At 70.9% G+C, this 56425-nt stretch carries 50 protein-coding genes, 5 tRNA genes and 1 other RNA gene (1 of these 56 cut by a window edge); 33 read left to right on the top strand and 23 right to left on the bottom strand.

The genetic code is table 11. The features are described 5' to 3' along the window. Both purQ and purS read right to left on the bottom strand, forming a co-directional pair. Nucleotides 1-391, bottom strand: the 5' portion of a protein-coding gene (purQ, locus tag AB0M70_RS38445; RefSeq protein ID WP_365827834.1) for a phosphoribosylformylglycinamidine synthase subunit PurQ. The gene continues 290 nt to the left of window position 1, outside the view; only the first 391 of its 681 coding nucleotides appear in the window; the start codon lies at nt 389-391; its stop codon lies beyond the left edge, outside the window. Further along, a complete protein-coding gene (gene purS / locus AB0M70_RS38440) occupies nt 388-639 on the bottom strand; it encodes a phosphoribosylformylglycinamidine synthase subunit PurS (RefSeq protein ID WP_135332092.1) in 252 nt (83 codons plus the stop codon). Before purS ends, purQ begins: the two co-directional genes overlap by 4 nt. A 346-nt stretch (nt 640-985) precedes the next feature. Between purS and AB0M70_RS38435 the strand changes: the two genes are divergently transcribed. The 8 genes from AB0M70_RS38435 to AB0M70_RS38400 all read left to right on the top strand — a co-directional run bounded on the left by AB0M70_RS38435 (nt 986) and on the right by AB0M70_RS38400 (nt 5559). Further along, a complete protein-coding gene (locus AB0M70_RS38435) occupies nt 986-1303 on the top strand; it encodes an Lsr2 family protein (protein ID WP_363210158.1) in 318 nt (105 codons plus the stop codon). 146 nt (nt 1304-1449) lie between these two features. After that, a tRNA-Gly gene (locus tag AB0M70_RS38430) sits at nt 1450-1521 on the top strand. 79 nt (nt 1522-1600) lie between these two features. Beyond that, nucleotides 1601-1676 (top strand) — tRNA-Gly (locus AB0M70_RS38425). Nucleotides 1677-1817: 141 nt separating this feature from the next. Next, nucleotides 1818-2771, top strand: coding sequence for an ABC transporter ATP-binding protein (locus AB0M70_RS38420; protein WP_365827832.1), 954 nt, complete (start codon nt 1818-1820; stop codon nt 2769-2771). Then, on the top strand, nt 2768-3562 hold the full coding sequence (locus AB0M70_RS38415) for an ABC transporter permease (protein ID WP_365827830.1): 795 nt from the start codon (nt 2768-2770) through the stop codon (nt 3560-3562). The genes AB0M70_RS38420 and AB0M70_RS38415 overlap by 4 nt, the downstream gene beginning before the upstream one ends. Before the next feature lie 15 nt (nt 3563-3577). Continuing rightward, nucleotides 3578-4855 carry a sensor histidine kinase gene (locus AB0M70_RS38410; RefSeq protein ID WP_365827828.1) on the top strand — a complete coding sequence of 426 codons (1278 nt, stop codon included), beginning with the start codon at nt 3578-3580 and terminating at the stop codon, nt 4853-4855. Continuing rightward, nucleotides 4852-5460: a response regulator transcription factor gene (locus tag AB0M70_RS38405; protein WP_363210162.1), complete on the top strand. Its 609-nt coding sequence runs from the start codon at nt 4852-4854 to the stop codon at nt 5458-5460. The genes AB0M70_RS38410 and AB0M70_RS38405 overlap by 4 nt, the downstream gene beginning before the upstream one ends. A 23-nt stretch (nt 5461-5483) precedes the next feature. Then, nucleotides 5484-5559 (top strand) — tRNA-Gly (locus AB0M70_RS38400). 71 nt (nt 5560-5630) lie between these two features. Here AB0M70_RS38400 and AB0M70_RS38395 read toward each other — a convergent pair. From AB0M70_RS38395 to ffs, 6 genes are all read right to left on the bottom strand, one after another. Beyond that, on the bottom strand, nt 5631-6527 hold the full coding sequence (locus AB0M70_RS38395) for a phosphoribosylaminoimidazolesuccinocarboxamide synthase (protein ID WP_365827826.1): 897 nt from the start codon (nt 6525-6527) through the stop codon (nt 5631-5633). An 84-nt stretch (nt 6528-6611) separates the two neighbouring features. Further along, complete coding sequence (locus AB0M70_RS38390; protein WP_365827824.1) at nt 6612-8114, bottom strand: N,N-dimethylformamidase beta subunit family domain-containing protein; 1503 nt, start codon at nt 8112-8114, stop codon at nt 6612-6614. A 683-nt stretch (nt 8115-8797) separates the two neighbouring features. Continuing rightward, on the bottom strand, nt 8798-10600 hold the full coding sequence (locus AB0M70_RS38385; RefSeq protein ID WP_365827822.1) for a hypothetical protein: 1803 nt from the start codon (nt 10598-10600) through the stop codon (nt 8798-8800). Between the two features lie 326 nt (nt 10601-10926). Beyond that, complete coding sequence (gene purD, locus AB0M70_RS38380) at nt 10927-12225, bottom strand: phosphoribosylamine--glycine ligase (protein WP_365827820.1); 1299 nt, start codon at nt 12223-12225, stop codon at nt 10927-10929. A 121-nt stretch (nt 12226-12346) separates the two neighbouring features. Beyond that, the gene (locus tag AB0M70_RS38375; protein ID WP_365827818.1) at nt 12347-14692 is read right to left on the bottom strand and encodes a DNA polymerase III subunit gamma and tau; all 2346 of its coding nucleotides are present in this window, start codon (nt 14690-14692) and stop codon (nt 12347-12349) included. A gap of 44 nt (nt 14693-14736) precedes the next feature. Beyond that, an RNA gene (gene ffs / locus AB0M70_RS38370) (signal recognition particle sRNA small type) lies at nt 14737-14835 on the bottom strand. 142 nt (nt 14836-14977) lie between these two features. Here ffs and AB0M70_RS38365 point away from each other — a divergent pair. The 4 genes from AB0M70_RS38365 (at nt 14978) to AB0M70_RS38350 (ending at nt 17141) form a co-directional block, all read left to right on the top strand. Then, a tRNA-Ser gene (locus tag AB0M70_RS38365) sits at nt 14978-15065 on the top strand. A 470-nt stretch (nt 15066-15535) separates the two neighbouring features. After that, nucleotides 15536-15715 (top strand): hypothetical protein, encoded by a 180-nt coding sequence (locus AB0M70_RS38360; protein WP_365827816.1) that lies wholly within the window; start codon nt 15536-15538, stop codon nt 15713-15715. A 722-nt stretch (nt 15716-16437) separates the two neighbouring features. Continuing rightward, a complete protein-coding gene (locus AB0M70_RS38355; RefSeq protein WP_365827814.1) occupies nt 16438-16719 on the top strand; it encodes a CopG family transcriptional regulator in 282 nt (93 codons plus the stop codon). Next, a complete protein-coding gene (locus AB0M70_RS38350; RefSeq protein ID WP_365827812.1) occupies nt 16716-17141 on the top strand; it encodes a PIN domain-containing protein in 426 nt (141 codons plus the stop codon). Before AB0M70_RS38355 ends, AB0M70_RS38350 begins: the two co-directional genes overlap by 4 nt. Before the next feature lie 1462 nt (nt 17142-18603). Here the strand turns inward: AB0M70_RS38350 and AB0M70_RS38345 are convergent. From AB0M70_RS38345 to AB0M70_RS38335, 3 genes are all read right to left on the bottom strand, one after another. Beyond that, nucleotides 18604-19698, bottom strand: coding sequence for a sulfite oxidase (locus AB0M70_RS38345; RefSeq protein WP_365827810.1), 1095 nt, complete (start codon nt 19696-19698; stop codon nt 18604-18606). 26 nt (nt 19699-19724) lie between these two features. Further along, nucleotides 19725-20009: a hypothetical protein gene (locus AB0M70_RS38340; protein ID WP_365827808.1), complete on the bottom strand. Its 285-nt coding sequence runs from the start codon at nt 20007-20009 to the stop codon at nt 19725-19727. Nucleotides 20010-20072: 63 nt separating this feature from the next. Then, complete coding sequence (locus tag AB0M70_RS38335; RefSeq protein WP_365827806.1) at nt 20073-21452, bottom strand: FAD-binding oxidoreductase; 1380 nt, start codon at nt 21450-21452, stop codon at nt 20073-20075. 390 nt (nt 21453-21842) lie between these two features. On the opposite strand from AB0M70_RS38335, the gene AB0M70_RS38330 reads away from it, so the two are divergent. Both AB0M70_RS38330 and AB0M70_RS38325 read left to right on the top strand, forming a co-directional pair. Beyond that, entirely contained in the window at nt 21843-22796 is a 954-nt protein-coding gene (locus AB0M70_RS38330; protein WP_365827804.1) for an ATP-binding cassette domain-containing protein, read from the top strand. 142 nt (nt 22797-22938) lie between these two features. Then, the gene (locus AB0M70_RS38325; protein WP_365827801.1) at nt 22939-23763 is read left to right on the top strand and encodes an ABC transporter permease; all 825 of its coding nucleotides are present in this window, start codon (nt 22939-22941) and stop codon (nt 23761-23763) included. Nucleotides 23764-23835: 72 nt separating this feature from the next. On the opposite strand, the gene AB0M70_RS38320 is transcribed toward AB0M70_RS38325, so the two are convergent. Next, nucleotides 23836-27147, bottom strand: a complete 3312-nt coding sequence (locus tag AB0M70_RS38320) for a BTAD domain-containing putative transcriptional regulator (protein ID WP_365827799.1) — start codon at nt 27145-27147, stop codon at nt 23836-23838. Nucleotides 27148-27155: 8 nt separating this feature from the next. Beyond that, nucleotides 27156-27641, bottom strand: a complete 486-nt coding sequence (locus AB0M70_RS38315) for a cupin domain-containing protein (RefSeq protein WP_365827797.1) — start codon at nt 27639-27641, stop codon at nt 27156-27158. Nucleotides 27642-27782: 141 nt separating this feature from the next. Here AB0M70_RS38315 and AB0M70_RS38310 point away from each other — a divergent pair, with 141 nt between their 5' ends. Continuing rightward, on the top strand, nt 27783-28682 hold the full coding sequence (locus tag AB0M70_RS38310; RefSeq protein ID WP_365827795.1) for a LysR family transcriptional regulator: 900 nt from the start codon (nt 27783-27785) through the stop codon (nt 28680-28682). A 38-nt stretch (nt 28683-28720) separates the two neighbouring features. Next, nucleotides 28721-29917, top strand: a complete 1197-nt coding sequence (locus AB0M70_RS38305; RefSeq protein ID WP_365827793.1) for a cation:proton antiporter — start codon at nt 28721-28723, stop codon at nt 29915-29917. Nucleotides 29918-29934: 17 nt separating this feature from the next. Here the strand turns inward: AB0M70_RS38305 and AB0M70_RS38300 are convergent, their stop codons facing one another. Further along, nucleotides 29935-31536 (bottom strand): ABC-F family ATP-binding cassette domain-containing protein, encoded by a 1602-nt coding sequence (locus tag AB0M70_RS38300; RefSeq protein WP_365827791.1) that lies wholly within the window; start codon nt 31534-31536, stop codon nt 29935-29937. Nucleotides 31537-31727: 191 nt separating this feature from the next. On the opposite strand from AB0M70_RS38300, the gene AB0M70_RS38295 reads away from it, so the two are divergent. Together AB0M70_RS38295 and AB0M70_RS38290 are read left to right on the top strand one after the other, a co-directional pair. After that, the gene (locus tag AB0M70_RS38295; protein ID WP_365827789.1) at nt 31728-32300 is read left to right on the top strand and encodes an HhH-GPD-type base excision DNA repair protein; all 573 of its coding nucleotides are present in this window, start codon (nt 31728-31730) and stop codon (nt 32298-32300) included. A gap of 562 nt (nt 32301-32862) precedes the next feature. Beyond that, on the top strand, nt 32863-33036 hold the full coding sequence (locus AB0M70_RS38290; protein WP_365827787.1) for a hypothetical protein: 174 nt from the start codon (nt 32863-32865) through the stop codon (nt 33034-33036). A gap of 41 nt (nt 33037-33077) precedes the next feature. Here AB0M70_RS38290 and AB0M70_RS38285 read toward each other — a convergent pair whose 3' ends face one another. Then, nucleotides 33078-34628 (bottom strand): helicase HerA-like domain-containing protein, encoded by a 1551-nt coding sequence (locus AB0M70_RS38285; RefSeq protein ID WP_365827785.1) that lies wholly within the window; start codon nt 34626-34628, stop codon nt 33078-33080. Between the two features lie 258 nt (nt 34629-34886). On the opposite strand from AB0M70_RS38285, the gene AB0M70_RS38280 reads away from it, so the two are divergent. Next, nucleotides 34887-35183, top strand: coding sequence for a type II toxin-antitoxin system VapB family antitoxin (locus AB0M70_RS38280; RefSeq protein WP_003955420.1), 297 nt, complete (start codon nt 34887-34889; stop codon nt 35181-35183). 182 nt (nt 35184-35365) lie between these two features. Further along, nucleotides 35366-36013, top strand: a complete 648-nt coding sequence (locus AB0M70_RS38275) for a LytR C-terminal domain-containing protein (RefSeq protein WP_365827783.1) — start codon at nt 35366-35368, stop codon at nt 36011-36013. A 3-nt stretch (nt 36014-36016) separates the two neighbouring features. Here the strand turns inward: AB0M70_RS38275 and upp are convergent, their stop codons facing one another. After that, complete coding sequence (upp, locus tag AB0M70_RS38270; protein ID WP_363210194.1) at nt 36017-36652, bottom strand: uracil phosphoribosyltransferase; 636 nt, start codon at nt 36650-36652, stop codon at nt 36017-36019. A gap of 141 nt (nt 36653-36793) precedes the next feature. Between upp and AB0M70_RS38265 the strand changes: the two genes are divergently transcribed. The 9 genes from AB0M70_RS38265 (at nt 36794) to AB0M70_RS38225 (ending at nt 42471) form a co-directional block, all read left to right on the top strand. Then, entirely contained in the window at nt 36794-36979 is a 186-nt protein-coding gene (locus AB0M70_RS38265) for a hypothetical protein (protein WP_363210195.1), read from the top strand. Between the two features lie 205 nt (nt 36980-37184). Then, nucleotides 37185-37757: a hypothetical protein gene (locus AB0M70_RS38260; protein ID WP_363210196.1), complete on the top strand. Its 573-nt coding sequence runs from the start codon at nt 37185-37187 to the stop codon at nt 37755-37757. Between the two features lie 62 nt (nt 37758-37819). Then, on the top strand, nt 37820-38251 hold the full coding sequence (gene tadA, locus AB0M70_RS38255) for a tRNA adenosine(34) deaminase TadA (protein ID WP_365827907.1): 432 nt from the start codon (nt 37820-37822) through the stop codon (nt 38249-38251). A 58-nt stretch (nt 38252-38309) separates the two neighbouring features. Continuing rightward, a tRNA-Ser gene (locus tag AB0M70_RS38250) sits at nt 38310-38394 on the top strand. A gap of 387 nt (nt 38395-38781) precedes the next feature. Beyond that, nucleotides 38782-38961, top strand: a complete 180-nt coding sequence (locus AB0M70_RS38245; RefSeq protein WP_160505981.1) for a hypothetical protein — start codon at nt 38782-38784, stop codon at nt 38959-38961. A gap of 52 nt (nt 38962-39013) precedes the next feature. Then, on the top strand, nt 39014-39307 hold the full coding sequence (locus AB0M70_RS38240) for a Dabb family protein (protein WP_363210197.1): 294 nt from the start codon (nt 39014-39016) through the stop codon (nt 39305-39307). A gap of 236 nt (nt 39308-39543) precedes the next feature. Further along, nucleotides 39544-40449 carry a SigB/SigF/SigG family RNA polymerase sigma factor gene (locus tag AB0M70_RS38235; protein ID WP_365827779.1) on the top strand — a complete coding sequence of 302 codons (906 nt, stop codon included), beginning with the start codon at nt 39544-39546 and terminating at the stop codon, nt 40447-40449. Between the two features lie 244 nt (nt 40450-40693). Further along, entirely contained in the window at nt 40694-41569 is an 876-nt protein-coding gene (locus AB0M70_RS38230) for an RNA polymerase sigma factor SigF (RefSeq protein ID WP_365827777.1), read from the top strand. Nucleotides 41570-41676: 107 nt separating this feature from the next. After that, nucleotides 41677-42471, top strand: a complete 795-nt coding sequence (locus AB0M70_RS38225; RefSeq protein WP_365827775.1) for a hypothetical protein — start codon at nt 41677-41679, stop codon at nt 42469-42471. 91 nt (nt 42472-42562) lie between these two features. On the opposite strand, the gene AB0M70_RS38220 is transcribed toward AB0M70_RS38225, so the two are convergent. Further along, a complete protein-coding gene (locus tag AB0M70_RS38220) occupies nt 42563-42766 on the bottom strand; it encodes a hypothetical protein (RefSeq protein WP_365827773.1) in 204 nt (67 codons plus the stop codon). Between the two features lie 172 nt (nt 42767-42938). On the opposite strand from AB0M70_RS38220, the gene AB0M70_RS38215 reads away from it, so the two are divergent. From AB0M70_RS38215 to AB0M70_RS38200, 4 genes are all read left to right on the top strand, one after another. Continuing rightward, complete coding sequence (locus AB0M70_RS38215; protein WP_365827771.1) at nt 42939-43418, top strand: MarR family transcriptional regulator; 480 nt, start codon at nt 42939-42941, stop codon at nt 43416-43418. Between the two features lie 14 nt (nt 43419-43432). Continuing rightward, a complete protein-coding gene (locus AB0M70_RS38210; RefSeq protein WP_365827769.1) occupies nt 43433-45961 on the top strand; it encodes an MFS transporter in 2529 nt (842 codons plus the stop codon). Between the two features lie 187 nt (nt 45962-46148). Beyond that, nucleotides 46149-46967 carry a YceI family protein gene (locus AB0M70_RS38205; protein WP_365827767.1) on the top strand — a complete coding sequence of 273 codons (819 nt, stop codon included), beginning with the start codon at nt 46149-46151 and terminating at the stop codon, nt 46965-46967. Between the two features lie 34 nt (nt 46968-47001). Beyond that, nucleotides 47002-47463 carry a PPOX class F420-dependent oxidoreductase gene (locus AB0M70_RS38200; RefSeq protein WP_365827765.1) on the top strand — a complete coding sequence of 154 codons (462 nt, stop codon included), beginning with the start codon at nt 47002-47004 and terminating at the stop codon, nt 47461-47463. A gap of 23 nt (nt 47464-47486) precedes the next feature. Here the strand turns inward: AB0M70_RS38200 and AB0M70_RS38195 are convergent, their stop codons facing one another. The 6 genes from AB0M70_RS38195 to AB0M70_RS38170 form a co-directional block, all read right to left on the bottom strand. Continuing rightward, nucleotides 47487-48257: a TetR/AcrR family transcriptional regulator gene (locus AB0M70_RS38195; RefSeq protein WP_365827763.1), complete on the bottom strand. Its 771-nt coding sequence runs from the start codon at nt 48255-48257 to the stop codon at nt 47487-47489. 96 nt (nt 48258-48353) lie between these two features. Then, nucleotides 48354-49871 (bottom strand): MFS transporter, encoded by a 1518-nt coding sequence (locus tag AB0M70_RS38190; RefSeq protein WP_365827760.1) that lies wholly within the window; start codon nt 49869-49871, stop codon nt 48354-48356. 172 nt (nt 49872-50043) lie between these two features. After that, complete coding sequence (locus AB0M70_RS38185) at nt 50044-52164, bottom strand: glycosyltransferase family 39 protein (protein ID WP_365827758.1); 2121 nt, start codon at nt 52162-52164, stop codon at nt 50044-50046. After that, nucleotides 52161-53495, bottom strand: a complete 1335-nt coding sequence (locus tag AB0M70_RS38180) for a bifunctional glycosyltransferase family 2/GtrA family protein (protein ID WP_365827756.1) — start codon at nt 53493-53495, stop codon at nt 52161-52163. Before AB0M70_RS38180 ends, AB0M70_RS38185 begins: the two co-directional genes overlap by 4 nt. Before the next feature lie 26 nt (nt 53496-53521). Beyond that, nucleotides 53522-55156: a HAMP domain-containing sensor histidine kinase gene (locus AB0M70_RS38175; protein WP_365827754.1), complete on the bottom strand. Its 1635-nt coding sequence runs from the start codon at nt 55154-55156 to the stop codon at nt 53522-53524. Nucleotides 55157-55176: 20 nt separating this feature from the next. Next, entirely contained in the window at nt 55177-55938 is a 762-nt protein-coding gene (locus AB0M70_RS38170) for a response regulator transcription factor (RefSeq protein ID WP_365827753.1), read from the bottom strand. Nucleotides 55939-56425: the final 487 nt, after the last annotated feature.

The following is a 56425-nucleotide window of genomic DNA, read 5'->3' as shown; positions in this document are numbered from 1 at the left end:
AGTCGGCGGTCCACGCGGTCCGGTCCGTCTCCACGCGCAGCTTCTGCTCGCGGCAGATGAAGTGCAGGTGGTTGTTCCGCAGCATCGCGCCCGGCAGCAGGTGCGACTCGGTGAGCACCTGGAAGCCGTTGCAGATACCGAGAACCGGCATCCCCGCCTTCGCCTGCTCGATGACCGACTCCATGACGGGCGAAAACCGTGAAATGGCCCCGGCCCGGAGATAGTCGCCGTACGAGAATCCGCCGGGCAGCACCACGGCGTCGACCTGCTTCAGGTCCTTGTCCCGGTGCCAGAGCGGCACTGCTTCGGCGCCGGCGACGCGGACGGCGCGCTGGGTGTCGCGGTCGTCGAGCGTTCCGGGGAAAGTGACGACTCCGATTCGAGCAGTCACTTCTCTTCCTCCACCTTTACGAAGAAGTCTTCGATCACGGTGTTGGCGAGGAAGGTTTCCGCCATCTCGTGGATACGGGCGAGGGCTGCGTCATCGACGGGCCCGTCCACCTCGAGTTCGAAGCGCTTTCCCTGACGTACGTCGGCGATCCCCTTGAATCCGAGGCGCGGCAGTGCACGCTGCACCGCCTGGCCCTGGGGGTCGAGGATCTCCGGCTTGAGCATGACGTCGACTACGACGCGTGCCACTGGCACTCCCGGTGTGTGGTGCTGGCTGAGCGGTCCCTTCAGACTACCCGCACAAAAATTCTACTCGCGTAGATTCGTAGAAACCTACGTGAGGACGGTCACGTTCCTGCTCATACTCACGTATCGAACGGGGCACCTTCGCGAAAAATCCTGGAAAAGATCACGCATCGCCATTGCACCCGGACACGCGGGCGGATTTAGTCGGGCTTCACAATGCAATGCCGCGCACTGTACAAAGGAAAAGGCATTGGCCGATCCTTTGCACATAACAGTGCCCCATAACAGCCGGACAGCCGGCATCGCCGCACGTCAACGTCGGTGGAGCCGCACGAAGGGACCGATATTCGTGGCGCAGCGTGTCGTAGTCACTCTCTTTGACGACATCGACGGCGGGGAAGCGGCGGAGACGATCGCCTTCGGTCTTGACGGCAAGTCGTACGAGATCGACCTCAATCAAACCAATGCCAAGAAACTGCGCAAGGTACTTGCCCCGTACCTGGACGCGGCCCGCAAGCAGTCGAAGTCCGGCAAGGCCTACCGGCACACCACGGTGGCGGCGAACCCCGCGGCCGTCCGCGCCTGGGCCCGCTCGCACCAGATGGACGTCCCGCCGCGCGGCCGCATCCCGAAGAAGGTCTACGAGGCCTTCGAGGCGGCCAACTGACGCTCCGGCCCACCCCGGCCGACCTCGGCCGACGGCCTGCCAGGAGGGCCCCTCGGCAACCGACTTGACCTGCACCCCCGACGGTCGGCTAAAGTCTGGAGCACGCCGAGGGGCAAGGCCGAAAGGCCCGAACCTCACGGAGTCTTGCGGGTGTAGTTCAGTAGTAGAACATCCCCCTTCCAGGGGGAAGGCGCAGTGTGCAATTCCTGTCACCCGCTCTGCATCGCTCACCGAGCACTCTTTCGAGTGCGGTAGGCTGGTGCTCGCGCCGATCAGTGAGAGCTGGTCGGAGGCAATGCGAACGTAGCTCAGTTGGTAGAGCGCAACCTTGCCAAGGTTGAGGTCGCGAGTTCGAACCTCGTCGTTCGCTCCAGAGAAGAAGGCCCCGGTCATCGCGACCGGGGCCTTCTTCGTGTGCGTCCCCGGCGCTCCCGGCCCCGCTTCTGACATTTGTCATGCGAGCCGGTGACAGCGCGCACTGCTCCGGAGCCCGCGGCCGGGGGACGCTCTATCCATGACTGACCAAGTGATCGACGTGACCGATCTGCGGCGCGTGTACGGGGGCGGTTTCGAGGCGGTCCGGGGAGTGTCGTTCTCCGTGGGCCGCGGCGAGCTCTTCGCGCTGCTCGGGACCAACGGCGCGGGCAAGACCTCCACCGTCGAACTCCTCGAGGGGCTCGCCCCGCCCGCCGGGGGGCGGGTGCGGGTGCTCGGGCACGATCCGTACGCCGAGCGGGGCGCCGTGCGCCACCGGATCGGGGTGATGCTCCAGGAAGGCGGCTTCCCCTCCGAGCTGACGGTCGCGGAGACCGTGCGGATGTGGGCGGCGTGCACCAGCGGCGCGCGCCCCACCGCGGAAGCCCTCGACATGGTGGGCCTCGGCAAGCGGGCCGGCGTACGCGTGAAGATGCTCTCCGGCGGCGAGAAGCGGCGGCTCGACCTGGCGACCGCTCTCATCGGGCGGCCCGAGGTGCTCTTCCTCGACGAACCCACCACCGGGCTCGACGCCGAAGGCCGCCGCGAGACCTGGGAGTTGGTGCGCGCCCTGCGTGACGGCGGCACGACCGTGCTGCTCACCACGCACTACCTCGAAGAGGCCGAGAACCTCGCCGAACGCCTCGCGATCCTGCACGAGGGGCGGATCGCCGCCGCCGGCCGGGTCGCCGACGTGGTGGCCGCGCAGCCCTCGCACGTCTCCTTCGAACTGCCCGCTGGGTACTTCGTCGGGGATCTGCCGCCGCTCGGCGAGCTCGGGGTGAGCGAGCACGAGATCGTCGGCGGGCGGGTCAGGCTGCGTACGCACGAGTTGCAGCGGGCGGCCACGGGGCTGCTGCTGTGGGCGCGGGACGCGAACGTCGAGCTCGGCAGGCTCGACGTGCGGGCCGCGTCGCTGGAGGAGGCGTTCCTGCGCATCGCGCGGGATGCCGAGAGCGCGGCCGGTGTCGCGGAGAAGGAGAAGGTGGCATGAGCGCGCTGACGACGACCCCGCAGGCGGTGACGACGCCCGCCCAGCGGATGGCCGCCCTCGCCCGAGCCGAACTGACGCTGCTCGGACGCAGCAAGGGGACCTTGGTCGCGGCGCTGTTCGTGCCGCTCGTGATGCCGTTCAGCCTGAGCCAGGTCGCGGACGGCATGGACCTCAAGGGCACCGGGCTCTCGGTCGGGTCCGTGGTGGTGCCCGGCGCCATCGGCTTCTCCCTGCTCTTCGCCGTCTACTCCACGCTGACCGCCGTCTACGCCGCGCGGCGCGAGGAACTGGTGCTCAAGCGGCTGCGCACCGGTGAGCTGCGGGACCCGGAGATACTCGCCGGGGCCGCGCTGCCCTCGGTCGCCATCGGCTTGATCCAGATCGTGGTCCTCGCGATCGGCTGCGTCATCCTGCTCGACGCGGGGGCGCCGAGCGCGCCGCACCTCGCCGTCATCGGCGTACTGCTCGGCCTGGTGATGTTCAGCGCCCTCGGCGCGGTGACCGCCAGCCTCAGCAGGTCCGTGGAGTCCGCGCAGGTCATGGCCATGCCTCTGGCCTTCGGCTCGATGTTCGGGTCCGGCCTCTTCATCCCCTTCGAGGTCATGCCCGACAAGCTGGCCGCGGTCTGCGAGCTGCTCCCGCTCTCCCCGGTGATCGAGCTGGTGCGCGGCGGCTGGACGGGGAATCTCGGGGCGGCGGACGCCCTCGGCGCCACCGCCACCGCTGTGGCCTGGACCGTGGTCTCGGTGTTTGCTGTACGACGGTGGTTCCGCTGGGAACCCCGACGCTGAGGAAGGGATCAAGACGTGGTCGGCCGAATCAGGGGGCTGAAGCGCGGCTGGCATGAGCGGAGCAAGATCGAGAAGGTCGAGTTCCAGAGCATGGCCATGTGGCATGCCATGCCGTGGCTCTTCTTCTTCAGCTGGGGCTCGGTGCCGCTGGGCGCGGCCCTGCGGCACGAGACCCTCCCGCTGGTCCTCGGCTGCACACTGACCGGGGTGGCCGTCCTGCAGTGCGTCCACGTCAACCGCACGCTGCGCCGTTCCCTCGATCACTTCTTGCAGCGCGCGGAGCCACCGCGCCGCGACCTCGCCGTGGCGCTGGTGCTCCTGATCGTGGCGCTGGGTTTCGTGCTCGCCCTGCAGGCTGTGGACGGGGTCAAGGTCGACGTGCTCATCCTCGCCACGATGTTCGTGGTGATGCCCTACGGCCAGTCGCTGGCCTTCTCCGTACCGATACGCACCTTCTTCATCCGATTCGCCGTGATCGACACCGGCATAGTGGCCGGGTTCGCCGCGGTCGGCGTCCGTGACGGGCGGCTCGTGGGCACGGCTCTGGTGATCGCCTTCGGCACGCTGGTCTCCCTGCTCTCCTCGCGCTGCGGCGCCTGGACGCTCGCCGTGATGTGGGAGGCCGACCGGGCCCGCGAGGTCGAGGCACGGCTCGCGGTGGCCGAGGAGCGGCTGCGGTTCGGGCGCGATCTGCACGACGTGATGGGGCGCAACCTCGCGGTCATCGCCCTCAAGAGCGAGCTTGCCGTCCAACTGGCCAAGCGGGGGCGCCCCGAGGCCGTCGACCAGATGGTCGAGGTGCAGCGGATAGCACAGGAATCCCAGCGAGAGGTACGGGAAGTGGTACGGGGCTACCGGGAGGCCGACCTCGCCGTCGAACTCGCCGGTGCGCAAGGGGTACTTGAGGCGGCCGGGATCGACTGCCGGGTGAGCGGGTCGTCCGCCGGGCTGCCGGTGTCCGTGCAGTCGGCGCTGGGATGGGTCGTGCGCGAGGCGACCACGAATGTGCTGCGGCACGGGGACGCGCAGCGGTGCGACATCACCCTGACGATCACCGAGGAACGTACGTCGCTGGTCGTCGAGAACGACGGGGTGCCCGAGGCCGCGTCCGAAGGCCGGAAGGGCTCCGGCCTCGCCGGGCTCCGGGAGCGGCTGGCCGCGGTGGGCGGGACGCTGGACTTCGCCGCCGGCGACGGGCGCTTCCGCCTCGCCGCACAGGTGCCGCTGGACCGCCCCCGGCAGGACGCTCCCCGGCGGGTCGGCCGACAGGAGATCGAAAGGGTCGCGCCATGAGCCTGCGCGTGCTGCTCGCCGATGACGAGCACCTCATCCGCGGTGCCCTCGCCGCGCTCCTCGCCCTCGAGGACGATCTCGTCGTGGTCGCCGAGGCCGCGTCGGGGCCCGAGGCGCTCGCCATGGCCCTCGCCCACCGGCCCGATGTGGCCGTGCTCGACCTGGAGATGCCGGGGGCCGACGGTGTGAGGGTGGCCACATCGCTGCGGGACGAACTGCCGCACTGCCGCACCATGATCGTGACGAGCCATGGCAGACCGGGGCATCTCAAACGGGCGCTCGCGGTGGGCGTACGGGGCTTCGTGCCGAAGACGGTCAGCGCGCAGCGCCTCGCGGAGATCATCCGCACCGTTCATGCCGGTAATCGCTATGTGGACCCGGAGTTGGCGGCCGACGCGATCTCCGCCGGGGACTCCCCGCTGACCGTCCGCGAGGCCGAGGTGCTCGAACTCGCCGCCGACGGGGCGCCCGTCGCGGAGATCGCCGAGCGGGCCGCGCTGTCGCAGGGAACGGTCCGCAACTACCTGTCCTCCGCCGCCACCAAGATCGGCGCCGAGAACCGTCATGCCGCGGTGCGTCTCGCACGCGAGCGAGGTTGGGTATAGTTGGCATCGCGCTTCGGCGCAGCGCGGACGTAGCTCAGTTGGTAGAGCGCAACCTTGCCAAGGTTGAGGTCGCCAGTTCGAACCTGGTCGTCCGCTCCACAGAGAAGAAACCCCCGGTGCCTCTCGGCACCGGGGGTTTCTTCGTGTCCTGCGTGTTCCGCGGGGTGCGGCTACCAGGACATGCCCGTCAGGCGCTCGTACGCCTCGATGTACTTGGCGCGCGTGGCGTCCACCACGTCCTGCGGGAGCGGGGGCGGCGGCTGCTCGCTCTTGCGGTCCCAGCCGGAGGCCGGCGAGGTCAGCCAGTCGCGGACGAACTGCTTGTCGAACGACGGCTGCGCGCGGCCCGGCTGCCAGCTGTCCGCGGGCCAGAAGCGGGACGAGTCCGGGGTGAGGACCTCGTCCGCGATGACCAGCGTCTCGCCCTCGAAGCCGAACTCGAACTTCGTGTCGGCGAGGATCACACCGCGGTCGCGGGCGATGTCACGGGCCCTGCCGTACACCGCGAGGGTCGCCTGGCGGAGCTGGGCCGCCGTCTCGGCGCCCACCTGGCGGGCCACTTCCTCGTAGCTCACGTTCTCGTCGTGCTCGCCGACCGCCGCCTTCGTGGCGGGCGTGAAGATCGGTGCGGGCAGCTCCGAGCCGTCGCTCAGGCCGTCGGGCAGCGCGAGGCCGCAGACGGTGCGCGAGTCGTTGTACTCGACCAGGCCCGAGCCCGTGAGGTAGCCGCGGGCGACGCACTCGACCGGGACCATCGCCAGGGACTTGCAGACCGTGGTGCGGCCCTCCCACTCGGCGGGGGCGCCGGGCGGGACGTCGGTGGAGATGACGTGGTTCGGCACGAGGTCGGCGAGCTGGTCGAACCACCACAGGGAGAGCTGCGTGAGGACCCTGCCCTTGTCAGGGATCTCCGTGGGCAGCACCCAGTCGTAGGCGGACATGCGGTCGCTCGCGACCATCACGAGGTCGCCCGCCTCGTTCCGGTACAGGTCGCGCACCTTTCCGGTGTGCACATGCACCAGGCCCGGCACCTGAAGCGGCTCGGGCTTTTCTACGAATCCGGACACGGTTCCTCCCCGTGGTTCTGACTGAATGCTGCTGATTCTCCCGCATGGGGAGAGGGCTCGCGGCCAGGGGGATGCCGGCGAGCGTCAGTCCCGTTTGCAGATGCGGTCCAGGAGGTTGGCGGTGGCGCGCTGGACACGCGTGTCCACATGGCCGGGACGGTCGAGCGCCGGGGACCAGGCGAAGGTGCCCGAGGCGAAGACCAGGGCGCCGGAAGGGGCGCGGTAGAGGGACGACTCCTGGTGGCGCATAGCGCCCTCGGAGTCCTCGTACGGCGAGTGGGCGAGAAGGATGCGGCCCTGGTGCTCCGGCAGCGCGGTGCGCGGGAAATAGCGGTCGGCCTCGCCCGCGACCAGGCCCTCGATCTCGTCGCCCTCGTGCGCGCCCGTCGCCTCCCACAGCCAGTGGTCGGCGTTGCGCACGACGAGGGGGGCGGGTTCGGGGACCCGGCCCGCGTACTGGATGCCGAGGAGCTGCTGTTCGGCCCCCTTGCCGCCGTCCCGCTCCCGCCAGAGGGCCGGCCTGCCGGGGCCGTGGCGCTTGCGGCAGGTCAGCAGGCGGTCCTCCACGCCGGACGGGGAAGGGCCCAACTCCACCTGCCAGTACATGGTGTTGGCGGAGAGGAAGACGAGGGACGTGCCGTGCTCGCGGGCCTGTTCCGTGGCGCGGCGCATGTTCGCCGACCAGTACTCGTCGTGGCCCGGGAAGACCAGGCCCCGGTACCGGGTCGGGTCGATGCGGCCCGCGTGCAGGTCGCGGGTGTCGGCGTACGCGAGGTCGTAGCCGTACCGCTCGGCCCAGCGGATGAAGTCGTAGGCGTGGCCCACGTGCAGGGGCAGGCCCGCGCCCGCGTACGGACGGTCGAAGGAGACCGTGTGCGCCGCCTCGCTCTCGCCGAGCAGGCGCCCCTTCTCGTCCCACGCGTGATAGAGGCTCGCGCCCGTGCGGCCGTCCTCGGGATAGAGGTTGTACGCCTGCCAGGTGATGTCCGGCAGGAGCAGGAGCAGATCGGCGCGGTGGTCGTCACGGACCGTGAACGGGACGTGCGAGCGGTAGCCGCCGACCGTGGTGAGGACCGCCACATACGCGCCGACGCTCCAGTAACTCGGGATCTGCAGACGCCAGGAGAGCCACCAGTGGTGACAGGAGACCGTGCGGTCGGCGGCGAGCGGGGGCGGCTGGACGATGCCGGAGAGGCGCGGACTCGTGGTGATCTTGCTGGCGCCGTCGCCGCCGTAGTGCCCGATGCGGTAGATGTCGACGCTGAACTGCTGGGGCGGGTCCACCGTGACGTGGAAGTCGATCGCCTCGCCGGGGGCGGCGGCGCCGGTGGAGGCGAAGCCCTTGATCTGGCCGTGCACGTCGTCGGCGGTGCGGGGGCCGTTCGTACGGGTGCGGGTGCGGGGTGCGGGGATGTTCTGCGCGCCGGGGGCCGGGGCGTGGTCGACGTACCAGGGGACGACCTGGCCCGTGTCGTCGAAGTAGTGCTCGGCGCCTCGGAGCCAGGGCAGGGGCCCTTGGCCGAAGGGGTCGGTCACGGCGTGCGCCAGTGCGCCCGATTCCCACCTGCGGATCTGCTCCGACCCCATGCGTGTGCCCCTCCCTCGCTGCTCCCCCGAGATTGCTCCGCGGTGCGGTGCGGTGCCGTGTGCGGCCCCTGCGTGGTGCCGCCGTTCGCCTGCTGCTTGCCTGCCGCTTGTCTGACGGTTCGTATGCCATACCAGCGGGCCGATCCCAGCACATCACATAACGCACGCACTCCGTCACCGTTCGTCGCGAATCGACGAGAACGGAAGGGAGCGTTCCGGGGAGTGGGGAGGGGGTGGGCGCGGGGTGGGGGGTGCGAGGGGGGTGCGAGGGGGGTGGGCGCGGGGTGGGGGTGTGGGCGGGTTGGTGGGGGTGGGGGTGCGTGACTTGGGGGGCGGGCTGGTCGGGGCTGGGGGGCCGGAGGTGGGTGTGTGTGACTCCTGGGGTAGGCCGGGGCGGGGCGGGGGCGACCGTTCGTGCGCGTGTGGCCTCCCGGGTAGGCCGCTCCGGGGCGGGGGGCGACCGTTTGTGGGCGCGTGTGGCCTCCCGGGGCCAGGCCGGTCCGGGGCGGAAGGACGACCGTTCGTGGGTCCGTGTGACATCCCGGGGCAGGCCGCGCCGGGGGGCGCGCATGGCACGTGGGGCGGGCCGGTAGGCACCGGGGAGGCCGGTCGGGGCTGGGGACGGGCCGGTCGGCACCGAGCACAGGTCGGGCCGCTCCCCGAGGCAGGCCCGGTGGGGTGGGTCAGACCAGGCGGACTGGCTTTTCCGGGCGGACGCCCAGGCGGGCCAGCCAGCCGCGCAAGGGGATGGGGTCGCCGTCCTCCACGAGGCTCAGGACGACCGGCGTGAGATCCGCCGCGCGCTCCCCGTCGACCAGGAGGGAGGGGCCGTCCAGCCAGTCGAGACCGGGGGCGGCGCCCGCCGTGTCCACGGCCGCGCAGCAGACCAGCGCCGTGACGTGATCAGCCAGCAACTCCCGTCCCGTACGCGGCGGCTGGAGCGGGAACAGCGGCAGCGTTCCGTCGTCCCAGAGCGCGTCGTCCGGGCCCTGTCCCGTGGGCGCGGGGCGAGCCGGGGCGGCGGCTTCCTCGCGGGCGATCTCCGCGGTGAGGCCCGCGGCCAGGAGACCGCCGGGGCCGTCGGTGGACTCCTCGCCGTCCTCGGACTCCTCGGCGAACAGGGGCCGCTCTTCGCCGGCCGCGGTTGTTTCAGGCGCGGCCTCCGTGGCCTCCGTGGCCTCCGCCGTCAGGTGGTCCAGTACGCGGCCCAGTGTCGGGCCCTTGGCGTCGGCTGTCGCCGGGTCGGCGCAGTGGCTGACGCCCAGGGAGTCCAGTACGCGGTGCAGGCGCGCGGCGTCCATGCGCCACTTGCGGTCGACGACCTCGTCCGGATACTCCTGCCACGCCACCGGCGCCCAGTCCGGGCCCTGCTCGGCGGGGCCGCCGTGGAAGAGGCGGGCGGCCAGCAGCGACGCCGCCTCGTCCACCGAGCCGGGCTCCTCCAGAAGGTCACAGGCGGGGCGCTCACCCAGGCGGGACGTGAAGCCCTCCGCAAGCCGGTCCCTGCGGGAGAGCTCGGTGAGGGCGGAGACGACGCCCGCGTCCAGGCGTGAGGGCCAGCGGCCCATCCGCCACGCGGGCAGCGCGACCTTGGTCAGGAGCCGGTCCCACCCGGCGTACGCCAGGCCCACCTGCTCCTGGGCGACGATCCGCACCCCGTAGTCCACGGCCTGGGCGCGCTCTGCGGCGGCCGCCGCGACCCCGCGCTCCATCTCGCCCGCATGCCCCCGGACGCTGCGCAGGAGCAGCCGCGTCACCCAGCCGGCACCGCCGAGCACCGTACGCACGAGCGGTCCGCGTCCTGGCGCGGAAGTGACCGCGACCGCGGCGTCGAGGCCGCGGATGAAGCGCCGGGCCGCGGCTATGTCGGGGTGCGCCGAGGGTCCCGTGCCGGCCACGACCGGGGCGAGCACCGCGCGCAGCTCGCCGACCCGCATCCACCACAGGAACGGGGAGCCGATGACGAGCACCGGAGCGACGGGGGCCGGACGGCGCGGGGCGGGGCGGCCGTCCCGTACGCCATTGCCCTCTTCCTTCGGGGGCTGTGGGGCGGCACCCTCCGCGGGCGGGCCGTGCGCGGGATGCGTGCGGTCCTCGAGCCAGCTGTCGCAGTCCGGGGTGAGCGCTATCGCCGAGGGGGCCGGCACGTCGAGGCGGTCGGCGAGGTCCCGCACCAGGCGGTACAGATCGGGGGCCGAGCCCTCGGTGATCGGGACGGTCGGGCTGACGGCGGGCCTGGACCGCGCGACCACCAGGGCGATGCCCGCGGCCGCGATCAGGACGAGCACGGCGACGGCCGTCACGACGCCGCGCGCGACGTCCCAACTCCCGCCGGTCATATGGCCCGTGACGCCGCCCGCGACGAGCACGACGGCGACGGCGGCGGGCAGCAGCGCGACGGCCAGCGCCCTGCTGCGGATGCGCAGCACGGCGAGCGCCTGGGACCGCGCGGACTGCACGCCCACCTCCACACCCGTACCTGACACGACCGATGTCACCCCCTGCTGCCTGCGCCGCCTGTCTCCCGGCCGGGGGCCGGGACGACGGGCGGACGGCAGCCGCCGATGGATTTGCTCACTCCCCCACTGTGGCACCCGCCACTGACATCGCAATGCCGGTGGTCTGTTTGGCTCTGGGCACCTGAACCGCTTGCGCCGCACCCTAGTTGGGGTGCCGGGCATCGTCAGCCGGATGGGCCAGCGGTCACTCGATGGAATGGCTTTGGGTAAAGGTGGATGACGGTCAGGCCCCGGATCCAGTGTCAGATCCGGGGCCTGTGAGCCGTGCGCGGGAGGCGCGCGAGTGACGTTCGTTACGCCTGCGCCGCCTCCGAGGCCGCCTTCGCCGACGCGTCGGATGCCGCGTCCGAGGCAGCCTTCGCCGCGATGTCCGTACGGTGCTGGGAGCCGTCGAGGCGGATGCGGGACAACGCCTTGTACGCGCGCTCGCGGGCCGCGTGCAGATCCGCTCCGGTGGCCGTCACGGAGAGCACTCGGCCGCCCGCGCTGACCACCGCGTCGCCGTCGCGCCTCGTCCCCGCGTGCAGGACGTACGCGTCCGGGGCATCCTGTGCCGCGACATCCCCGAGGCCCTCGATGGGGTCACCGGTGCGCGGGGTCTCCGGGTAGTTGTGCGAGGCGATGACCACGGTCACCGCGGCGTCGTCGCTCCAGCGCAGCGGGGGCAGGTCCACGAGGGTGCCGTTCGCGGCGGCGAGAAGGACTCCGGCGAGCGGGGTCTTCAGGCGGGCGAGGACGACCTGCGTCTCGGGGTCGCCGAAGCGGGCGTTGAACTCGATGACGCGTACGCCGCGGCTGGTGATCGCCAGACCCGCGTACAGGAGCCCCGCGAACGGGGTGCCACGGCGGCGCAGCTCGTCGACGGTCGGCTGGAGCACGCTCTGCATGACCTCGTCGACCAGCTTCGGGTCCGCCCACGGGAGGGGCGAGTAGGCGCCCATGCCGCCGGTGTTCGGCCCTTCGTCCCCGTCGAGCGCGCGCTTGAAGTCCTGCGCGGGCTGCAGCGGTACGACGGTGATGCCGTCCGTGACGGCGAAGAGGGAGACCTCGGGCCCGTCGAGGAACTCCTCGATGACGACGCGGTCGCAGGCCAGGGCGTGCGCGCGGGCCGCCTCGATGTCGTCGGTGACGACGACGCCCTTGCCGGCGGCGAGACCGTCGTCCTTGACGACGTACGGCGCCCCGAAGGCGTCGAGCGCCTCGTCGATCTCCTCCGGCGTCGTGCAGACGTAGGAGCGCGCGGTGGGCACCTGGGCGCCCGCCATCACGTCCTTGGCGAAGGCCTTGGAGCCCTCCAGCTGGGCGGCCTCCTCGGAGGGGCCGAAGCAGGGGATCCCGGCGTCGCGCACGGCGTCGGCGACTCCGGCGACCAGGGGCGCCTCCGGGCCCACGATCACCAGATCGGCACCGAGCCGGGTGGCGAGGGCGGCCACCGCGCTGCCGTCGAGGGCGTCGACCGGGTGCAGCTCGGCCACGTCCGCGATGCCGGCGTTGCCGGGGGCGCAGTACAGGGCGGAGACGTCGGGGTCGAGGGACAGAGAGCGGCACAGGGCGTGTTCGCGGGCACCACTGCCGATGACGAGGACCTTCACGGGCGCCAGCCTAGCTTGGCGCGGCCCGTGCCTTCGTACGGCCGCCCCAGTCCTGGGGGCCACCTCATTCGTACGTTCCTCCAGAGAGGCGGCGTGGTCCCGGGCCCCCGGGGGCGGTGGCTCAGGGTTCGTTGTTGTATTCCTCGACGATCGTCGCGCCCAGCTCGCGGACGATCAGGTCGTGGCCGGAGAGGGCCGACTCGACCAGGTCGGGGTCGTCGTCCGCCCAGGTGTCGTCTTCCGGCGAGACGTGGTCCACGACGCGTCGCTCCGGGGCCGGAGCGGGAGCCGGGGCAGGCGCGGGAGCAGCCGGTGCCGGGCCGGCGGCGGGCTGCGCGGGCGGCGGCGACTGCCGCTGCTGGTACTGCTGCTGCGGAGGGGCCGACGGTGCACCGCCCCCGTAGCTCCCCGCCGGGGGCGCGCTTCCGCCGAAGTTGCCCGCGGCGGGCGGCGGCGCCGAGCCCCCCGAGGGGTCGACGATCGCCTCGACCTTCCACTGCACCCCGAACTGCTCGGACAGCGCCTGCCGCAATACGTCCTCGCTGCCGCTGCTGGCGAAGTTGTCCCGCGCCCCCGCGTTCACGAAGCCGATCTGCAGTGTCGTCCCGTCGAAGCCCGCCACCTGGGCGTTCTGGCTCAGCAGGATCCAGGTGAAGCGGCGGCGCCCCTTCACCGCCTCAAGGATGTTCGGCCACAGGGTCCGCGGGTCGGGCCCGCCCACCGGAGCGGAGGCCGCGACCGGAGCCGCGGGGGCCGGAGCGGGGGTCGCGGCCGGAGCGGGGGCCGCCGCCGGAGCGCTGCTGCCCGCGGGCGCGGCCGTGGGCCAGCCGCCCGGCCGGGGCGCCGCCTCCGGAGCAGGAGCAGACGGACCAGAAGCAGACGGAGCGGAAGCCGCGGGAGCGGACTTCGCCGGGCCACTGCCGGGCGCCGAAGCCGTGGGCCATCCACCGGGGCGCCGCTCGCCGGACGGCGGGGCGGCGACCGACTCCGGAGCAGCCACCGGAGGACTCGCCTGAACCGGAGCCGCCGGCTCGGGGGCGGGAGGAGCAACGGGAGAGGCAGCGGGGGCATGCGCCGGCGGCGTAGAAGCAGGAGCAGGAGCAGCAGCAGAGGCAGAAACAGGAGCCGCCTGCCCCCCGCCCCGCACCGCGGCCCGTGCCGCCGCGACCCCGCCCCCCGGCGGAACCTGCGGCGCGGCAGGACCCGGCTGCATGGCCGCCCCCTGCTGCACGGCCGCATGGGCCTCGGGCCCCGGCGCGTACCCCATGGCCGGTCCGGGCCCCCCGCCCTGCGCCCCCGCCATGAAGTTGCCGCCACGCTCCAGCCGGTCGAGGCGGGCCATGAGCGAGCGCTCGTCGTCGTACGCCGCCGGAAGCAGCACGCGGGCGCAGATCAGCTCCAGCTGCAGGCGGGGCGATGTGGCTCCCCGCATCTCCGTGAGGCCTTCGTTCACGAGGTCGGCCGCACGGCTGAGCTCCGCGCCGCCGAAGACGCTCGCCTGCGCCTGCATCCGCTCCACGACGTCCGACGGGGCGTCGATGAGCCCCTTCTCCGCCGCGTCCGGAACCGCGGCGAGGATCACCAGGTCCCGCAGCCGCTCCAGGAGGTCGGCGACGAAGCGCCGCGGGTCGTTGCCGCCCTCGATGACCTGATCGACGATCTCGAAGGCGGCGGCGCCGTCCCCCGAGGCGAAGGCCTCCACCACGGAGTCGAGCAACGTCCCGTCCGTATAACCGAGAAGGGACGTAGCCATGGCATACGTCACACCGTCATCGGCCGCGGACGCGAGGAGCTGGTCCATGACGGACATCGAGTCACGCACGGACCCGGCACCGGCCCGCACGACCAGCGGGAACACGCCCTCCTCGACGGCCATCTGCTCCCGGCCGCACACCTCGGCCAAGTACTCACGGAGGGTCCCGGGCGGCACGAGCCTGAACGGATAGTGATGCGTACGCGAGCGGATCGTCCCGATGACCTTCTCGGGCTCCGTCGTCGCGAAGATGAACTTGAGGTGCTCCGGCGGCTCCTCGACCACCTTCAGCAGGGCGTTGAAGCCCGCCGAGGTGACCATGTGCGCCTCGTCGATGATGTAGATCTTGTACCGGCTGCTCGCCGGGCCGAAGAAGGCCTTCTCGCGCAGGTCACGGGCGTCGTCCACGCCTCCGTGCGAGGCGGCGTCGATCTCGATGACATCGATCGATCCCGGGCCGTTCCTCGCCAGGTCGCGGCAGGACTGGCACTCGCCGCAGGGCGTCGGGGTGGGACCTTGCTCACAGTTGAGACAGCGGGCCAGGATGCGCGCGCTCGTCGTCTTGCCGCAGCCGCGCGGGCCACTGAACAGGTAGGCATGGTTGACCCGGTTGTTGCGCAGCGCCTGCTGCAGCGGGTCGGTTACATGCTCCTGCCCGATGACCTCGGCGAACGACTCCGGGCGATAACGGCGGTACAACGCGAGAGACGACACACATACGAGGTTAATGGCGACCACTGACAACCAGGACCGCCCCAACGCAAAGCGCCCCCCACGCACCCGCCAGAGCCAACCTACCCTTGCTGCCTTCCGGCCCTGGGGGAGTTCAGTCAGATAGCGCCACGTGAGGGGCTGACGCCCACCTTAGCGGATCCCCGGGACCGGAAGCGACGCCGGAACGAACTCAGAAGCGATCTTGAGACCGGAGAGGAGACCGGGATGAGACCGGGGACGGATCTGGTTCGCGAGCACTCCTCAACGTCTTGTATTGTTTGCCGCGGAGGATTCGCCTAGTGGCCTAGGGCGCACGCTTGGAAAGCGTGTTGGGGGCAACCCCTCACGAGTTCGAATCTCGTATCCTCCGCCAGTGCCTCACCGGGCACGATGTTGAAGGGCCCCGCTGCTTGCAGCGGGGCCCTTCTCCGTTGTCCGTCTCAGTTTCCGTCTCAGTCGGCCTCCGAGCCAGCACCGGGCGCACCCGTGCTCGCGTTTCGGCACCCGGCGCCGAACGGTCGTCTCCGACTCAGCAGGCTCTACGCAGCCACCTGTTACCAACAACGGCCGGATCACGCTCGGCTAGCACGCAGATACGGCGCCTTCGCATGTGCCCAAGCACACCAGCGAGCGAGTTGCGCGCCTAACCATCGCCCGGTGTAAGGCCCTGCGGATCACCGCGTCGAGTCGGCAAAAGCGCAGCTCAGGCAAGGGTTGCGGGGCTAACCCTCACGTCCCTCACTATCAGCGCGCTGTCGGGAACCCCCGCAGTCCTTCGAAGGGGTGGAGCCCAGTCGCTCCGCCCGTGCGTGCAGTGGGCACGCCCAACTCAGAGGACGCTTGATGACCTTGTTGATGCTCGTGCTCGCCATGGTGGTCGTCGTTTTGACGCTGCTCGTGGCCTTGGCGCTCGGCACTGCGGTGCGCCTGGTCCCCACCTTGGCCGGGCCTATCAACGCCGCGATGACTGGCGTGATGATGATGCTGGCGCTGATGACCATGATCGTGGCCGCCACGCGTTGACCACCGAGACGGTACGCCCAGCGGTGACGTAGCCCTCCCTTGCTTGGGCACACGAGAGCCCCGACCCACGACGGGTCGGGGCTCTCCTCCGTCATCTGCCTCAGTCGCCCGCTGGCTGCTCCAAGAGCGCGTCTCCGACTTGTTGCGCGACCTTCCGCAGCAAGGTCCCGGTGACGTGCATGTACCGGGCCCGCATCCTGGCCGCTCACCCAAGCTCCCAGCCCATGATCGAGTCGACCGTCTCGTACGCCTGCGTCCCGAGCAGCCGCTTCCACGCGTGGAAGTCGGTGTTGGGGTTCAGGGGGCCACCGAGCGGAGACGTGAAGACGTACCCCTTGCCCTCCCAGTCGGACCCGGCGCGGGTCCGCTCTCTGTCCTGCTCCTCCTGGTGCTGGCGCAGAAGCTTGATGAGCGGATCGGGCAGCCCGATCGTGCGCCGCCCGGCACGAGACTTGGTGCTCTTGTGCTCACGCCGGATCTGCTCGCGGTGCGGGCAGTAACCAGGCTTCCGGCCACAAGACTTGGCGCCGCTGCCGTCTCAGTCTCCGTCTCGTTCAGCCCATTTCGCTCGCCCGGTTGGCCACTCACCCGGTGACCGGCTTGCGGCTCAGGCTGTGGCTCGGCGCCGTGAAGGGGTCTGCTGTTCGGTCAACCCTGTAATTCACCCCTGCCCGTGGCACACGCCTGGTAAGGGAGACAACACCAAGAGTATGGTCTCTTGTATGGCGAAGACCAAGAAGGTGACGGTGACGATCCCTGAGGATCTCCTGGACGAGATCCGCGGGGAGGCGGCGGAACGGGGCTTGTCGGCATACGTCGCCGAGGCGCTGCGCTTCAAGCGCGACCGCGACCGGCTACGGGAGCTGTCCGACTGGCTACAGGAGGAGCACGGCCCTCTCAGTGAGGACGAGCGCACGGCAGCCTTCGAGGAACTGGACGATCTCGACACCGAGCACGAGCACCGCCGCACCGCCGGCAAGCACGACGCCGGAGAGGCCGCGTGAAGAAACGGGCCGGTGAGCAAAGGCAGCGGCCACTGCGCGTCTTCGTACTCGACTGCCAGGCCCTGTCCCTAGCTGTACGAGGCGACCGGAAGATGATCGCCTGGATCGACCTCGCGGCCCGAGGCGAAGCCGAGGTGGTGACGTCTCCGATGACGTTGGTCGAGGCGTACGACGGCAGAACCACCGAGCAGCGCTGGGACTGGGTGCTCTCCAGGCTCAAGGTTGCCGACATCGGAAAGGACGAGGCGCGCCAGGCCCGCCGCCTCCTGGCTGACGCCAAGCTGCACGGCCACAAGTACGCGATCGACGCCGTACTAGCCGTCATCGCGCGACAGCAGAAGGGGCAGGTCACCGTCTTCACCTCTGACGTGGACGACCTCGAGCTGCTGGTTCCGAACTCGATCGTCGTCAAGAAGGTATGACCTGGCGCTCCGGCCTCAGGGACGCCAGCGAGGCGGCACAGCGGTCGGGCCCGAGGCCGAATTCGTGCGAGGAAGAAACCTCACTTGCGGCCACACCCTTCGCCGCCCCGAACACCGCGACCACCAGCGTTACTCGACACCCTTGAGCAATGTCCGACCTGCGGGAAGCGGCGTGGCGTGGTCGACGCCGTGCACGTAGGCCCTGCGGAAGATTTCGACGGCGAGGTCCAAGAAGAGCGCTTGGGCGCCAAGCTTCGGTCAGCTGAGGCGAGCTCAAGCGTCAGCGCAAGGCAGCAGATCGCCGACATTGCCGAGTCGGCAGCACACTCGAGCAGCGGGTCAGTGCCGCGGAGACGGCGTCGGGCGCGTCTGGACTCACGACCGCCTCGGACGCCAAGACCCTCAACCCGCACGGGTGGCAGATTCCGCCCGCCTGCCCCACATGCCTCTCAGCCCCTATTCCTGCACACCGAATTCTCGCGCACTAAACATAGTTCACTCAAATAAGCTAGATCCTCACGGGAAGTTCCCACCGAGCGAGTACTGCGAGATTTCGGCGGGGAACCTATCTGCGCACACGTCGGTGACATCCACGCATGCGCCATCAAGAACCATCCCACATACCGGGCATTGCGCGACAGGGTTCGGCTTGGCCGATCAAGGTCGGTAGCCAGTCTACGCACCTGGGAATCCGCGGGAAGTTTGGCAAGGGAAGGGGATCAGCCAGAGCGGGAGAAGTGGCTGATCATGCTGCTGGATCTACTGACTCCACATTTCGGAGGATGGTCGAAGGAGCTGGCGCGTAAATGGAATTACGAAGTCTCTGACATCAGATCGGCGATGGTGGAGGGAGCCCTGGAAGCATGGTTCTCCCAAGTAGACAGCACACCTTCCAGGAAACTCCTGGACACTATGATGGCTCGCGCGTTCACCCGGGCCCGTAGTCGACGCCACAATTGTCCGCGATCCCGATGCCGATGAAAGAATTCGCGGCGAGCGCACAGGGGCCCTACTGAAGCGAATGGGCGCCATGGAGCACGCCAGGACCTCCACGGAAGAATCCGCAGCGGCAGCCGAGGCGGAAAAGAGACGCCTGCCATCACTCCCAAACAGACGGGGCGCTCCTGGGTTGACGGAACGAATCTCTACTATCGATTTTCCGAGCTACTCCCCGAGCACATCAGCTTCAGCGGAGCGGCCAATTCAATCGGCATTTCAGAGTCACAGGCCTCACGAATGGCAAAGAAGGGCACTCCTCCTTTCCGAATGTTCTGGGTATCGCACGACAGCAGAAGGGGCAGGTCACCATCTTCACCTCCGACGTGGACAACCTCGAGCTGCTGGTCCCGAGGGGCAACCCCTCACGAGTTCGAATCTCGTATCCTCCGCCAGTGCCTCACCGGGCACGAGGTTGATGGGTCCCACTGTTCGCAGTGGGGCCCTTCGACGTTTCCGGGGGCTTTCAGTGGCACAGGACCGGGACGCGTTGTGTGGCGTTGTTTCCGAAGCCGCCTCTGTTCCATGGGGGTTCCAGGGGCTGCGTGCGGCCGGTGGTGTCGGTGGCGCGGGCCGTCAGGGTGTGGTGGCCGGGGGTCGCGGTCCATGTGGTGTGCCAGGGCTGCCAGGCCCAGCGGTGCGCGCCGGGCGGGGTCACCTCGGCGTCCGTCCAGGTGTGGCCGTCGTCGGCGCTCAGCTCGACCCGCGTGACGGGGCCGCGTCCGGACCACGCGCGTCCCCGCAGATCCACCGGTCCGCTGCGCACCACGCGTACCCGTGACATGAAGTCCGGGAAACCCGGCGGGATCAGCAGGGCGCGTGGGGCGATGCGCGTGACGGGCTCGCCGGGGTCTTCGGGGGACTGGCGGTAGCGGTACGCCACCGCCTGCTGGAAGCCGGTGAAAGGGGCGTCGACCAGTTCGATGGAGCGGAGCCATTTGACGTTCCCCATGCCGTACCAGCCGGGGACGACGAGACGCAGCGGGTGGCCGTGCTGGGGCGGGATCGGGGCGCCGTTCATCTCGTACGCGAGCAGCACGTCCGCGTCCACCGGGAGCGCCAGGCTGCGCCGGTAGTCCTGCTCCACGCCGCGCTCGACGCCGTGGTCCGCGCCCGTGAACACCGCCTCGACCGCGCCGGCCTCGACCCCTGCCCCGGCCAGCACGGTCCGCAGCGGTACGCCCGTCCAGTCGGCCGTTCCCACCGCCTCCACCAGCCAGGGCTGGCTGACCGGGCGCGGCGTCAGCCTGGCGCGGCCGTTGCCCGCGCACTCCATCGTGACCCGGTGCGTGACGGCCGGCAGTCGCCGTAGTTCCGCGAGGCCGAGGTCGAGGGGTGTGTCGACCCGCCCTCCTACGGAGAGCCGCCAATCGTTCGCGTCCGCCTCGGGGATGTACGGGATGTCGTAGTGCACCAGCACGTAATGCAGGCCCGGCGGTGTGACGTCGTGGCGCAACGTCTCCAGCGGCAGGCCGTGGTTGCGTGCCGCCAGCGCCAGTTCTTCCTCGCTGATGCCCTCACCGGCTGCGGCGACCCTTCCCGGTGCGCTTACATCGCCCATGGATGTCCGCTCCACGGCGGCCTCGCTCAGGCTCCGGGGATCCAGTGGTTGTAGATCGTGGACACCTCGGACTTTCCTTCGCCGACCGGCCAGCCGAGCCCGGCCGCCACCGGCATCATTTTCTCGCCGAACGCGTTCATGTGCTCCTCGGACTCCCAGACGTCGTAGATGTCCAGGCCGTCCTGGCTCGCCACGCACACGTGCGCGACACAGCCGTCGAAGATCTCCGGTGTCTCCTGGAGCTTCGCGTTGAGGGTGTCGTACTGGTCCGTGGTGATTCCCGGGACGGCGGCGTGCATGAAGATCGCCATGACGACTGCTCCTTGTCGAGTGACATCGAGTGATGAATCGGTTGGTGGCGTCGCGGCGCCGTGTCACGGTGCCGGGGCGATGTTCTGGTTGGCGTGGAAGAGGTTGGCGGGGTCGTAGGCGTTCTTGATGCGGGTGAGGCGGGCGTAGTGGTCCCGGTAGGTGGCCTTCACGCGGCTTTCGCTCTCGTCCTCGCCGATGAAGTTCACGTAGGCGCCGCCCATGGAGTGCGGGTGCAGCTCCTCCCAGTAGTCGACGCACCACTGCCTGATCGCCCCGGCGTTGGCCGGGTCCGGGTCGATGCCGCCGATGACCCCGGACCAGACCGCGTCGCGGTAGCCCCACGCGGTGTCCTCCTGGTCGACGCGGGCGGCGGCGCCGTCGACGGGGTAGAGGTGCATCGTCGACAGGTCGGTGGGGAGGTTCTCGGCGTACTTCTTGTGTACGTCGATCGCGTCGTCGGTGATCTGGTCGAAGAAGTCGCCGCGCCAGTACCACTGGAGGCCGGCGGGGATCAGCTCGTCGAACATGGTCTGCAGCGCCGGGTAGGGCATCGGCGCGGTGAAGTGGAAGGCGGGCGGGCCCGGTTCGCGTACGGCGGCCAGGGCGTCCTCGGCGTCGTCCGGGTCGCCGGTCCAGCACCACACGACGCCGCACATCTTCTGGCCGTGGATCTCCTCGGGGAAGGGCGGGCCCGGCGGAACGGTGAGCGCGGCGAAGAAGCCGTTCAGGTCGTCCGGTGCCTGCGGCAGGAAGTCGCGGTACCAGCGCAGGACGTCACCGGTCAGGTCGACCGGCCACACGGTGGCCCCGGCGACCACGTCACCCACCGGGTGCAGCCGGAAGCGGAACGAGGTGACGACGCCGAAGTTGCCGCCTCCGCCGCGCAGCGCCCAGAACAGGTCCGGGTGCTGGGACTCGCTCGCGGTGACGAAGCTGCCGTCGGCGAGCACCACGTCCGCGGCGACGAGGTTGTCGATCGTCAGGCCGTACTTGCGGGTGAGGTGCCCGTGGCCGCCGCCGAGGGTGAGGCCGCCGACGCCCGTCGTCGACATGATCCCGGCGGGGGTGGCGAGGCCGAAGGCGTGGGCGGCGTGGTCCAGGTCGCCGAGTTGGCTGCCGCCGCCGACGCGGGCCGTCCTCGCCACCGGGTCGACGCGCGCCCAGCGCATGGGGGAGAGGTCGATGGTGACCGCGTCGTCCACCTCGCAGAGCCCGGCGCCGCTGTGGCCGCCGCCGCGCACGGCGAGTTCCAGGCCCCGGTCGCGGACGAAGTCGACGGCGGCCATGACGTCCGCCGCGTCCGCGCACCGCACGAGGGCGGCCGGGCGGCGGTCGATCATCGCGTTGTAGATGGTGCGGGCCCGGTCGTACTCGGGGTCCGTCGGACCGATGACCGGGCCGCGCAGCGCGGCTCTCATGTCTTCGAGGGTGCTGCCGTCCATGACGGGCTCCTTGCCGAGGCGCGCACCGCTTCTCGCAACCGGCCTCGCGACCGGCCTCCCCCTGTCGGGCCGTCGGTGAGCGGTGCGTGCGCCGGCGTCCTGGCGCCCCCGTCAGCCGCGGAGCCGACGTCTTCCACCAGCCCCAGAGCTGACTTCTCCAGCGTCCCGCCGTTCGGCCATGACCGCAATTCATCGGCCGTGAGCGCGATTCCGTGACCGCGATCGATCGGCGCCGCCGCCCCAACTGACGGGGGCTGACAGGCGCTGACAGCTCCTGTCAGCCTGCCGGCCGCCCGCTGTCAGCGGCCCCCGGCATCGTCTTGCTCGTCGAGAAGGACAGGACGCAGCACAGGACGAGAGGCCCGGACAGGGCCGCGGAGGAGAACCACGATGTCGTACGCCATCAAGGCCGAGGGTCTGGTCAAGAAGTACGGGGACTTCGTCGCGCTGGACGGCGTCGACCTGGAGGTCCCGGCCGGGAAGGTGATCGGGGTGCTCGGTCCGAACGGCGCCGGCAAGACCACCACCGTGCGGATCCTGTCGACGCTGCTGCGGCCCGACGCGGGGCACGCCACCGTCGGGGGGCACGACGTGGTCAGGGACCAGGTGCGGGTGCGGGGGCTGATCGGTCTCACCGGTCAGTACGCCTCCGTGGACGAGGAACTGTCCGGCGCCGAGAACCTCGTACTCCTGGGGCGGTTGCTCGATCTGTCGCGGCGGGACGCCAAGGCGCGGGCCGTCGAGCTGCTTGAGCAGTTCGAGCTGACGGAGGCCGCCCAGCGGCCGATCAGCACCTTCTCCGGCGGGATGCGGCGCCGCCTCGACCTCGCGGCCAGCCTCGTCGGGCGGCCCGAGGTCCTGTACCTGGACGAGCCGACCACCGGCCTGGACCCGCATGCCCGCAAGGAGGTCTGGTCGGTCGTGCGGCGGCTCGTCGCCGACGGGGCCACCGTGCTGCTCACCACGCAGTACCTGGAGGAGGCCGATCAACTGGCCGACTCCATCACCGTGTTCGACCGCGGCCGGGTCGTCGCGGAGGGGCGTCCCGACGAGCTCAAGCGGCGGGTCGGCGGTCAGACGCTGCAGGTGCGGCCGACGGTCGCCGGTGACCTGGACGTCGTGAGCGGCATCCTCGCCGAGCTGACCGGCACCGCGCCCCAGCGCGACACCGACAACGGTTCGCTGACCGTGCCGGTCGACGACCCGATGCTGGTCTCCGCCCTCGTACGACGCCTCGACGGGGCCGGCATCACGGCCGACGAGCTGGGCCTGCGCCTGCCCAGCCTGGACGAGGTGTTCCTGGCGCTCACGGGCGGGGCGGCCAAGAAGGCCGCCGTCAGGTGAGCGGTCACCGCGCCGCGACCCGACTCCCCGACCGCCGCACGCAGAACACGGCCTCACGCCGATGAAGACCTCCGGCCGATGAAGACCTCACGCCGATGAAGACCTCACGCCGATGAAGACCTCACGCCGAAAAGGACCCGTCATGAGCACCGTCACCCTCCCGCACGCCCCGCGGTCGGCCGCCCCCGCGCTCCGCATCACCCCGGCCAAGGCCGCCCGCCACAGCCTCGCGCTGGCCGGGCGCGGGGTCACCAAGTTCATCAAGTCGCCCGCACGGCTCGTCGACGTCGTCCTCACGCCGATCGTCTTCCTGCTGATGTTCGTCTACCTCTTCGGCGGCGCCATCGCGGGCGGCGACACCGACGCCTACCTGCAGATGATCACGCCCGGCATCATGGTGATGACCGTCTTCCAGGCCAGCATCGGCATCGGGGTCTCCCTCAACGCCGACTCCAGCACCGGCATCTTCGACCGCTTCCGCAGCATGCCGATCGCCCGCTCGGCGCCCCTGATCGGCGCGGTGCTCGCCGACGTCGTCCGATACGTGGTCTGCCTCGTCACGCTGGTCGCCCTCGCGCTGGTCATGGGCTATCGGCCCGACACCGACCCGGTGGCGGCACTGGCCGCGCTCGCGGTGCTCATCGGCTTCGCCGTCAGCTTCTCCTGGATGTCGGTGTACGTCGGCATGCTGGTCAAGACCCCCGGCTCGGTGCAGGGCCTGATGACCGTCCTGGTCCTGCCGCTCACCTTCGCCAGCAACGTCTTCGTGCCGGACACCACCATGCCGGGCTGGCTGCAGGTCTGGTCGGACGTGAACCCCGTCAGCCTGATGTCGGACACCATGCGCGGCCTGCTCAACGGCGGGGAGGTCGCGACGCCCCTCCTCGGCAGCCTGGCCTGGATGGTCGGCGTGATCGCGGTCTTCGCCCCGCTCGCGATGCGGGCCTACCGCAAGCGCGCCGCCTGAGCCGCCATCACCAGCACACCCCGGCAGCACACCCCGGCAGCACACCTCACCAGCCCACCCCGGCAGCACACCTCACCAGTACGACGTCACCGGCTGACCGGCCTCCCCGGTCAGCCGGTTCAGCGCGTCCGCCCTCGGCAGGCCCGCGCCCCTGCCGTACGCCTCCTCGTACCCGGCGGCGCCGAGCCGCCCCGCCACCTCGCCCACCAGCTCCCGCAGCTGCGGATCCCCCTCGTCGAACACGCCCCGCACGACCTGGCTCATGCCGAGCGCGGTGGCCGCCCCCGCCGCGTCACCCTCCGACAGGAGCAGCCGGGCCAGGAGTTCGGCGGCCCGCGCGATGTCCGCGACCTCGCCCCGGGCGAAGGCCCCGCTCACCGCCCTCGGCAGGAGCTCGCGCGCCCGCGCGGTGTCGCCCTGCGCGAGCCGGTTCGCCATGCGGGCGCCCGCGATCAGGTCGCGGGCCATGTCGTCGGGGAGCGTGAGCCGGTCGGCGACGGTGTCCAGGCGGTCGAGGATCAGGTCGGCCTCGTCCCACTCGCCCGACCTGCGGTGCAGATCGGCCAGGCTGAACAGCATCTCGGCCTCCATCCGCCGGTAACCCCGCTCCTTGGCCTGCCGCTGTGCCGCGTGGATGTCCCGCAGGGCGCCCTCCCGGTCGCCGGCGCGCAGCCGCTCCGCCGCGAGCCGCGCCAGGCTGTTGAACAGGTCGTCCTCGGCGCCCAGTGCACCGCTGACGGCCACGGCTCGCGCGTACGCGGCGATCGCCTCGCCGTGCTCCCCGCGCAGGGAGTGGTCACCGCCGACGGCGAGCAGCGCGAGGCCCAGGCCCCACCGGTCGCCCACCGCCTCGAAGCCCCGCAGGGCCGCGCGGCGCGCCTCGGCTCCCGCGGGCTGCTCGCCCCGCCCGGTGAGCACGAAGTCCCGCGCCCAGTGCGCGGTCGCCCGCACCCAGGGCTCCGGCCGCTCCGCCGCGCGCCGCAGGCCGCTCTCGCCCAGGTCGGCGTTGCCGGTGAGGAACGCGAGCATCGGTGTCCACAGCAGCAGCGCCGGGTGGAACTCTCCGGCGTCGGCCCGCTCGCAGTCCTCGATCAGGGCCCGTACGGGTATGTCGTCGGAGTCCGCGGTTCCGGGTGTGCCCGCCATCAGGCGCACCACGCGGAAGGCGGCCCGCGCCCGGCCGGGCAGGGCCTCGTCGAAGGTGAGCACCTCGGCGAGGAACGTCTCGAACTGGGTGCTCATCCCCCTGATCCCCCAGTACCAGAACAGCGCGCGCACGAACCGGGACGCCAGGGCCGCGTCCCGGGCCGCGAAGGCGCCGCGCAGGGCGGCGACCAGGTTGTCGTGCTCGGCGTCGAACAGCGCGAGCGAGCGGAGCTGGTCGCCGGTGCGCAGGGCGGGTTCATGGTGCTCGGCGAGGGCGAGGAAGTAGGTCGCGAAACGGTCCGCGGTACGGGCGCCATCGCCCGCGCCGACGCCGCCGTCGGGCACGGGTGCGGCCTCCGCTTCCGCCTCGGCCAGGCGGCCCGCCGCGAAGGCGCGCACCGTCTCCGACATCCGGTAGCGCTGCTCGCCGTCGGCGTCGGCACCGTCGTCGGAGCTCTCCAGGAGTGACGTTTCCCCGAGGGACGTCTCCACGAGGGACGTCTCCACGAGGGATTTCTCCACCAGGGAGCCGAGGACGTACAGCACGTCGTCGGCCGGCAGCGTCTCGTCCGCGCAGACCGCCTCCAGGGCCGCGAGGGTCGCCCCGCCCGGGAACACCGACAGCCTGCGGGCGAGGATCCGCTCGGGTTCGTCGAGCAGGTCCCAGCTCCACTCGACGAGCGCGAGCAGCGTGCGCTGGCGCGGCAGCGCGGTCCTGCTGCCGGAGGTGAGCAGCCGGAACCGGTCGTCGAGGCGGCGCGCGATCTGGCCGACGCTCATCGAACGCAGCTTGGCCGCGGCCAGTTCGAGCGCGAGCGGGAGGCCGTCGAGACGCCGGCAGATCTCCACCACCGGGTCCACGGTGGACGCGTCGAGCGCGAAGCCGGGCCGTACTCCGGACGCCCGGTCGGCGAAGAGGCGTACCGCAGGCGATTCGGCCGCCTCCGCGAGCTCCGGGACCCCCGCGGGCACTCCGAGCGGCCCGAGGTGACACAGCGCCTCGCCGGTGATGGCGAGGGGCTCCCTGCTGGTGGCGAGGATCGTCAGGTGCGGGAGGCGCTCCAGGAGTTCGTGCGCGAGGGTCGCCGACGCCTCCACCAGATGCTCGCAGTTGTCGAGGACGAGGACGGTCTCGCCGACGTCGAGCACCTCGGTCACGCGGTCGACCCCCACGCCGCCGCCGGCCGGGTCTCCGCCGCCGGAAGCCACCGACCCCGAGCTGAGCGCCGCGTGCACGGCATCCGTCAGCTGGTCCGGGGTGCCCACACCGGCCAGCGGCACGAACCACACCCGCCCGAGCCGGTGGGCCCGGTGCCGCGAGACGGCTTCGAGCGCCAGCCTGGTCTTGCCCGCGCCACCGGGCCCGACGAGCGTGACGAGGCGGGAGGCGGCAAGGAGCCCGGCGACCTCGTCGAGTTCGGCGTCACGGCCGACGAAGCTGGTGAGCCGTGCGGGGAGGCGGTTCGGTGCGGGGGCGGGCTCGTGGCGCGCGGGCGGCTGCTCCAACTCGCCTCGCAGAAGCGCGAGATGGACGCCCTTCAGTTCGGCCGACGGGTCCACGCCGAGTTCGTCGTCGAGCCGTGCCCGCATCTCCTCGTACACGCCGAGAGCGTCGGCGTTGCGGCCCGCGGCGGACAGCGCGCGCATCCGCAGGGCGGCCGTGCGCTCGCTCAACGGGCGTTCCGCGCCCGCCGATTCAAGGTCGGCGAGGATGTCGGCGTGCCGCCCGAGGCGCAGTGCCGCGTCGAAGCGGTCCTCGGCGGCGGCGGTCCGCAGGTCGTCGAGGCGGGCGGCCGCGGGGCGGGCGAAGGGGGCGTCGAGGACGTCCGTGAGGGCCGGGCCCCGCCACAGCGCGAGGGCGTCGGCGAGTGTCGACGCGGCCTCCGCCGGGCGGTCCGCGGCCAGTTCACGTCTGCCCCGCGCGGCCAGCGCCTCGAAGCGGTGGGCGTCCACGTCGTCCGCGTCCACGGTCACCCGGTAGCCGCCCGCGACGGAATCCACCGTCCCCGCCCCCCGCAGGGCCTTGCGCAGCCGGGACACCAGCGCCTGCAGGGCGTTGCCCGCGTCCGCGGGCGGCTGCTCGCCCCACAGACCGTCGACCAGCGCGTCGACGGAGACCGGCCGCCCGCTCTCCAGGGCGAGCCGCGCGAGCAGCATGCGCAGCCGTACGCCGCCCAGAGCTAGGGGTGTCGCGTCGTCGGCGGTGACTTCGAGCGGGCCGAGCAGGCAGATCTTCACCGGGTCCCTCAGTCCTCTACGAAGAAGCTGTCGTGCTTGACGAGGAACTCGCCGAACTCCTTGCCGCCCTTCTGCGCCATCTCCGCCACCTGCTCGAAGTACTCCTCGCGCGGGGCGCCGGGCGCGAACAGCAGGAGCATGGAGGCGGGGTCGTCGCCGTCGTTCTTGAAGGCGTGCAGGCCGCCGACCGGGACGTACAGGAAGTCGCCGGGACCGCCGGTGATCCAGCGCTCGCCGTTGTAGAGCTGGACCTGACCGGACAGGACGAAGAAGGACTCCGAGATCGCCTTGTGGAAGTGGGTCTTCGGGCCGGGGGACTTCGGGCCCAAGTCCACCTTGTAGAGGCCGAATTCGCCGCCGGTGGAGGCGTGGGTCGCCAGGTAGTGCGTGCGGTTGCCGCCGGGGCGCACCAGTTCGGGCTCTTGATCGACCGGCCTGAACACGGCGTTGATCTCGCCTTCTTCGCCGTGATAGCGGGGCTCCGGGTAGGACATGGTCCGCTCCATCCTTCGTGACACGGTCAGTTGACGCCGGCCGGCAGTGGTCGCTCACTGCGTGCCGACCTTATCCAGCCTCTGCCCGCTCGCCCTGTTAGTTGTGCGAAAGAGTTCCCGGGCAGGATTAAGGTGACCTGCATGCTTGATACGCGGCGCATGCAGGTCCTGCGGGCAGTGGTCACCAGCGGGTCCGTGACCGCGGCGGCACGCAACCTCGGGTACACGCCCTCCGCGGTCAGCCAGCAGATGGCGGCCCTGGAGAAGGAGGCGGGCATCGCCCTCCTGGAGCGCACCGGCCGCGGGGTACGGGCGACGGACGCCGGGCGACTGCTCACCGAGTACGCGGTGGCGATCGGCAAGCAGCTCGCCGAGGCGGAGACGGCCCTGGCCGAGCTGCGGGCGGGGCGGACGGGCCGGGTCGCGATGCGGTACTTCACGACGGCGGGCGCCAAGCTGGTCGCCCCGGCCCTGGCCGCGCTCCGGCGCGCGCAGCCGGGTGTGCAGGTCGAGTTGAAGCTGTCGGACCCCGACGACCCGCTGCCCGCCGTCCGGGACCGGCAGGCGGACCTCGCCCTCGTGGTCAGGCCGCGGGGCCAACTGGGCGTGGAGGGCGTCCGGTTCGAGCATCTCCTGGACGACCGGTACAAGGCGGTGCTGCCCGCGGGGCATCCGCTGACCGCCAAGCAGCTCCTGGAGATGACGGACCTGGCCGACGAGCCGTGGGTGGCGAGCGAGTCGCCGGGTCCCTGTCTCGACCCCATCCTCGACGCGTGCGGGTCGGCCGGCTTCAGCCCGGACTTCGTGGTGGAGAGCGGGGACTACGCCACGGCACAGGGCTTCGTCGCCGCGGGGCTCGGCGTCAGCCTCGTACCGGAACTGGGCCTGGACACGCCCCACTCCGGTGTCGTCGTCCGCGAGGTCCGGCATCCGGTGCCGCTCCGGTCGATCCACGCGGCGGTGCGGGGACCGGCACCGGACCGCCCGGCGGTGGGCGGCCTCCTGAACGCACTCCGCGCCACGGCGGCCCACCTGCCCTGAGGCGACACATTTGCCCGGCTTTGGGTTAAATACAAGCTATGTCGCAGCCGGGGACCCTCATCCTGATCATGGCCATCGCCGTGCTCGCACCCCTCCTCACCCACGGCTTCAGCCGCTGGCTCCCCGTCCCTCTGGTGATCTTCGAGATCCTGCTCGGCATCCTCATCGGCCCCGACGTACTGGGGTGGGCCCACCAGGACGCGGCCATCGACATGCTCTCGGACCTCGGCCTCTCGATGCTGATCTTCCTCGCGGGTTACGAGATCCAGTTCGGCGCCGTCCGCGGCGACACCCTGCGCCGTTCGGTGTGGGCGTGGGTGATCTCGCTGGCGCTCGGCCTCGGCGTCGCGTTCGCGCTGACCACGGGCGCCGTCACCAAGAGCTTCGTCATCGGCACGGCGCTGACCAGCACCGCGCTCGGCACGGTGCTCCCGATCCTGCGCGACTCCGGGGACCTGCGGGGCCGTTTCGGGACGGTGATGATGGCCTTCGGCGCGGTCGGCGAGTTCGGCCCGATCATCGCGATGTCGCTGCTCCTGAGCGGACGCTCCCCCGGCGTCTCGACCGTGGTGCTCGTCGCCTTCGCCGCCGTCACGGCCGCCGCGGTCTTCTGGGCGCTGCGGCCGAGGCCGCCCTGGTTCGCCCAGGTCATCGCCAAGACCCTGCACAGCAGCGGCCAGTTCGCGGTGCGCTTCGTGATGCTGCTGCTCGCCGCGATGCTCGGCCTCTCGTACGCCTTCGGTCTCGACACGCTCCTGGGCGCGTTCGCGGCGGGCCTGCTCACCCGGCTCGTGCTGCAGGGCGCGGTGCCCGGGAGCAGTGAGGTGATCCTCGGGAAGATCGAGGCGATGGGCTTCGGCTTCCTGGTGCCGGTCTTCTTCATCGTGACCGGCATCGACTTCGATCTGGACGCCCTGCTGCACGGCGGCCGCGCACTCGTCCTGCTGCCCGCCTTCCTCCTCCTCTTCCTCGTCGTACGCGGCCTGCCGGTGTACTTCCTCGCCCCTCGTGACCTGGCCGCGCACGACCGGCGCGCGCTCACGCTCTACTCCTCGACGGCCCTGCCGCTCGTCGTCGCGATCACCACCATCGGCCTCGACGACAAGGCCCTGACGGCGGGTGAGGCCGCGGCCCTTGTCGGGGCCGCGATGGTGTCGGTGCTCGTCTTCCCGCTGCTCGCGCTGAGACTGCGGGCGCGTTCGCCGCGCAGCCTCAGCGTTTCCGGCACCGGCTGAGGTCCTTCCGGCGGGCCCTACGTGAGCGTGATGAGCTCGCGGTGGTCAGGGCCCCAGAGGTCCTCGGTGCCGTCCGGCAGGAGCAGCACGCGGTCGGGCCGCAGCGCGTCGATGACCCCTTCGTCGTGCGTGACCATCACGATGGCGCCCGGGTACGTGCCCACGGCGCCGAGCACCTCGTCGCGCGAGGCCGGGTCGAGGTTGTTGGTCGGCTCGTCGAGGAGCAGCACGTTCGCCCCCGAGTGCACGAGCCCCGCGAGCGCGAGCCGGGTCTTCTCGCCGCCGGAGAGCACCGCTGCGGGCTTGTCGGCGTCGTCCCCGCGGAACAGGAAGGACCCCAGGACACCCCGTACTTCACCGTCCGTCAGGCCTGGAGCGGCGGCGGCGAGGTTCTCCCGCACGGTCGATCCCGGGTCGAGGGTGTCGTGCTCCTGCGCGAAGTAGCCGAGCCGGGCGCCGTGACCGTGCACCACACGGCCGCCGTCCGGGAGTTCGGCCCCGGCGAGGAGACGCAGGAGGGTGGTCTTCCCCGCGCCGTTGAACCCCAGGACGACGAGCCGGCTCCCCCGGTCGACGGCCAGGTCGACGCCGTCCAGGACGCGATGGTCTCCGTACGCCTTCACCAGGCTGACCGCGCCGAGCGGCGTACGTCCGCACGGCGCGGGCTCGGGCAGCCGGATGCGCGCGACCCGCTCGCCGCGTCGCACGGGCTCGGTGGCGGCGAGCATCCGGTCGGCACGGCGGGCCATGTTCTTCGCCGCGGTGGCGGTGGCGACGTGCGCGCGCATCTTCTCCGCCTGGCTGCGCAGCGACGCGGCCTTGCGCTCGGCGTTGGCCCGCTCACGGCTGCGCCGCCGCTCGTCGGCCGCGCGCTGGGCGAGGTAGGTGTGCCAGCCGGTGTTGTGTACGTCGAGGGCGGCGCGGCCCGGGTCGAGCGCGAAGACGCGGTTGACGGTGTCCGCGAGGAGCCCGGTGTCATGGCTGATGAGAACGAGGCCGCCGGGATAGGTCCCGAGATAACCCCGCAGCCAGCTCACCGAATCGGCGTCCAGATGGTTGGTCGGCTCGTCGAGGAGGAGGGTGTCGTGGCGCGCGAAGAGGATGCGGGCCAGCTCGACGCGGCGCCGCTGGCCGCCGGAGAGGTGGCCCACCGGCGCGTCCATCGTGCGCTCGGGGAGCCCGAGGCCGGCGGCCACGCGCGCGGCTTCCGCCTCGGCGGCGTACCCGCCCCTGGCCTGGAACGCGTCGTCCGCGCGGGCGTAGGCGGCCATGGCCCGCCGCTGCTCGGCGTCGCTTCTCGCCGAGGCCATCGCGCTCTCGGCGGTACGCAGGGCCTGCGCCGCTCGGTCGAGGCCGCGGGCGGAGAGGATGCGGGCCGTGACGGTGTCGTGGGGGTCGGCGGCGGCGGGGTCCTGGGCGAGGTAGCCGAGGGAGCCGGTGCGGGTGAGGGTGCCGGCGGCCGGGGCGAGCTGTCCCGCGAGGGCCTTGAGCAGGGTGGTCTTGCCGGCGCCGTTACGGCCGACCAGGCCGATGCGGTCGCCGGGGGCGATGTGGAAGGAGGCGCCGGCCAGCAGAAGCCGGGCGCCGCCGCGGACGTCGATGCGTCGGGCGGTGATCATGAGGTAACGCTCCGCAGTAGCGAATGGACACACGGGTGACGTGGAGACCGGTGTCCTGGCTAGGAGATGCGGGGCGTAGACATACGGCGAGGGTAGCGACCGGGGTTCCGGGACCGCACGCGGATTTCTCCCTCCACGGCGCTCAGGGCCTCCCCGTGCGGAGCCCCTCCGGGCGCGGGATGATCGACTTTATGGACGTCACCCTGCACCTGGCCCAGGAGCCGGAAGCCGATGCGCTCCTCGGCCGCAGTCCGCTGGCCGCGCTCGTCGGGATGCTGCTGGACCAGCAGGTTCCGATGGAGTGGGCGTTCGCGGGCCCGCACACGATCGCGCGGCGGTTGAACGCGGACGATCTCGACGCGCACGAGATCGCCGCGTACGACCCCGATGAGTTCGCCGCGCTGCTCTCCACGAAGCCCGCGGTGCATCGCTATCCGGGGTCGATGGCGAAGCGGATCCAGCAGCTGTGCGCGTACCTCGTGGAGCATTACGGGGGTGACCCCGCCGCCCTGTGGGAGGGCGCCGCGTCCGGCAAGGATCTCCTCACGCGGTTGAACGACCTCCCCGGCTTCGGCAAGCAGAAGTCCCAGATCTTCGTGGCCCTGCTCGGCAAGCAGCTGGGCGTACGTCCTGAGGGGTGGCGGGAGGCTGCGGGGGCGTACGGGGAGCCGGCCGCGTACCGCTCTGTCGCGGACATCACCGGCCCCGAATCCCTGCAGCGGGTTCGCGCCCACAAGCAGCAGCTGAAGGCCTCCGGCCACTGACCTCGGCCTGGGCGCCCCGCGCCTCCCTCTGACCGAACAGGCCTCTCCCACCCACCCGCCCGATCACCCCGCATCCACCCCTGACCGAACAAGCCTCTCCCACCCACCCACCCGGTCGCCCCCGTAGCCCAAGTGGGCGTATCTGTGTGTCGGGGCACAGGTGTGGGGGTCGGTTGTGGGACATGCATCTTGTGAGTCGTGTCGTGGTCCGCCGTCCTGCCTGGCTTCGCGCTGCTCTCATTCTGTTGGCCCTGCTAGGGGCCGTTCTCGCGCCCGCCGGCTCCTCCGAAGCCGCCCCCGCCCCGCCCGCGGTCGTCTCCACCGAGCCCGCCGGGGAGGCCCATCAGGACACCGTCGACAGTTCCGTCCGGGTGTCCGGCCGACGCTCCGCCACCGTCAGCGTTCCGGCCGCCCGGCCCCGCGCCCCGCGCCGGAGCCTCCCCCGCCCCACCCGGTGCCGTAGACACGTACCCGCACCACGCTCCGTCGTCCTCCGCTGCTGACAGGTCCCGGCACCCCACGACCACGACCACGTCCACCCCAGCAGCGAGGACAGACACCCATGCCCATCGACCCGTACGCGGCCCTGCACGCCCTCCTCCGCGCCGAAGCCGTGCGCAACGCACCCGACCCGAGCCCCGTCACCCCGGCGCCGGCGCAGACGGAAGAGGCCGATCAGCAGGAGCAGAAGGAGAGGGAGCGGGAGCGGGGCGTGCAGACCTCGCGCGACCTCTAGGCCCCCAGGCGCAGACGCCGGGTCCAGGCGCCCCGCCAGGATCAGCGTCTGCGCCGCGCCGTCCCGAACACCGACCGCGAGATCTCCCGCCCGATCTGCGTCCCCAGCGACCGCGCGAGCGACTTGAAGATCCCGCTCCCCACCACCTGGTCCACCACGGAGCCGGACTCGGTCCCGGACGCCTTGCCGCCCTTCGGCCCCGCCTTCGTCCCCGCCTTCGCCGCCTCCGCCGCCGCCGCGACCTCCGCGGCCGCCTCCTCCGCCTCCGCCTGACGAGCGGTCAGCTTCTCGTACGCCGACTCCCGGTCGACCGCCTCCGCGTACCGCCCGTACAGCGGCGAACCCTTCACCGCCGCGTCGAGCGCACCGGCATCCACCGGCCCCATCAGCGACTCCGGGGCCCGCAGCCGCGTCACGGCCACCGGCGTGGGCGCGCCCTTCTCGCTCAGTACGGTGACCACCGCTTCGCCCGTGCCGAGCGCGGTCAGCGTCTCCTCCAGGTCGTACGCCGAGTCCGGGAACGTACGCACCGTCGCCCTCAGCGCCTTCTGGTCGTCCGGGGTGAAGGCCCGCAGCGCGTGCTGGACGCGGTTGCCCAGCTGGGCGAGGACGTCGGACGGCACGTCCTTCGGCGTCTGCGTCACGAAGAAGACGCCGACCCCCTTCGAGCGGATCAGCCGCACCGTCTGCGTGATCGCCTCCAGGAACGCCTTGGACGCCCCGTTGAAGAGCAGATGCGCCTCGTCGAAGAAGAAGACGAGCTTCGGCTTCTCCACGTCGCCCACCTCGGGCAGGTCGTTGTAGAGATCCGCGAGGAGCCACATCAGGAACGTCGAGAAGAGTTGGGGTTTGTCCTGCACCGCGGGCAGTTCGAGCACCGACACCAAGCCCCGCCCGTCCGGCGCCGCCCGCAGGAACTCGCTCGTGTCGAACTCCGGCTCCCCGAAGAAGTCCCCCATGCCCTGCGCCTCGAACGCGGTCAGCGCCCGCAGGATGACGCCCGCGGTGACCGTGGAGAGCCCGCCGATCCCCTTCAGCTCGGACTTGCCCTCGTCCGACGTCAGGAACGTCACCACGGCCCGCAGGTCCTTCAGGTCGACCAGTTCAAGCCCTTTTTGATCGGCGTAGTAGAAGATCAGGCCGAGCGACTGCTCCTGCGTCTGGTTCAGCTGGAGGACCTTCGACAGGAGTACAGGGCCGAAGCTCGTGATCGTGGCTCGCACCGGAATCCCGGTGCCGATCCCGCCCAGCGCGTAGAACTCGCTCGGGAAGCCCGTCGCCTCCCACGTCTGCCCGACCTCCCGCGCCCGCCCGGCGACCTTCTCGCCGTTCTCCCCCGGCGCCGAGATCCCGGAGACGTCCCCCTTGATGTCGGCGAGGAACACCGGCACGCCCTGCGCGGCCAGCTGCTCGGCGATGAGCTGGAGGGTCTTCGTCTTGCCCGTGCCGGTCGCGCCCGCGACGAGCCCGTGCCGGTTGAGCATGGCCAGCGGGATACGGATCTGGGCGTCGGGGAGGCACTGGCCGTCCCACAGGAGCGCGCCGAGGTCCAGCGCGGGCCCGGCGAAGGCATAACCGGAGACGAGCTCCATCGCTCCCTGCGGCAACGCGGCACCCCCACCACCCCCACCGGAATCTTCCCCTCCGGTCGTCACCCCGGTGACCGGCGAAGACACGTTAGAGGGGTTTGCGGTCCCCGCGATGGACGGGATCGGACGGCTGTCGCTCACTTCTGCCCCTGTTCCCGGCGTGCGTGTTCCCGGTTTGCCCCGATATCCGGCGGCTTTTCCCAGAGTCGCACTGCGTCTCCATGGCTGCGCCCGGAGAGCCTTGCCCGGTAGGCTTTCCGTGTGATCTTCAAGCGCATCGGAAACGGCCGGCCGTACCCCGACCACGGCCGGGAAAGCACCCGGCAGTGGGCGGACGTCGCGCCGCGCCCGGTCCGCCTCGATCAGCTCGTGACGACCAAGGGCCAGCTGGACCTGGAGACACTCCTCGCGGAGGACTCGACGTTCTACGGCGACCTGTTCGCGCACGTGGTGAAGTGGCAGGGCGACCTGTACCTGGAAGACGGACTGCACCGCGCGGTCCGCGCGGCGCTCCAGCAGCGCCAGGTGCTGCACGCCCGCGTACTCGAACTGGGCTGACGGCGGCACACACACAGCCGTGACAACGGGCACGCGTGTCACACGCGTGCCCACCTCACGTGCACACCCGTGCCCGCACCCACACCCGTGCCCACACCCTCATTGGCCCTTTCGGGTTGGACTGCGCCCAAGCCAATGATCATTTAGTAGGCATCGCGGCGTCGTCGCACTACGCTGCGCCCATGAGCATGCTCACTCCCCCCGGCATGGGCGGCAAGTACCGCATCACGGGGGCCAAGTACCCGCGAATGCGCCGGCCCCGCGGCCGCCGCAGGCTCGTGCTCGCGGTGGTCGCGTCCGTCGTGGCGGTCGGCCTGATCGGCTGGGGAACACTGCAGCTCATCGATGTCTTCACGGGCGGCGACAAGGCCACCGCGGCGAGCGCGCGCAGCGGCTGCGCGGCCAAGCCCGCCCCCTCGGCCGAGCAGGCCGCCCCCAAGGCGCTGCCCAAGCCGGGCGAGGTCAAGGTCAACGTCTACAACGCCACGCCCCGCTCCGGCCTCGCCAAGGACGTGGCGGCCGAGCTCAAGAAGCGCGGCTTCGCCATCGGCAAGGTGGACAACGCGCCCAAGGAGTACGACAAGAAGGTCAAGGGCACCGGGATACTGCTCGGCGCCAAGACCGCCACGGACACCGCGCTGCCGGTGCTCGGCACGCAGCTCGCGGGCACCGAGAGCAAGGCCGACGCCCGCAAGAGCGGCGAGGTCGACCTCATCCTGGGCACGAAGTTCAAGGATCTGGCAAAGAAAGAGGACGCCGACAAGGCTCTGGCGGTACTCGCCGAGCCCAAGCCGGCGCCCTCGGCGTCCAACGGCAAAAAGGACTGCTGAACGCTACTCCGCGGTCCCGTACATCCGGTCCCCGGCGTCGCCGAGGCCCGGGACGATGTAGCCGTTCTCGTTGAGCCGCTCGTCCACCGACGCCGTCACGACCGTCACCGGCGTGCCCGCGAGCTCACGCTCCATGATCTCGACGCCCTCGGGCGCGGCGAGGAGCACCACGGCGGTGACATCGTCGGCGCCGCGCTTGATCAGTTCCTGGATGGCCGCGACGAGCGTGCCACCGGTGGCCAGCATCGGGTCGAGGACGTACACCTGACGCCCGGAGAGGTCCTCCGGCATGCGCGTCGCGTACGTCGACGCCTGCAGGGTCTCCTCGTCGCGGATCATCCCGAGGAAGCCCACCTCGGCGGTCGGCAGGAGCCGCACCATGCCGTCCAGCATGCCGAGCCCGGCGCGCAGGATCGGCACCACCAGGGGGCGCGGGTGCGACAGCTTGACGCCGGTCGTCGGGGTGACCGGGGTCTCGATGTCGACCTGCTCGGTGCGCACGTCCCGGGTGGCCTCGTACGCGAGCAGGGTGACCAGCTCGTCGGCGAGGCGCCGGAAGGTAGGGGAGTCGGTGCGCTTGTCGCGCAGCGTGGTGAGTTTGTGCGCCACCAGCGGGTGGTCGACGACGTGGATACGCATGCCGTCAACGGTAACCGCGCCCGGGACCACCTGGTCTCCCCTCGTCGCGGCCGCCTCCGCCGAGGCCCCGCGACAGCTCGCGCTGGCATCAAACCCGCCGTACGGGGGAAAGTGGACGTACGACCTGGGGTGGTGTTGCCCATGCCGGACAGAGAGCCCGGCGGCCGAGAGCCGGACCGCGAGACCGAAGCCGAGCGCGGGCGCCGGCGTGCCCAGTTCCTGCGCGAAAGGGCCGAGGCCCTTGAGCTCCGCGACCGGGTGAAGCCGCGCCGCGCCCGGGCGGCACGCATGCGTCAGCAGATGCGTATGCGCACGTTCCGCTGGTAGCGGCCACCTCTCACGCAGGCGTCGGGGAGCTGTCCGGGAGACGCGACGCGGACACAGCGGGCGGAAGACCTCTCCTCAGGCCGTGGTTTCTGCCACGATTCCGAGTGGGCGGGGCTTGGAACAGCAACTCCCCCGCTCCCCGAACTCGCCGGGGGGACACCCAAACCGTCAACCGGCACTGTCTATGACCAGTGGGAGAGTCACGGTGTACTTCGCCGCACTGCTCGCGCGCACCGAAGACGGGTGGGAAGCGAGCGACACGGAGCTCGACGATGTGGAGACCCTGTCGGATCTCGCCGACCTGGCCCGTGAAGCCACGGCCGGGAGCGCTGAGGACGACACCGTCCTCGTCTTCATCGAACAGGAGGGCGCCTGGTTCGGCGTCGTCCGCGTGGACGGTGAGGAGGACCCTCGTATCTACGTCTCGGACGCGGCCGCGGCCGCCCGGAGTTCGTACGGCGAGATCCTGCTCACCGACGAGATGCTCGGCCGCGAGCCGGGCAACGACGATCCGGGCGTCGATCTGGACGCCCTCGACCTGGACGGCACGGAGGACGGCGAACCCGCCGGCTCCGACGCCGCCCCCGATTCCGCCGCTGACGACGAACCGGGGGACGCCTCGGGCGACGCGGTGCCCGCGGGGCCCCTCGGCGACTCCGAGCTGATGGCCGACCTCGGCGTGCCCGAGAAGGATCTGCTCGGTCTGGAGCCCGGTGACGCGCTCAGCGACATCGCCGAGATCCTCGGGGCGGCGGAGGTGCTCGAGGCCGTCCGTTAGGTTCAGGTGTGACCGAAACCGGGCGAGAAGCCGATCCCGTGCGCGACCGCTGGCGGGCCGCCATGCGTCTCGCCCTGGCCGAGGCCGAACTGGCCGCACAGGGCGGCGACGTGCCCGTCGGCGCCGTCGTGCTGTCCCCGGACGGCACGACGGTGCTCGCGTCGGGGCACAACGAACGCGAGGCGACCGGCGACCCGACGGCACACGCGGAGGTGCTCGCCGTCCGCCGGGCCGCGGCCGCGCTCGGGGAGTGGCGGCTCACCGGCTGCACGCTGGTGGTGACCCTGGAGCCCTGCACGATGTGCGCGGGCGCGCTCGTCCAGTCTCGGGTCGACCGGGTCGTCTACGGAGCGCGTGACGAGAAGGCGGGCGCCGCGGGTTCCGTGTGGGACGTCGTACGCGACAGGAGGCTCAATCACCGGCCCGAGGTGATTGAGGGCGTGCTCGCGGAAGAGACCGCGGGGATGCTCACCCGCTTCTTCCGGGAGCGCTGAGAGGTCTTCCGGGATACGGATTTCTGACCACGGCCCTCTTTGGGCTAGAGTTCCTCTCGGTAGCGTGTCCGAGCGGCCGAAGGAGCTCGCCTCGAAAGCGAGTGTGGGGAAACTCACCGTGGGTTCAAATCCCACCGCTACCGCTCTTGAAACGAAAGCCCCGTCCGCGAGGACGGGGCTTTCGTCGTTCAGGAAGTGGTTCAAGGGCGGGGTGTCTGGACGGGGGGAGCGGCATCGGGGGGACAAGCCGCTCCCCCCGATGAGGACTGGAACCCCTAAGCCAGCGCCGTCTTCCGGGGGGAAGCCGACGGCGCGTGACCCCGCAGTGGGGCCAGTCCCTTGCCCGCGGATTCCTGCCAGATCCGCCGGGCACAGCACCCATCCTCCGCCCGGCGCAACCGGGAGCGGCACGGCAAAGGGCCTCTGCTGCCGGGCCGTTGGTCCTTAAAGACCTTGTGAGCACGGGCCGGGTTAGACTCACCGCCGTCACAGGGGCCACAGAGCGCAGCAGGTAAGGGGAGGCCGAGAGCATGGCGGTGCAGTGGAAAAAGATCGGGCTCTTCGCGCTCGTCGTCTTCATGCTCTACGTGATCATCACTGACCCCGCCAAGGCCGCGGACTACGTCCAGATAGGCTTCGAGGCGGTTTCGGACGCCGCTCAGAGCATCGGGGACTTCATGACGTGGGTCGCCAACGGAGGCAAGGACTGAGCGGCTCGGCCCGCCGTCCCCACCCTCCTCTCCCCGCTTCCCAGGAGTGCGCATGATCCGCCATCTGGTCCTCTTCAAGCTCAACGACGGTGTGGAGCGCGACGAGCCGCGCGTCGTCGAGGGCGTCAAGGCCTTCCGCGCGCTCGGCGAGCAGATCCCGGAGCTGGCGTTCTGGGAGTGCGAGTGGAACATCACCGACCGGCCCATCGCGTACGACTTCGCCATCAACTCGGCGGTCGAGGACACCGATGCGCTGAAGCGGTACATCGAGCACCCGGCCCACCAGGCGGGCGTCGCGCTGTGGCGGGAGTTCGCCACGTGGGTGATCGCCGACTACGAGTACTGAGCCACCCGGCTCAGCGCCCCCGCCCGAAGCGGCCCCTCACCGGAACGGTGAGGGGCTTTTCTGCGTCTTATGGCCCAACTTGGCCCACAACACGTAGTTATCGGGTGCTTGCACACAGTGCACATGTCTTGTGATGCTATGACCGCTTTTGACGGATGAGTTGACGAAGGTCGACTGATCTTGACTGAGCTCGACAGGACTTGACTTGGCTTGACCGAGAAGGGGTGGCGTTGACCGTGCCGGCCAGTACTGCGCCCGAAGCACCACCCGTGACCCCGCAGGCGAGCAGCCCCGCTCCACCTGGCGCGCAGAGCGCCGCCGGCCCCCAGAACGCCCCGGCCCTCCAGGACACGCAGCCGGCCCCCAGCACCCCCAGCAGCAGGGGAGCCGACACCCGGGCCCTGACGCAGGTGCTGTTCGGCCAGCTCAAGGGCCTGGAGCCGGGCAGCCCCGAGCACGGCCGCGTCCGCGGTGCGCTCATCGAGGCCAACCTGCCCCTGGTGCGGTACGCCGCCGCCCGCTTCCGCAGCCGCAACGAGCCGATGGAGGACGTCGTCCAGGTCGGCACGATCGGTCTGATCAACGCCATCGACCGCTTCGACCCCGAGCGCGGCGTGCAGTTCCCGACCTTCGCGATGCCCACCGTGGTCGGCGAGATCAAGCGGTACTTCCGCGACAACGTACGAACGGTCCATGTGCCGCGCCGTCTTCACGAGCTGTGGGTGCAGGTGACCGGGGCGACCGAGGACCTCACCACGACCCACGGGCGCTCGCCCACGACCGCCGAGATCGCCGAGCGGCTGCGGATCACCGAGGAGGAGGTCCTGGCCTGCATCGAGGCCGGACGTTCGTACCACGCGACGTCGCTGGAGGCGGCCCAGGAGGGCGACGGTCTGCCCGGACTGCTCGACCGGCTCGGCTATGAGGACCCGGCACTCGACGGCGTCGAGCACCGCGATCTCGTCCGCCATCTTCTCGTCCAACTGCCCGAGCGTGAACAGCGCATCCTGCTGCTTCGCTACTACAGCAATCTGACGCAATCACAGATCAGCGCCGAATTGGGCGTTTCTCAGATGCATGTGTCAAGACTGCTGGCCAGAAGCTTCGCGCGACTTCGATCCGCAAACCGTATCGAGGCGTAACCGTAACGAGTGGACTGCCCCGAAGGCGGTTCCCGACGATCTCGCGCGCAGAAATGCCGCAGACCCCCTCTTTCCTGCATCGATGTCACCCTTCTTTGTCGACATGTAACTACAGCGTGTTGCCGACATGTGACATTCTGCTGGAACCGCGTTTGCCGGAGCCCCACGTCCGGTATTCAGGTGGAGGCTGCGTTCCTCCGACGGGAACGTCCGCCGCGACCGTCCGCGACCTCAAGGGGGTGGCATGTCCGCAGACCAGGGCAGCTCGAAGGTGCTCACGCTCACGAAGAGCGCATCAGCGCCGAGCGAAGCAGCGCCTGACGCGCTGGTGAGTTCAGTAGTTTCCGGGGCTTCCGGAGCCATCGACACCCGCACCCTGTCCCGCTCCCTGTTCCTGCGGCTCGCCGCGCTCGACCAGGACAGCCCCGAGCGTGTCTACGTCAGAGACACGCTGATCGAGCTCAACCTCCCCCTCGTCCGGTACGCAGCCGCGCGCTTCCGCAGCCGGAACGAACCGATGGAGGACATCGTCCAGGTCGGCACGATCGGCCTGATCAAGGCGATCGACCGCTTCGACTGCGAACGGGGCGTGGAATTCCCGACGTTCGCGATGCCGACGGTCGTCGGCGAGATCAAGCGCTTCTTCCGTGACACCAGTTGGTCGGTGCGCGTCCCGCGCCGTCTCCAGGAGCTGCGGCTCGCGCTGACGAAGACGAGCGACGAGCTCGCGCAGCGGCTCGACCGCTCGCCGACCGTGCCCGAACTCGCCAAGGCGCTCGGGGTGTCCGAGGAGGACGTGGTCGACGGCCTGGCCGTCGGGAACGCGTACACCGCCTCCTCGCTCGACTCCCCGGCCCCCGAGGACGACGGCGGCGAGGGCTCCCTCGCGGACCGCCTGGGGTACGAGGACAGCGCCCTCGAAGGCGTCGAGTACCGCGAGTCGCTCAAGCCGCTGCTCGCCAAGCTCCCGCCGCGCGAGCGCCGCATCATCATGCTGCGCTTCTTCGCGAACATGACGCAGTCGCAGATCGGCGAGGAGGTCGGCATCTCGCAGATGCACGTGTCCCGGCTTCTCACCCGGACTCTCTCGCAGCTGCGGGAAGGGCTGATCGCGGACTGACGGCACTCCCCCTGTGGCTCAAGGCGCCGCAGGGGGACCGGAGTTGCGTCGGTGCGACTGTTGCTGACGGGGTTCCTAATTGATGACCCGTCAGCCACACTTGCGCGATGCGACGTGGCATGCGGAACGTACTGAGTGCGTCTACGGCTGCCCTGTGCCTGGGCGGGCTCCTCGCGGCCTGCGGAGGCGGGGACGGCGACGGCTATGTGGCCACGGGGCCTGCTGCCGCGGGCCCTGAGCGGGCGCCGGGGCAGGGTGTCGCCCCCACCGGGGACGTGGAGTTGGTTCCCTTGGACGGCGAGTCGCCTCCCGGCAAGGGCGACGACAGGCGTGACGGCTCCGAGCCGTCGGATCCCGGCGCCGACGGCTCTTCCAGCGATTCCTCCAGCAAGTCTGCTGCCGACGAGGCCAGTTCCGGCTCTCCGGCCGCCTCTGGCAGCAGTGACTCCCCGGCTGACGGCGCCAAGTCCGGTCGTACGGAGAGCAGTTCCGGAAGCGGCTCAGCGGGGCGCTCTGAGGGCTCCGGGGCCTCTGGTGCCTCTGGAGGCCCGAGTGGCTCTCCCTCCGCGCCCGGTGGCTCCAGTGAGCCCAGCGGGCCCGCGAAGCTCAGCGTCGGTGAGCCTCAGCGGAAGCCTGCCGCCGATCGTTGGTGCGAGAAAGTGACCGTCTCCTTCCGGAACACCGGCGGATCGCCGGTGCGCTCCGGCACGGTCACCTTCGGTACGCATGTCATCGGTGCGCTCGGGGTCGACTGGGCCACGCTTGAATCCACGGAGAAGCTTCCCGCACCCATCGGTGCGGGGGAGACCGTGAAGAAGACCTGGCCTGTGTGTGTGGAGGCCTGGCGGGTGCCGCTGGGGATGCATGTGGAGACGCGGGACGTCTCCGTGGACTGGAAGTAGGTTTCTACACCTTCTGCGGGTCCGTCGTGGCTGGTCGCGCAGTTCCCCGCGCCCCTGGAGCGCCCCTCCGGGGCGCTCCTCGGGTCGTCTCTTACTTCAGCGCCAGCCAAGCCACCCCCGCGATCACCACGATCGCGAGGACGACGCCGATGATCAGGCCGACGCGCGGGCCCGCGGACGCGGTCGCCGGCTGCTGGGCGCGGCCCTGCGGGGACTCGTCGACGAAGGCGCGGAACATCTGCGTGCTGCCGGCGGGGTCGGGGGTGTTCTGGGGGCCCTGGGGGTTGTGTGCCATAGCGCAGGACCCTAGCGAATCAGCGGGGGTCCGCCCAACCCCCGCTGACCACGGACTTTACGAGCGCGGTCCCAGACCTTTGCCGACTCTTTAGGGGGTTGGTCCAGTTTTAGTTTGCCTGCGGCAACCAACTGTCTCTATGGTTGCCCTAAGCAACAACATAGGAGGTGCCGTGGCCGCGCAGCGTCATTACGAGGAGCTGGCCCGACAGCTCAGCGCCATCGGTGCCGTGAAGCGTGGCCTCGGCAGAGGCTTGCCGCACGACTGCCCCGGCGGGTCCGCCGCCGTACTCATCCTGCTCGACCGGCACGGAGAGATGCGGATGAGCAGGCTCGCCGAGCTGCTCGCCGTCGACATGTCGGTGACCAGCCGGCACGTGGCCCATGTCGCGGAGAAGAAGTGGATCCTGCGGGATCCCGACCCCGCCGACAAACGCTCCCGGATCCTGCGCCTGACCCCCGAGGGCAAGGCAAAGGTCAACGAGCTGTCCGACCTGTCCATCAGGACACTCACCCACTACTTGCATGACTGGTCAGACGACGAGGTCGTCCAGCTCAGCACGCTGCTCGCGCGACTGCGCGACAGCTTCGGGGACTGCCGCGCGGCTTCGGCCCGGCTCCCCCTGGAAGAGACCACCCGTACACCCGCGTAACGAAGAGGAAGCCCATGGCAACAACCACACCATCCGGTGTGCGGGGCAGCCACGCCAAGCACGGAGCGGCGTCCCACGACGCCGGCGCTCCGATGACACACCGTCAGATCATGGAGGCCCTCTCCGGCCTGCTGCTCGGCATGTTCGTCGCGATCCTGTCGTCGACGATCGTCTCCAACGCCCTGCCTGAAATCATCGGCGACCTGGGCGGCGGCCAGTCCGCCTACACCTGGGTCGTCACCGCCTCGCTCCTGGCGATGACGGCGACCACGCCCCTGTGGGGCAAGCTGTCGGACCTCTTCAGCAAGAAGGCCCTGGTCCAGATAGCCCTGATCATCTACGTCGGCGGTTCGATCGTCGCGGGTCTCTCGCAGAGCCCCGAGATGCTGATCGCCTGCCGTGTCGTGCAGGGCATCGGCGTGGGCGGTCTCTCCGCCCTCGCGCAGATCGTGATGGCCGCGATGATCTCCCCGCGCGAGCGCGGCCGCTACTCCGGCTACCTCGGCGCGACCTTCGCCGTCGCCACCGTCGGCGGCCCGCTGCTCGGCGGTGTCATCACCGACACCTCGTGGCTGGGCTGGCGCTGGTGCTTCTACGTCGGCGTGCCCTTCGCGATCATCGCCCTGATCGTCCTGCAGAAGACCCTGAAGCTCCCCGTCGTGAAGCGGGACGTCAAGGTCGACTGGGGCGGCGCCTTCTTCATCACCGCGGCCGTCTGCCTGCTCCTGGTCTGGGTGACCTTCGCGGGTGACAAGTACGACTGGATGTCCTGGCAGACCGGCGCCATGGTCGGCGGTTCGATCGTCCTCGGCCTGCTCTTCCTGCTCGTCGAGTCCAAGGCGAGCGAGCCGATCATCCCGCTGCGCCTCTTCCGCAACCGCACCATCACCCTCGCCTCGCTCGCCTCGCTCTTCGTGGGTGTCGGCATGTTCGCGGGCACGGTGTTCTTCAGCCAGTACTTCCAGCTGGCGCGCGACAAGTCGCCGACGATGTCCGGCGTCATGACGATCCCGATGATCGGTGGCCTGTTCATCTCCTCGACGGTGTCGGGGCAGATCATCACCAAGACCGGCAAGTGGAAGGTCTGGCTGGTCGCCGGCGGTGCGCTCCTGACCGCGGGCCTCGGCCTGCTCGGCACCATGCGGTACGACACCGAGTACTGGCACATCGCGATCTTCATGGCCCTGATGGGTCTCGGCATCGGCATGATGATGCAGAACCTCGTGCTCGCCACGCAGAACCAGGTCGCTCCCGAGGACCTCGGCTCCGCGAGCTCGGTCGTCACCTTCTTCCGTTCCCTCGGTGGCGCCATCGGCGTCTCGGCGCTCGGCGCCGTGATGGCGACCCGCATCACCGACTACGTGAAGGACGGCCTGGCCGACCTCGGCCCCAAGGCCGCGCAGGCGGGTCACGGCGGCACGGGTGGCGGCGCCATCCCGGACCTGGACAAGCTCCCGGCTCCGTTCCGCACGGTCATGGAGAGCGCCTACGGGCACGGCATCGCCGACGTCTTCCTGATCGCCGCGCCGCTGGCGTTCCTCGCCTTCCTCATCACGATCTTCATCAAGGAGGTTCCGTTGCGTACGTCGGGTGCGCTGGCCCAGGCCACCGAGTCCTCGGACGCCGACGCTCCGGCCGCCACTCCGTCGGCCGCCGCGGCCGCTGCCGAGCAGCCGGTCCTCGCCTCCGTCGGCGCGCACACCGAGGCGGGCCCCGAAGGCACGCAGAAGCTCGCGGCGGTCGCCTCCGCGGCTGCCGGTGAGACTCCGCTGCAGACCTTCGGCGGCACCCCGGTCCGCGGCTTCGTCCGCGGCGCGGAGAGCACCCCGGTCCCGCGGGCCGCGGTCACGCTGATCTCCCTCGGGGGACGCCAGCTCGGCCGTGCGGTCGCGCAGGGCGACGGGTCCTACGCGGTCGACGCCCCCGGCGCCGGCTCGTACGTGCTGATCGCTTCGGCCGACGGCTTCCAGCCGCAGGCCTCCACGATCGTCGTCTCCGACGAGGCCCTGACGTACGACATCCTGCTGAGCGGCACGAGCGGCCTCAGCGGTGTGGTGCGGGCCTCCGACGGCAAGCTGCCGGTCGCGGGAGCCATGGTCATCGTGACCGACGTCCGCGGTGACGTCCTGGCCACCGGGCTCACCGGTGAGCAGGGCGAGTTCACCTTCGCCGAGCTGGTGCCCGGACAGGTCACCATCGCGGTGAACGCCGCCGGTCACCGCCCGATGGCGCTGCCCGTCGAGGTCGGCGCGGTCGGCGTCACCCGGGTCGAGGTCGAGCTGAACGCCGGTGCGCAGGTGCTCGGCACGGTGCGCGCCAAGGGCGGTCCGCTGAACGACGCCCGCGTCACGCTGGTGGACGCGGCGGGCAACGTCGTCGCCACCGCGACCACCGGCTCCGACGGCGCGTACGCCTTCACCGACCTGGACAGCGGCGAGTACACGGTCATCGCGACCGGTTACCCGCCGGTGGCGACGGGCCTGACCGTCTCCGGTGAAGGTGTCGGCGACCACGACATCGAACTCGCCCACCCGGGCGAGTAGTTGACCCCGGCCCGTGCGCGCGCTTTCGAGCGGATGGGCGCGCACGGGCCGGTTGTGGGAAGGGCCCCCGGGTCGGTGGTGACGTACACGGCAGGGGACGGCCGTGTCACCACCGCCGGGGGCCGCCCTCTTTTTGAGACGTGTCGAGACTTTTTGAGCTCTTGAGCTCTGGCAAGGAGAAAACGGGATGGGACTCAGCGCTCGGATCCGGACGCGTGACGGGTGGGCGGTGTCGCACGCCGTCGTCACCCTGACCGACATGACCGGCGCGCAGGTGCTGCGCGCGGCCGCGGACCAGGAAGGTGCCGTGCGCGACGCGACGGACCTGCCGCCCGGCCCGTACACCGTCATCGTCACCGCGGTCGGCTACGCGCCCGTCGCCTCGACCGCGCTCGTCACGGCGAGCGGCCGCGCCGAGGTCGGCAGCATCGTCCTCGCCCGGCAGGGCGGCACGGAGCTGCCGCCGCCCGGACCGTGGACCATCGACCCGGCGCACTCGACCGTGGGCGCGGTCGCCCAGCACCTGGGGATCACCAGTGTGCACGGCCGGTTCACCGAGTTCGGGGGGCTCGTGGAGATCGCCGAGGACGTCGAGAAGTCACGCGTCGAGGCGGTCATCAGGTCGGCGTCCATCGACACCGGCAACGGCATGCGCGACGGCCATCTGAAGTCGCCGGACTTCCTGGACGTCGAGCAGTACCCGGAGCTCGTCTACCGGTCGACCGGCCTCACGCCCGCCGGCGCCGACCGCTGGACGGTGCACGGCGAGCTGCGGATGCACGGTGTCGTACGCCCGGTCGACCTGGACCTCAGCTACCTCGGTACGGGGGCGGACCCCTGGGGCGGCACCCGCGCGGCCTTCCGGGCCACGGCCGAGCTGCGCCGCGAGGACTTCGCCATGAACTACAACCAGGTGGTGCAGGCGGGCATCTCGGCGATCGGCACCACCCTGCGGGTGGAGCTGGACATCCAGGCCGTGCAAGGCGACTCGCTTCCGCAGGTCTAGCCGTCCGCGGCCGGAGGGGCCCTAGGGTGCGGTCATGGCACCGAACATCGCTACCAACACCACGGTCTCCCTCGACGAGTTGCTGGACTTCGTCCGGCCCCGGCACCGGGCGATCCTGCTCACCGCCCGTGCCGACGGCACCCCGCAGGGATCCCCCCTGACCTGCGGGGTCGACGACTCCGGCCGGATCGTGGTGTCCACCTACCCGGAGCGGGCCAAGACGCGCAACGCCAAGCGGAATCCGCGGGTCAGCCTCATCGTGCTGAGCGACGACTGGAACGGGCCGTGGGTCCAGATCGACGGCACGGCCGAGGTCATCGACTCCCCGGAGTCGGTCGAGCCCCTCGTCGAGTACTTCCGGAACATCTCCGGCGAGCACCCGGACTGGGACGAGTACCGCGCGGCCATGGTCAAGCAGGGCAAGTCCCTCATCCGCGTCACCCCGGAGCGGTGGGGCCCTGTGGCCACCGGAGGGTTCCCGGCGCCCAAGGACTAGCGGGTCAAGGCTCGGCCACGGGGCTACAGGGTCGCCTCGATGCCCGCGATCAGCAGGTCGAGCGCGACCTTGAAGTCCAGCTCCCACATCTCCTCGACCGTGGACCCGCCCCGCGCCTTCATCATGTCGGCGGAGCTGTGCAGGGTCTCCTCCATGCCCGGATGGTCGCTCACCGCACCCATGGCCTGGCTGAAGTACTCCCCCGGCGTGAGCCCGGCGGCCGCGCACCGCGCGATGTAGTGGCCCTGCACGGTGCCGAATCCGTACACGAACTGGAAGACCGCGGCGATCGCGCCGGCCTGCTTCTCCGTGGGCAGGCCGGTCCCGCGGACCACTTCCTGCACGGCGAGGGCGAACTTGATCCAGTTCGGCCCGATGTTCAGGAAGTTGCCGACCAGCGGTGACACCCAGGCGTGCCTGACCAGCAACCGCCGGTACTCCTCGGCCAGTTCGCGCAGCGCGTCGCGCCACCGTTCGGGCGTGGCCGACTCCGGGTCGGGCAGGACCATCTCCCCCGCGGCGGCGTCCAGGGCCAGTTCGAGGAGGTCGTCCTTGGTGTCGACGTACCAGTACACGGACATCGCCGTGACGTTCAGGTCCGCCGCGAGGCGGCGCATGGAGAACTTGGCGAGGCCCTCCTCGTCCAGGAGGCGGACCGTGGCCTCGGTGATGCGCTCCCGGTCGAGGCCCGACGGCTGATCACTCCTGCGGCCCGCGCCGTTCCGGGGGGCCTTGCCCTCCAGCCAGACGCTGGTCCGCGCGGGGCGCTTCGCGCGGTCGGCTGCCTTCGCCATGGCGCACCTTCCTGGTCCTGAGCTCTTGTACTGGTACCGGTGGTCCGAAGCGGGCGACAGACCGGAATCAGCCAGTCCGTCGCCCGTCCGTCGATGCTATGCGGACGCCGCGGACGGGCCCGTCTTCGCAGAGTCTGCCCTCTCCGCACGCTTCAGCAACGCCGCTGCCAGCATGCCCCCGAGGAACACGGCCACCGCGCCCACCAGCTGACTGGTCTCCAGACCGGACGAGAACGCGTCGGCGATCCTGGTGCGTTCGGCGTCCGACCCCGCCGCGGCAAGCGCGGCGGGCAGCGAGACCGCGGAGACGGTGACGAGCGAGGCGAAGCGAGAGTTCAGGACAGCGCCGAGCACGGCCACGCCGAGACCGTTGCCGAACTCCGCGAGCGTCCCGTTGACGCCCGCGCCCACGCCCGCCTTCTCCGGCGGGATGGCGCTCATGATCGCGTTGGCCATGGCGGGCATGGCGAGCGCGATGCCCGCGCCCATCACGATCAGACCGGCCAGCATGCCGCCGTAGTTGTCGCCGCCGAGCACGGCGATCGCCGCGAGGCCCGCGGCGAGCAGGCTCATGCCGATGGCGATCGTCGCGGGGGTGCTGGTCTTCTTCAGGAGCCGCGCGCCGAGACCGGTGAGGTTGAGCGCGACGACGGTCACCGCGAGCGGCGCCGTGCGCAGGCCCGCCTCCAACGGCGTGTACCCGAGCACGAACTGCAGGTGCTGGGTGAGCAGGAACAGCGAGCCGCCCATGCCGAAGGCGACCAGGATGGCGCCCGCGACGGCGCCGATGAAGCGCTGGTTGCGGAAGAAGTGCATGTCCAGCATCGGGTGCGGGATGCGCAGCTCCCAGACGACGAAGACGCCGAGGACCACGACACCCACCGCGGCCGCCGCCAGGACCTGCGTCGACGTCCAGCCGTGCTCGGGGCCGGAGATGATCGCGTACACGATCGAGGCCATGCCGATGGTGGAGAGCAGCGCGCCGAGCAGGTCGGGGCGGTCGCCCAGGGGGTTCTTGGACTCGGGGACCAGCTTGACCGTGGCGACGAGGCCGATGAGCGCGACCGGGATGTTGATCAGGAAGATCGCGCCCCACCAGAAGTGGTTGAGCATGACCCCGCCCATCAGCGGACCGAGCGCGAAGCCGAGGGAGTTGACGGTCGACCAGAGGCCGATCGCCTTCATCCGCTCGCTGTCGTCGAAGATCTGGACGACCACCGCGAGCGTGGTGGTCATCAGAAGCGCGCCGCCGACGCCCATCCCGGCCCGTGCGGCGATGAGCTGCGACGAGGACTGGGCGAGGCCCGCGACCAGCGAGCCGATCCCGAAGAGGGCCAGGCCCGCGACGAGCATCTTCTTGCGGCCGTAGCGGTCGGCCGCGCTGCCCGCGGTGAGCAGCAGGCCCGACTGGACGAGCGAGTAGGCGTTGATCATCCACTGGATGTCGGCCGTGGACGCGTCCAGTTCCTTGGTGAGGGAGGGGATGGCGACGTTCAGGACGGTGTTGTCCAGGAGGACGGTGAGCTGAGCGAGGCAGATGACGCCGAGGATCAGCCAGCGCTGCGGGTGCCCTTGAGAGGCGGTGGGGGACTCGGCGGTCGTCGCTGCCGTCATGCCCTCTCCTTCTGCTTATACGGTGTACGGGTGGGGTGTGATGTACACCGTAGAGCGTCTCCCGTACGGCGTACAAGAGAGTTTCCGGCGGGCATGCGTGAGGGGCCGGCCGCGGGTGGCGGCCGGCCCCTCGCCGTACGGGTCGCGTCAGCTCTTGGGCTGGGTCAGGTCGTCAGCTCTTGGGCTGGGTCAGGTCGTAGAACGTCGCGCTGCCGACCGTGACCTTCTCGAAGGTGTCCTCCACCCAGGAGGTGATCTTGGAGGAGGTGCCGCTGTCGCCGCCCATGCCGCCTCCGCCTCCGCCTCCCATGCCGCCGCCCGAGATGAAGTAGTGGATCTTCCCGTCCTCCACGTACTGCTTGAACTGGGCGAGGGTCGGGGACGGGTCGCTGCCGTTGAAGCCGCCGATGGCCATCACCGGGTCGCCGGTGGCGAGTTGGTAACTCGCGGCGTTCTGCGAGCCGATGGCTGCCGCCGCCCAGGTGTAGTCCTCGGCGTCCGCCTCCAGGAGCTTCTTCGCCTTGGCGCTGACCTGGGCTCCGTCGAGGAGCCCGCCCATGCCGCCGCCTCCGCGCATGCCGCCCCGCTCGGCGGTGCCGCCACCGGGGAAGCCGCCTTGCGGTTGCTTGCTCTGCTGGCCTCCGGGAGCCTGGCCGTTTTGACCCTGCTGCCCCTGCTGGCCGGGCGGCTGCATCCCGCCGCCGCCACCGCCGCCACCGCCACCACGGCCACCCCCAGGACCGCCCCCGCCCGGACCGCCGCCCATCCCGCCCGCCGAAGCAGGACCCGCGGTCACGATCGACCCGGTGTGCGCGCTGTTCACGGTGGAGAAGGTGTACGCGACCGGTCCCGCCACCGAGGCGGCGAGGCTCAGCCCCACCGCCGCCAGCGCGAGGTGCCGCCCGAGCCTGGCCGCGAGCAGCAGGCCGAGCGCGCCCACGAGGCCGCCGATCAGCACCGCCCAGCGCAGCCACGGCAGGTAGTCGGGGCTCCGGCCGAGCAGCACGTACCCCCACCACGCCGTGCCCGCGACGCTCGCGCCGAGCAGCGCACCCGTCCACCACTTCGCCCGCTCCTCCCAGAGGACCGTGGCGCCCATGCCGATCAGGGCGGCGATGTAGGGGGCGAGGGCGACCGTGTAGTACTGGTGGAAGATCCCCGCCATGAAGCTGAAGACGGCCGCCGTCATCAGCAGGGCACTGCCCCACGCCACGAACGCCGAGCGCGTGGTGTCGGTCCTGCGGGCCTTCCAGGTGAGAACGATGCCGCCGACGAGCAGGATCAGCGCGGCCGGGAGCAGCCAGGAGATCTGGGCGCCGACCTCGGAGTTGAACATCCGCCCGAGCCCGGTCTCGCCCCACTGCCCGCCGCCACCGGGGCCGCCGCCCCCTCCGACGCTGCCGGTCTCCTCGCCGTTGATGCGGCCGAGGCCGTTGTAGCCGAAGGTCAGCTCAAGGAAGGAGTTGTTCTGCGAGCCGCCGATGTACGGGCGCGACGACGCGGGCCACAGCTCCACGATCGCGACCCACCAGCCGCCCGCGACGATCACCGCGAGCCCGGAGAGGGCCAGCTGACCGAAGCGCTTGCGCAGCCGCACGGGGGCGCACACCGCGTACAGGACGGCGAGCGGCGGCAGGATCAGGAACGCCTGCAGCGTCTTGGCCAGGAAGGCGAGTCCGACCGCGACGCCCGCCCACACCAGCCACTTGGTCCGGCCGTGCTCCAGGGCTCGCAGGACGCAGTACACGGTGACCGTCATCAGGAGCGCGAGCAGCGCGTCCGGGTTGTTGAACCGGAACATCAGCGCGGCGACGGGCGTCAGCGCGAGCACGGCGCCCGCGATCAGCCCGGCCGCGGGGCTGAAGCGACGGCGTACGGCGGCGTAGAGCACACCCACCGTCGCGACGCCCATCAGCACCTGCGGGGCGAGCACGGCCCAGGAGTTGAGGCCGAAGAGGCGTACGGAGAGGGCCATCGGCCAGAGCGCGGCCGGGGGCTTGTCGACGGTGATCGCGTTGCCCGCGTCGAGCGAGCCGAAGAACATCGCCTTCCAGCTCTGGCTGCCCGCCTGGACGGCCGCGGAGTAGAAGGAGTTGGCGTAGCCGGACGCGCTGAGGTTCCAGAAGTAGAGGACCGCGGTCGCGAGCAGCAGGCCCAGGAAGGCGGGGCGTGCCCAGCGGGGGTCGTCGGGGCGTCCGCGCCAGAGCCGCGTGGGGAGGGTGCGAGGGCCCCGGTGCGCTTGCCCGTGCGTCGCCGCCTGTGGCGGCGCGGGCGCGTGGGAAGTCGTCGTCATCGTGCATTCCTCGGGTCGTGTGCGGAGGTGAGCTCGTACGAGGACGAGGCGTCGGGCGAAGGCAGGGGCGGATCCGAGCGGCGGTCCGGGAAGACCCAGGCCCGGAGCAGCAGGAACCGCAGCACGGTCGCCGCGAGGTTGGCGGCTATCAGCACGGCCAGTTCCGTGGAGTGGGACGGGTTGCCGGAGGCCGCTCCGAGCGCGGCCAGCGAGCCGCTGGTCAGGGCGAGGCCGATCGCGAACACCACAAGCCCCTGTGCCTGATGCCGCATCGCCCGATCACGCCCGCGCACCCCGAAGGTGAGCCTCCGGTTCGCGGCGGTGTTGGCGACCGCCGACACGAGCAGGGCGAGCGCGTTGGCCACCTGCGAGCCCGAGAACGTGCGGAAGCCGGAGTACAGGAGCAGGTAGAAGAGCGTGGAGAGCGCGCCGACCACGCAGAAACCGACCAACTGCCGGGCCAGACCGCCCGGCACACCGGCCAGCTGCCGGTCGCGCGGGTCGTCCCCGAAGGGGCGCGCGAGGCGGTCGAGTGGGAGCGCGCCGACCGCGAGGGCGCGCCCGACCCGCCACACCCCCTTGAGGTCGTCCGTGGCCGTCCTGACCAGGTGGACCGTCGAGTTCGGGTCGTCGACCCAGTCGACGGGCACCTCGTGGATGCGCAGGCCCGCGCGCTCGGCGAGCACCAGCATCTCCGTGTCGAAGAACCACCCGGTGTCCTCGACCAGCGGAAGCAGCACCCCCGCCACATCACCCCTGATCGCCTTGAACCCGCACTGGGCGTCGGAGAAACGCGCCTGCAGGGAGCCGCGCAGGATGAGGTTGTACGAGCGCGAGATGAACTCCCGCTTCGGGCCGCGCACCACGCGCGAACTGCGCGCGAGCCGGGAGCCGATCGCCAGGTCGGAGTGCCCGGAGATCAGCGGCGCCACCAGCGGGAGCAGCGCGTTCAGGTCGGTGGACAGGTCCACGTCCATGTAGGCGAGGACGGGGGCGTCCGAGGCGGACCACACGGCGCGCAGGGCCCGCCCGCGCCCCTTCTGCTCGAGGCGCGCGTAGCGGACCTCTTCGCTCGACGCGGCGAGCCGCGCCGCCACCTCGGGGGTGCGGTCCGTGGACGCGTTGTCCGCGATGGTGATGCGGAAGGGGTAGGGGAAGGTGCGTACGAGGTGGTCGTGCAGGCGCAGCACGCACGGCCCGAGATCCTTCTCCTCGTTGTAGACGGGGATCACGATGTCCAGGACGGGCACATCGCGCCAGGCGGCGGGGAGGTGGGCCCGGGCCGGCAGAGGGACCGAGAAAGCACCGCCCGAAGCAGAGTCGGTTTGCATGGCACCGACATTCGCCAACTGCTCTGTCAGGCCTGTGTGGTGAGCCTGTGCCCTGCCTGTGAGTGCCACTCGGGGCCACTGACCTGCTCGGACACTGCAGGCAGCGTCACCGTGAAGACGGTCCGCCCCGGCACGCTGTCCACGGTCACACCGCCGCCGTGCGCTGTGACGATGGCCTGCACGAGGGCGAGGCCGAGCCCGGTGGAACCCGCGTTGCGGGAGCGCGAGGCGTCGCCGCGGGCGAAGCGCTCGAAGACGTGGGGGAGGAGGGCGGGCGAGATACCGGGACCGTTGTCTTCGACCTCCAGGCAGACGACCGGCCAGGCATCCGGGGAGACGTCCGGGGAGACGTCCGGGCAGACGTCCGGGCCTGCCCGCCGTACGCGTGCGGTGACCTTGGTGCCCGGGGGCGTGTGCGTACGGGCGTTGGCCAGCAGATTGACGACGACCTGCTGGAGGCGGGCCGGGTCGGCGAGGACGAGCGCGGGCTCGTCCGGCAGCTCCAGGGCCCAGTGGTGCTCGGGCCCGGCGGCCCGCGCGTCACTCACGGTATCCACGACGAGCGGAGAGAGATCAGTGCTCTCATACGAGAGCGGCAGTCTGGCTCCGGGGCGGCCGGAGGTCGCGGAATGCCCGCCGTCCCGCCCCTCGTCGAGACGGGCGAGCAACAGCAGATCCTCCACGAGCCCCGTCATCCTCTGGGCCTCGGACTCGATCCGCCCGAGGGCGTGCCGGGTGTCGGGCCCGGTGGACTCCCGCCCCCTGCGCGTCAGTTCGGCATAGCCACGAATCGAAGCCAGCGGCGTACGCAGCTCATGGCTGGCGTCCGCGACGAATTGGCGTACGCGCGTCTCGCTCTCCTGGCGCGCGTGCAGCGCGGAGTGCACGTGGTCGAGCATGCGGTTGAGCGCGGCGCCCACCTGGCCGACCTCCGTGTTCGGCGCCGCGTCGGGGACCCGCTCGTACAGCGTCACCTCGCCGCTGTGCAGCGGGAGTTCGGAGACCCGGGTCGCGGTCGCGGCGACCCGGCGCAACGGGCGGAGCGCGACGCCGACCATGGCGGCGCCGGCCAGCGAGGCGGCGACCAGGCCCGCGGCGGTGACGCTGACCTCGACGATGATCAGCGTGTTGAGGGTGTTCTGCACCTTGGCGGTGGGGACGCCGACGAGGAAGTCGCCGTGCGGACCGGTCGTGTACTCGACGCGGTAGTCGCCGAGGCCCGGGATGTCGACGTTGTGCGCGCGCCCGTCACGCGGGACCGAGCCGAGCGCGTCCGACTGCCCCGCGTCGAGCTGCTCGGTCTGCGGGACCACGTCACCGCTGTCACTGTCCTTGCTGACCAGCGCCTGCCCCACAGAGCCATCACCCTCGACGACGGCCCCGATGGTGCCGATCTCCTGCGGCCCTTTGGACACGAACCGCAACGGATCGCCGCCCGAATCCTGGGAGAAGCCTCCGGGAAGGTCCTCCCCCGGCTTGGGCACCGGCCCCGACGCACGCATGGCCACGGCGCCGAGCGAACCGTCCAGTTGCTCGTACAGATGCGAGCGCAGCGCGATGGTGGTCACCGTGCCGATCACCGCGCAGACGACGGCGATCAGCGCGACGGCCGAGACGACGAGCCGCGTCCGCAAAGACCGCGGCTGCGGCCGCCGCTTCATCGCTTCACCGCTTCATCGCTTCATGAGGCGGCGGCCACCTCGGTCGAGGGCGCGGCCTTGATCAGATATCCGGCGCCGCGCCGGGTGTGGATCATCGGCTCACGACCGGCGTCGAGCTTCCTCCTGAGGTACGAGATGTAGAGCTCGACGACGTTGGCCTGGCCCCCGAAGTCGTAGTTCCACACGCGGTCCAGGATCTGCGCCTTGCTGAGCACGCGGCGGGGATTGCGCATGAGGAAGCGCAGCAACTCGAACTCGGTGGCGGTGAGGTGAATCGACTCCCCGCCCCGCGTCACCTCATGACTGTCCTCGTCGAGGGTCAGATCCCCGACGGCGAGGACGGACTCACTGCGCCGGTCGGCGGCCCCCGCCCGGCGGATGAGGCCGCGCAGCCGGGCCACGACCTCCTCCAGGCTGAAGGGCTTGGTGACGTAGTCGTCGCCCCCGGCGGTGAGCCCGGCGATGCGGTCCTCGACGGCGTCCTTGGCGGTGAGGAACAGCACGGGCACGTCGGGCAGTTCACGGCGCAGCCGCCCGAGGACGGCGAGGCCGTCCATGTCCGGCAGCATCATGTCGAGCACGACGGCATCGGGCCGGAAGGACCGCGCGGCGCGTACGGCTCCGGCGCCGTCCCCGGCGCTACGGATCTGCCAGCCTTCGTAGCGCAGGGCCATGGAGAGCAACTCGGTCAACGAAACCTCGTCATCGACGACGAGCACGCGGACGGGACTCCCGTCGGCCCTGAACATCTCGGTACGCCCCTGGGGCGAGGTCGTAGTCATGCCGTACAGGTTGCGGGTCGGCCCTGAGAGGGCCCTTGCCGGAACCTGTGAATTCCCTGAGAAAGGGGGTGCGGGGTGCTGCGGGCTGCGGAGTGCTGCCGGCTGCGGGGTTCTGCCCGGCTGCGGGCCAGAGGCCGGGCGTTCGGGCTACCGGCACCGGCACCGGCACCGGCTACCGGCTACCGGCTACCGGCTACCGGCTACCGGCTACCGGCTACCGGCTACCGGCTACCGGCTACCGGCTACCGGCTACCGGCCACCGGCCCAGGCTCTGGGGTACGGCTCGGGGTCGGGCTACGGCTCGGGCTACGGCCCAGAACTACCGGCCAGGTCCCGTGCTCCCCGGCCCCGGGCCACCTGCACCGGCCACCGGCCACCGGCCACCGGCCTAGGCTCCGGGCTCCGGGCTCCGGGCTCCGGGCTCCGGGCTCCGGGCTCCGGGCTCCGGGCTCCGGGCTCCGGGCTCCGGGCTCCGGGCTCCGGGCTC

Source organism: Streptomyces sp. NPDC051214, from assembly GCF_040682375.1.
GTDB lineage: Bacteria > Actinomycetota > Actinomycetes > Streptomycetales > Streptomycetaceae > Streptomyces.
This window is presented reverse-complemented; position numbering and strand designations above follow the sequence as displayed.

Bases quoted from the DNA above. Each gene is read 5' to 3' on its own strand.
- AB0M70_RS38420 (WP_365827832.1), top strand. From the start codon at position 1,818: ATGACTGACCAAGTGATCGACGTGACCGATCTGCGGCGCGTGTACGGG.
- AB0M70_RS38415 (WP_365827830.1), top strand. From the start codon at position 2,768: ATGAGCGCGCTGACGACGACCCCGCAGGCGGTGACGACGCCCGCCCAG.
- AB0M70_RS38405 (WP_363210162.1), top strand. From the start codon at position 4,852: ATGAGCCTGCGCGTGCTGCTCGCCGATGACGAGCACCTCATCCGCGGT.
- AB0M70_RS38390 (WP_365827824.1), bottom strand. From the start codon at position 8,114: ATGGGGTCGGAGCAGATCCGCAGGTGGGAATCGGGCGCACTGGCGCAC.
- AB0M70_RS38360 (WP_365827816.1), top strand. From the start codon at position 15,536: ATGACCTTGTTGATGCTCGTGCTCGCCATGGTGGTCGTCGTTTTGACG.
- AB0M70_RS38355 (WP_365827814.1), top strand. From the start codon at position 16,438: ATGGCGAAGACCAAGAAGGTGACGGTGACGATCCCTGAGGATCTCCTG.
- AB0M70_RS38345 (WP_365827810.1), bottom strand. From the start codon at position 19,698: ATGGGCGATGTAAGCGCACCGGGAAGGGTCGCCGCAGCCGGTGAGGGC.
- AB0M70_RS38340 (WP_365827808.1), bottom strand. From the start codon at position 20,009: ATGGCGATCTTCATGCACGCCGCCGTCCCGGGAATCACCACGGACCAG.
- AB0M70_RS38335 (WP_365827806.1), bottom strand. From the start codon at position 21,452: ATGGACGGCAGCACCCTCGAAGACATGAGAGCCGCGCTGCGCGGCCCG.
- AB0M70_RS38330 (WP_365827804.1), top strand. From the start codon at position 21,843: ATGTCGTACGCCATCAAGGCCGAGGGTCTGGTCAAGAAGTACGGGGAC.
- AB0M70_RS38325 (WP_365827801.1), top strand. From the start codon at position 22,939: ATGAGCACCGTCACCCTCCCGCACGCCCCGCGGTCGGCCGCCCCCGCG.
- AB0M70_RS38315 (WP_365827797.1), bottom strand. From the start codon at position 27,641: ATGTCCTACCCGGAGCCCCGCTATCACGGCGAAGAAGGCGAGATCAAC.
- AB0M70_RS38310 (WP_365827795.1), top strand. From the start codon at position 27,783: ATGCTTGATACGCGGCGCATGCAGGTCCTGCGGGCAGTGGTCACCAGC.
- AB0M70_RS38305 (WP_365827793.1), top strand. From the start codon at position 28,721: ATGTCGCAGCCGGGGACCCTCATCCTGATCATGGCCATCGCCGTGCTC.
- AB0M70_RS38300 (WP_365827791.1), bottom strand. From the start codon at position 31,536: ATGATCACCGCCCGACGCATCGACGTCCGCGGCGGCGCCCGGCTTCTG.
- AB0M70_RS38295 (WP_365827789.1), top strand. From the start codon at position 31,728: ATGGACGTCACCCTGCACCTGGCCCAGGAGCCGGAAGCCGATGCGCTC.
- AB0M70_RS38290 (WP_365827787.1), top strand. From the start codon at position 32,863: ATGCCCATCGACCCGTACGCGGCCCTGCACGCCCTCCTCCGCGCCGAA.
- AB0M70_RS38285 (WP_365827785.1), bottom strand. From the start codon at position 34,628: ATGGAGCTCGTCTCCGGTTATGCCTTCGCCGGGCCCGCGCTGGACCTC.
- AB0M70_RS38275 (WP_365827783.1), top strand. From the start codon at position 35,366: ATGAGCATGCTCACTCCCCCCGGCATGGGCGGCAAGTACCGCATCACG.
- upp (WP_363210194.1), bottom strand. From the start codon at position 36,652: ATGCGTATCCACGTCGTCGACCACCCGCTGGTGGCGCACAAACTCACC.
- AB0M70_RS38265 (WP_363210195.1), top strand. From the start codon at position 36,794: ATGCCGGACAGAGAGCCCGGCGGCCGAGAGCCGGACCGCGAGACCGAA.
- tadA (WP_365827907.1), top strand. From the start codon at position 37,820: ATGCGTCTCGCCCTGGCCGAGGCCGAACTGGCCGCACAGGGCGGCGAC.
- AB0M70_RS38245 (WP_160505981.1), top strand. From the start codon at position 38,782: ATGGCGGTGCAGTGGAAAAAGATCGGGCTCTTCGCGCTCGTCGTCTTC.
- AB0M70_RS38240 (WP_363210197.1), top strand. From the start codon at position 39,014: ATGATCCGCCATCTGGTCCTCTTCAAGCTCAACGACGGTGTGGAGCGC.
- AB0M70_RS38230 (WP_365827777.1), top strand. From the start codon at position 40,694: ATGTCCGCAGACCAGGGCAGCTCGAAGGTGCTCACGCTCACGAAGAGC.
- AB0M70_RS38225 (WP_365827775.1), top strand. From the start codon at position 41,677: ATGCGACGTGGCATGCGGAACGTACTGAGTGCGTCTACGGCTGCCCTG.
- AB0M70_RS38220 (WP_365827773.1), bottom strand. From the start codon at position 42,766: ATGGCACACAACCCCCAGGGCCCCCAGAACACCCCCGACCCCGCCGGC.
- AB0M70_RS38210 (WP_365827769.1), top strand. From the start codon at position 43,433: ATGGCAACAACCACACCATCCGGTGTGCGGGGCAGCCACGCCAAGCAC.
- AB0M70_RS38205 (WP_365827767.1), top strand. From the start codon at position 46,149: ATGGGACTCAGCGCTCGGATCCGGACGCGTGACGGGTGGGCGGTGTCG.
- AB0M70_RS38200 (WP_365827765.1), top strand. From the start codon at position 47,002: ATGGCACCGAACATCGCTACCAACACCACGGTCTCCCTCGACGAGTTG.
- AB0M70_RS38195 (WP_365827763.1), bottom strand. From the start codon at position 48,257: ATGGCGAAGGCAGCCGACCGCGCGAAGCGCCCCGCGCGGACCAGCGTC.
- AB0M70_RS38190 (WP_365827760.1), bottom strand. From the start codon at position 49,871: ATGACGGCAGCGACGACCGCCGAGTCCCCCACCGCCTCTCAAGGGCAC.
- AB0M70_RS38185 (WP_365827758.1), bottom strand. From the start codon at position 52,164: ATGACGACGACTTCCCACGCGCCCGCGCCGCCACAGGCGGCGACGCAC.
- AB0M70_RS38180 (WP_365827756.1), bottom strand. From the start codon at position 53,495: ATGCAAACCGACTCTGCTTCGGGCGGTGCTTTCTCGGTCCCTCTGCCG.
- AB0M70_RS38175 (WP_365827754.1), bottom strand. From the start codon at position 55,156: ATGAAGCGGCGGCCGCAGCCGCGGTCTTTGCGGACGCGGCTCGTCGTC.
- AB0M70_RS38170 (WP_365827753.1), bottom strand. From the start codon at position 55,938: ATGACTACGACCTCGCCCCAGGGGCGTACCGAGATGTTCAGGGCCGAC.